The 56207-nt window shown below is 71.6% G+C and carries 53 protein-coding genes and 3 pseudogenes (2 of these 56 running past the window's edge); 34 read left to right on the top strand and 22 right to left on the bottom strand.

Annotated elements, in window-relative coordinates; genetic code table 11:
* The 3 genes and pseudogenes from ABTZ03_RS06460 to ABTZ03_RS06450 all read right to left on the bottom strand — a co-directional run.
* Nucleotides 1–89 carry the beginning of a TIGR04222 domain-containing membrane protein gene (locus ABTZ03_RS06460; protein WP_350511710.1) on the bottom strand. Its footprint begins 694 nt before the window's first position, so 89 of the gene's 783 nt are visible here — the first part of the coding sequence; the start codon lies at nt 87–89; its stop codon lies beyond the left edge, outside the window.
* Between the two features lie 69 nt (nt 90–158).
* Complete coding sequence (locus ABTZ03_RS06455; RefSeq protein WP_350511709.1) at nt 159–1193, bottom strand: TIGR04222 domain-containing membrane protein; 1035 nt, start codon at nt 1191–1193, stop codon at nt 159–161.
* A gap of 26 nt (nt 1194–1219) precedes the next feature.
* A pseudogene (locus ABTZ03_RS06450) lies at nt 1220–2496 on the bottom strand (multinuclear nonheme iron-dependent oxidase).
* 244 nt (nt 2497–2740) lie between these two features.
* Here ABTZ03_RS06450 and ABTZ03_RS06445 point away from each other — a divergent pair.
* The 8 genes and pseudogenes from ABTZ03_RS06445 to ABTZ03_RS06410 all read left to right on the top strand — a co-directional run bounded on the left by ABTZ03_RS06445 (nt 2741) and on the right by ABTZ03_RS06410 (nt 10431).
* A complete protein-coding gene (locus tag ABTZ03_RS06445) occupies nt 2741–3709 on the top strand; it encodes a GNAT family N-acetyltransferase (RefSeq protein ID WP_350511708.1) in 969 nt (322 codons plus the stop codon).
* Nucleotides 3710–3824: 115 nt separating this feature from the next.
* Complete coding sequence (locus tag ABTZ03_RS06440) at nt 3825–4628, top strand: hypothetical protein (protein WP_350511707.1); 804 nt, start codon at nt 3825–3827, stop codon at nt 4626–4628.
* 121 nt (nt 4629–4749) lie between these two features.
* Nucleotides 4750–5760: an MBL fold metallo-hydrolase gene (locus ABTZ03_RS06435; RefSeq protein WP_350511706.1), complete on the top strand. Its 1011-nt coding sequence runs from the start codon at nt 4750–4752 to the stop codon at nt 5758–5760.
* A 176-nt stretch (nt 5761–5936) separates the two neighbouring features.
* Nucleotides 5937–7766, top strand: coding sequence for an ATP-binding protein (locus ABTZ03_RS06430; RefSeq protein WP_350511705.1), 1830 nt, complete (start codon nt 5937–5939; stop codon nt 7764–7766).
* Nucleotides 7763–8206 (top strand): annotated as a pseudogene (locus tag ABTZ03_RS06425) (roadblock/LC7 domain-containing protein); the annotation flags it as partial. The gene ABTZ03_RS06430 and the pseudogene ABTZ03_RS06425, both read left to right, overlap by 4 nt.
* Nucleotides 8207–8265: 59 nt before the next feature.
* Nucleotides 8266–8628 (top strand): DUF742 domain-containing protein, encoded by a 363-nt coding sequence (locus ABTZ03_RS06420; RefSeq protein ID WP_350511704.1) that lies wholly within the window; start codon nt 8266–8268, stop codon nt 8626–8628.
* Nucleotides 8606–9241 (top strand): GTP-binding protein, encoded by a 636-nt coding sequence (locus tag ABTZ03_RS06415; RefSeq protein WP_400920004.1) that lies wholly within the window; start codon nt 8606–8608, stop codon nt 9239–9241. Before ABTZ03_RS06420 ends, ABTZ03_RS06415 begins: the two co-directional genes overlap by 23 nt.
* A complete protein-coding gene (locus ABTZ03_RS06410; RefSeq protein WP_350511703.1) occupies nt 9238–10431 on the top strand; it encodes a cytochrome P450 in 1194 nt (397 codons plus the stop codon). The genes ABTZ03_RS06415 and ABTZ03_RS06410 overlap by 4 nt, the downstream gene beginning before the upstream one ends.
* 85 nt (nt 10432–10516) lie before the next feature.
* Here the strand turns inward: ABTZ03_RS06410 and msrB are convergent, their stop codons facing one another.
* The 4 genes from msrB to ABTZ03_RS06390 all read right to left on the bottom strand — a co-directional run bounded on the left by msrB (nt 10517) and on the right by ABTZ03_RS06390 (nt 13838).
* A complete protein-coding gene (gene msrB / locus ABTZ03_RS06405; RefSeq protein WP_350511702.1) occupies nt 10517–10921 on the bottom strand; it encodes a peptide-methionine (R)-S-oxide reductase MsrB in 405 nt (134 codons plus the stop codon).
* A gap of 28 nt (nt 10922–10949) precedes the next feature.
* On the bottom strand, nt 10950–12380 hold the full coding sequence (murC, locus tag ABTZ03_RS06400; RefSeq protein WP_350511701.1) for a UDP-N-acetylmuramate--L-alanine ligase: 1431 nt from the start codon (nt 12378–12380) through the stop codon (nt 10950–10952).
* A 153-nt stretch (nt 12381–12533) separates the two neighbouring features.
* Complete coding sequence (locus tag ABTZ03_RS06395; RefSeq protein ID WP_350511700.1) at nt 12534–12995, bottom strand: indole-3-glycerol phosphate synthase; 462 nt, start codon at nt 12993–12995, stop codon at nt 12534–12536.
* Nucleotides 12996–13046: 51 nt separating this feature from the next.
* Entirely contained in the window at nt 13047–13838 is a 792-nt protein-coding gene (locus tag ABTZ03_RS06390; RefSeq protein WP_350511699.1) for a pyrimidine reductase family protein, read from the bottom strand.
* Between the two features lie 124 nt (nt 13839–13962).
* On the opposite strand from ABTZ03_RS06390, the gene zapE reads away from it, so the two are divergent.
* From zapE to ABTZ03_RS06360, 6 genes are all read left to right on the top strand, one after another.
* Nucleotides 13963–15009, top strand: a complete 1047-nt coding sequence (gene zapE, locus ABTZ03_RS06385) for a cell division protein ZapE (protein WP_350511812.1) — start codon at nt 13963–13965, stop codon at nt 15007–15009.
* A gap of 55 nt (nt 15010–15064) precedes the next feature.
* Complete coding sequence (locus tag ABTZ03_RS06380) at nt 15065–15445, top strand: type II toxin-antitoxin system RelE/ParE family toxin (protein WP_350511698.1); 381 nt, start codon at nt 15065–15067, stop codon at nt 15443–15445.
* On the top strand, nt 15442–15750 hold the full coding sequence (locus ABTZ03_RS06375; protein ID WP_350511697.1) for a helix-turn-helix domain-containing protein: 309 nt from the start codon (nt 15442–15444) through the stop codon (nt 15748–15750). The genes ABTZ03_RS06380 and ABTZ03_RS06375 overlap by 4 nt, the downstream gene beginning before the upstream one ends.
* 44 nt (nt 15751–15794) lie before the next feature.
* Nucleotides 15795–17885 carry an excinuclease ABC subunit UvrB gene (gene uvrB / locus ABTZ03_RS06370; protein ID WP_350511696.1) on the top strand — a complete coding sequence of 697 codons (2091 nt, stop codon included), beginning with the start codon at nt 15795–15797 and terminating at the stop codon, nt 17883–17885.
* A 247-nt stretch (nt 17886–18132) separates the two neighbouring features.
* Nucleotides 18133–18708 carry a TerD family protein gene (locus tag ABTZ03_RS06365; protein WP_350511695.1) on the top strand — a complete coding sequence of 192 codons (576 nt, stop codon included), beginning with the start codon at nt 18133–18135 and terminating at the stop codon, nt 18706–18708.
* Nucleotides 18709–18900: 192 nt separating this feature from the next.
* Nucleotides 18901–19884: a TerC family protein gene (locus tag ABTZ03_RS06360; RefSeq protein WP_350511694.1), complete on the top strand. Its 984-nt coding sequence runs from the start codon at nt 18901–18903 to the stop codon at nt 19882–19884.
* A 60-nt stretch (nt 19885–19944) separates the two neighbouring features.
* On the opposite strand, the gene ABTZ03_RS06355 is transcribed toward ABTZ03_RS06360, so the two are convergent.
* Nucleotides 19945–20598, bottom strand: coding sequence for an MBL fold metallo-hydrolase (locus ABTZ03_RS06355; protein WP_350511693.1), 654 nt, complete (start codon nt 20596–20598; stop codon nt 19945–19947).
* A 45-nt stretch (nt 20599–20643) separates the two neighbouring features.
* Complete coding sequence (locus ABTZ03_RS06350) at nt 20644–21351, bottom strand: maleylpyruvate isomerase family mycothiol-dependent enzyme (RefSeq protein ID WP_350511692.1); 708 nt, start codon at nt 21349–21351, stop codon at nt 20644–20646.
* A gap of 269 nt (nt 21352–21620) precedes the next feature.
* On the opposite strand from ABTZ03_RS06350, the gene uvrA reads away from it, so the two are divergent.
* From uvrA to ABTZ03_RS06295, 11 genes are all read left to right on the top strand, one after another.
* Nucleotides 21621–24536, top strand: coding sequence for an excinuclease ABC subunit UvrA (gene uvrA, locus ABTZ03_RS06345; RefSeq protein WP_350511691.1), 2916 nt, complete (start codon nt 21621–21623; stop codon nt 24534–24536).
* A gap of 102 nt (nt 24537–24638) precedes the next feature.
* Nucleotides 24639–25091 (top strand): Rieske (2Fe-2S) protein, encoded by a 453-nt coding sequence (locus tag ABTZ03_RS06340; RefSeq protein ID WP_350511690.1) that lies wholly within the window; start codon nt 24639–24641, stop codon nt 25089–25091.
* A 66-nt stretch (nt 25092–25157) separates the two neighbouring features.
* Entirely contained in the window at nt 25158–27206 is a 2049-nt protein-coding gene (gene uvrC / locus ABTZ03_RS06335) for an excinuclease ABC subunit UvrC (protein WP_350511689.1), read from the top strand.
* 118 nt (nt 27207–27324) lie between these two features.
* Nucleotides 27325–28209, top strand: a complete 885-nt coding sequence (gene rapZ / locus ABTZ03_RS06330; protein ID WP_363427807.1) for an RNase adapter RapZ — start codon at nt 27325–27327, stop codon at nt 28207–28209.
* 64 nt (nt 28210–28273) lie between these two features.
* A complete protein-coding gene (locus ABTZ03_RS06325; RefSeq protein ID WP_350511810.1) occupies nt 28274–29359 on the top strand; it encodes a gluconeogenesis factor YvcK family protein in 1086 nt (361 codons plus the stop codon).
* The gene (gene whiA / locus ABTZ03_RS06320; protein ID WP_188308910.1) at nt 29350–30330 is read left to right on the top strand and encodes a DNA-binding protein WhiA; all 981 of its coding nucleotides are present in this window, start codon (nt 29350–29352) and stop codon (nt 30328–30330) included. Before ABTZ03_RS06325 ends, whiA begins: the two co-directional genes overlap by 10 nt.
* A 325-nt stretch (nt 30331–30655) precedes the next feature.
* The gene (gene gap, locus ABTZ03_RS06315) at nt 30656–31663 is read left to right on the top strand and encodes a type I glyceraldehyde-3-phosphate dehydrogenase (RefSeq protein WP_350511688.1); all 1008 of its coding nucleotides are present in this window, start codon (nt 30656–30658) and stop codon (nt 31661–31663) included.
* A gap of 153 nt (nt 31664–31816) precedes the next feature.
* On the top strand, nt 31817–33028 hold the full coding sequence (locus tag ABTZ03_RS06310; protein WP_350511687.1) for a phosphoglycerate kinase: 1212 nt from the start codon (nt 31817–31819) through the stop codon (nt 33026–33028).
* Between the two features lie 4 nt (nt 33029–33032).
* On the top strand, nt 33033–33818 hold the full coding sequence (tpiA, locus tag ABTZ03_RS06305) for a triose-phosphate isomerase (RefSeq protein WP_350511686.1): 786 nt from the start codon (nt 33033–33035) through the stop codon (nt 33816–33818).
* An 86-nt stretch (nt 33819–33904) separates the two neighbouring features.
* On the top strand, nt 33905–34141 hold the full coding sequence (secG, locus tag ABTZ03_RS06300; protein ID WP_350511685.1) for a preprotein translocase subunit SecG: 237 nt from the start codon (nt 33905–33907) through the stop codon (nt 34139–34141).
* A 205-nt stretch (nt 34142–34346) separates the two neighbouring features.
* Nucleotides 34347–34634, top strand: coding sequence for an RNA polymerase-binding protein RbpA (locus ABTZ03_RS06295; RefSeq protein ID WP_057240347.1), 288 nt, complete (start codon nt 34347–34349; stop codon nt 34632–34634).
* 96 nt (nt 34635–34730) lie between these two features.
* On the opposite strand, the gene pgl is transcribed toward ABTZ03_RS06295, so the two are convergent.
* The 5 genes from pgl to tkt all read right to left on the bottom strand — a co-directional run bounded on the left by pgl (nt 34731) and on the right by tkt (nt 41577).
* Complete coding sequence (gene pgl, locus ABTZ03_RS06290; protein WP_350511684.1) at nt 34731–35519, bottom strand: 6-phosphogluconolactonase; 789 nt, start codon at nt 35517–35519, stop codon at nt 34731–34733.
* Entirely contained in the window at nt 35516–36631 is a 1116-nt protein-coding gene (gene opcA / locus ABTZ03_RS06285) for a glucose-6-phosphate dehydrogenase assembly protein OpcA (protein WP_350511683.1), read from the bottom strand. Before opcA ends, pgl begins: the two co-directional genes overlap by 4 nt.
* Nucleotides 36628–38184, bottom strand: coding sequence for a glucose-6-phosphate dehydrogenase (zwf, locus tag ABTZ03_RS06280; RefSeq protein WP_350511809.1), 1557 nt, complete (start codon nt 38182–38184; stop codon nt 36628–36630). The genes opcA and zwf overlap by 4 nt, the downstream gene beginning before the upstream one ends.
* A gap of 63 nt (nt 38185–38247) precedes the next feature.
* A complete protein-coding gene (gene tal / locus ABTZ03_RS06275; RefSeq protein ID WP_350511682.1) occupies nt 38248–39390 on the bottom strand; it encodes a transaldolase in 1143 nt (380 codons plus the stop codon).
* Nucleotides 39391–39477: 87 nt separating this feature from the next.
* A complete protein-coding gene (gene tkt, locus ABTZ03_RS06270) occupies nt 39478–41577 on the bottom strand; it encodes a transketolase (RefSeq protein WP_350511681.1) in 2100 nt (699 codons plus the stop codon).
* 464 nt (nt 41578–42041) lie between these two features.
* Between tkt and ABTZ03_RS06265 the strand changes: the two genes are divergently transcribed.
* The gene (locus tag ABTZ03_RS06265; RefSeq protein ID WP_350511680.1) at nt 42042–42989 is read left to right on the top strand and encodes a heme o synthase; all 948 of its coding nucleotides are present in this window, start codon (nt 42042–42044) and stop codon (nt 42987–42989) included.
* Nucleotides 42990–43075: 86 nt separating this feature from the next.
* Here the strand turns inward: ABTZ03_RS06265 and ABTZ03_RS06260 are convergent, their stop codons facing one another.
* Nucleotides 43076–43717, bottom strand: coding sequence for a DUF2461 domain-containing protein (locus ABTZ03_RS06260; protein ID WP_350511679.1), 642 nt, complete (start codon nt 43715–43717; stop codon nt 43076–43078).
* 72 nt (nt 43718–43789) lie between these two features.
* On the opposite strand from ABTZ03_RS06260, the gene ABTZ03_RS06255 reads away from it, so the two are divergent.
* Nucleotides 43790–44128: a hypothetical protein gene (locus tag ABTZ03_RS06255; protein WP_350511678.1), complete on the top strand. Its 339-nt coding sequence runs from the start codon at nt 43790–43792 to the stop codon at nt 44126–44128.
* Between the two features lie 88 nt (nt 44129–44216).
* On the opposite strand, the gene ABTZ03_RS06250 is transcribed toward ABTZ03_RS06255, so the two are convergent.
* From ABTZ03_RS06250 to ABTZ03_RS06235, 4 genes and pseudogenes are all read right to left on the bottom strand, one after another.
* On the bottom strand, nt 44217–44492 hold the full coding sequence (locus ABTZ03_RS06250) for a hypothetical protein (RefSeq protein ID WP_350511677.1): 276 nt from the start codon (nt 44490–44492) through the stop codon (nt 44217–44219).
* A complete protein-coding gene (locus ABTZ03_RS06245) occupies nt 44485–44784 on the bottom strand; it encodes a hypothetical protein (protein ID WP_350511676.1) in 300 nt (99 codons plus the stop codon). Before ABTZ03_RS06245 ends, ABTZ03_RS06250 begins: the two co-directional genes overlap by 8 nt.
* Nucleotides 44785–44850: 66 nt before the next feature.
* Nucleotides 44851–45988: pseudogene (gene tgmC / locus ABTZ03_RS06240) on the bottom strand (ATP-grasp peptide maturase system methyltransferase).
* Nucleotides 45985–46215, bottom strand: coding sequence for an MvdC/MvdD family ATP grasp protein (locus ABTZ03_RS06235; RefSeq protein WP_350511675.1), 231 nt, complete (start codon nt 46213–46215; stop codon nt 45985–45987). The pseudogene tgmC and the gene ABTZ03_RS06235 overlap by 4 nt, the downstream one beginning before the upstream one ends.
* Before the next feature lie 196 nt (nt 46216–46411).
* On the opposite strand from ABTZ03_RS06235, the gene ABTZ03_RS06230 reads away from it, so the two are divergent.
* The 4 genes from ABTZ03_RS06230 (at nt 46412) to ABTZ03_RS06215 (ending at nt 49874) form a co-directional block, all read left to right on the top strand.
* Nucleotides 46412–46924, top strand: coding sequence for an NUDIX domain-containing protein (locus ABTZ03_RS06230; protein ID WP_350511674.1), 513 nt, complete (start codon nt 46412–46414; stop codon nt 46922–46924).
* A gap of 19 nt (nt 46925–46943) precedes the next feature.
* Nucleotides 46944–47246, top strand: a complete 303-nt coding sequence (locus ABTZ03_RS06225; RefSeq protein ID WP_350511673.1) for an NUDIX hydrolase — start codon at nt 46944–46946, stop codon at nt 47244–47246.
* A gap of 168 nt (nt 47247–47414) precedes the next feature.
* Entirely contained in the window at nt 47415–49091 is a 1677-nt protein-coding gene (locus ABTZ03_RS06220) for an Eco57I restriction-modification methylase domain-containing protein (protein ID WP_350511672.1), read from the top strand.
* Between the two features lie 12 nt (nt 49092–49103).
* Nucleotides 49104–49874, top strand: a complete 771-nt coding sequence (locus ABTZ03_RS06215) for a PaeR7I family type II restriction endonuclease (protein WP_350511671.1) — start codon at nt 49104–49106, stop codon at nt 49872–49874.
* Nucleotides 49875–49965: 91 nt separating this feature from the next.
* Here the strand turns inward: ABTZ03_RS06215 and ABTZ03_RS06210 are convergent, their stop codons facing one another.
* Nucleotides 49966–50937 (bottom strand): COX15/CtaA family protein, encoded by a 972-nt coding sequence (locus tag ABTZ03_RS06210; RefSeq protein WP_350511670.1) that lies wholly within the window; start codon nt 50935–50937, stop codon nt 49966–49968.
* A gap of 195 nt (nt 50938–51132) precedes the next feature.
* On the opposite strand from ABTZ03_RS06210, the gene ABTZ03_RS06205 reads away from it, so the two are divergent.
* Together ABTZ03_RS06205 and ABTZ03_RS06200 are read left to right on the top strand one after the other, a co-directional pair.
* A complete protein-coding gene (locus tag ABTZ03_RS06205) occupies nt 51133–52455 on the top strand; it encodes a choice-of-anchor A family protein (RefSeq protein ID WP_350511669.1) in 1323 nt (440 codons plus the stop codon).
* Nucleotides 52456–52774: 319 nt separating this feature from the next.
* A complete protein-coding gene (locus ABTZ03_RS06200; protein ID WP_350511668.1) occupies nt 52775–53446 on the top strand; it encodes an LAETG motif-containing sortase-dependent surface protein in 672 nt (223 codons plus the stop codon).
* Between the two features lie 87 nt (nt 53447–53533).
* Here the strand turns inward: ABTZ03_RS06200 and ABTZ03_RS06195 are convergent, their stop codons facing one another.
* Nucleotides 53534–54253: an ABC transporter permease gene (locus tag ABTZ03_RS06195; RefSeq protein WP_350511808.1), complete on the bottom strand. Its 720-nt coding sequence runs from the start codon at nt 54251–54253 to the stop codon at nt 53534–53536.
* An 83-nt stretch (nt 54254–54336) separates the two neighbouring features.
* Nucleotides 54337–55266 (bottom strand): ABC transporter ATP-binding protein, encoded by a 930-nt coding sequence (locus ABTZ03_RS06190; protein ID WP_350511667.1) that lies wholly within the window; start codon nt 55264–55266, stop codon nt 54337–54339.
* Between the two features lie 164 nt (nt 55267–55430).
* On the opposite strand from ABTZ03_RS06190, the gene ABTZ03_RS06185 reads away from it, so the two are divergent.
* On the top strand, nt 55431–56207 hold the 5' portion of the coding sequence (locus ABTZ03_RS06185) for a helix-turn-helix transcriptional regulator (protein ID WP_350511666.1). It continues 39 nt past the right edge of the window; only the first 777 of its 816 coding nucleotides appear in the window; its start codon is at nt 55431–55433; its stop codon lies off the right edge, out of view.

The raw sequence follows: 56207 nt of genomic DNA, 5'->3' as shown, positions 1-56207 counted from the left end.
AGGGCGTCGGCGGTGGCGGTCATCCGCACCAGCCGGAGGCAGGAGAGCACTGCCGCGACGCAGGCCGGTATCAGGAACAGCAACCACATGGGCTTGTTCTATGCCTGGGGCCGGGCCGGGCGGAACGGCTTCCCGGAGCGCGATACCGAACTGTGACGTCAGGAGCCACCGCAGCTGCTTCCGCAACTCGACCCGCAGCTGGACGAGGAGGACCCGCAGCCGGAGTGCGAGCCGCAGCTGCTGGAGTGCGAGGAGCCGCACGAGGAGTGGTGGTGCGAGGAGCCGCAACTCGACCAGGAGGAGCCGCAGCTCGACGAGGAAGAGGACGAGGACGAGGAGGAGGACGACGAGGAGGAGAAGAACGAGGAGGACCAGGTGCCCCCGGAGGCCTGCCGGATCGCCTCCTCCTGGACGGTCGCGGCCACCATGGCCGCCTCCAGCTCCGGGTTCCCGAGCCCGGCTGCGGCCAGCCCGCCGAGCGCGAGGGCGCCCAGCATCGCGCCGCCCGCGAGCTTGGGCGAGATGCCGTGGCTCGGCTGCCACGGGGTGCTGCCCTGCATCAGGGCGAGCTGGCGCTGCCCGGCCGGGGTGATCCGGCCGTCGGCCCGGGCGCCGGTGGCGAGGGCGACGGCGCCGATGAACAGCAGGAGGGCCGGGTACCAGAGGTCGGGGCGGTCGTAGAGGGCGTCGTTGTCGTCGAGCAGCAGGGCGATCCCGGCGAAGAGCACGACGTCGAGCATCGCGAGCCAGAGCAGTCGACGGGCGATCAGCGCCCGGCGCAGCAGTTCGGGGCGGCGCATCAGGCCGCGGTCGGCGAGCCGGTCGCCGATCTCCTGCACGGCGGCGGAGCGCATCACCGTGCGGCGCAACGGGGCGAGTTCACGGCTGCCGGTCCTGCCGACGGCGTCCTGGACGGCCTGGTCGACGGCGTCGTACGGCCGGGCGCCGGTGAGGGTGACCAGGCCGGCGCGGCTGATCACGGCCTGCTCGGAGAGGTGCATCCGGACCAGCGCGGTGTCGAAGACCCGGCCGGGCCCGCCGGCCAGGAAGGCGGTGTCCAGTAGCGGCAGGCCGCGGCCGGGCAGGCCCTGCGGGTCCGGGACGTGCCGGACCCGCTGCCGGGTCCGGGCGGCGTACAGGGCGGCCGCGAGCAGCAGGACGGCCGGGATCAGGAAGTAGCTGTTGTGCCACATGGGCGGTCCCCCGAGAAAGCGTCGGATCAGTGGCCGCGCAGGGCCCGGCGGAGCCGGGTGAGCGGGCCGGGCGGTCGTCGCACCCGCGCCGGTTCGGAATCCGGGTGGAGCCACTGCTCCAGGGCGCGGCGGTGGTCGGCGGCGGGCGGGCCGCCGTCGGTGAGCACCCACTCGGCGAAGGCCCGGGCGTCGGCGCGGTAGCCGCCGGTCTGCGGGTGGGTGCGGGCGTACTCCAGGAAGAGCGGCCCGTACTGCGCGCCGAGCAGGCGGGGCAGGTCGGGGGCGGTCTTCGCGGTGGTGTCGCGCCGTTTGGCGGCGAGGCCGGTGGACTGGGCGCGGACCTGGTCCGGGTCGAAGCCGGGCGGGACGGGTCCGCCGGCCACCAGGGCGGCCAGCAGCTCGGCCTGGCGCCGGGCCAGGCGCTCCCGGGCGGTGGTCAGGTCCGGCATCGCGGGGTGCTCCCCTCCAGCACCCTGCGGATGGCGTCCAGTTCACCGGCCAGTTCGGAGGGCGGCGGGAAGGCGGCGTCCCGTTCCAGCAGGACGCCGGGCGGTTCGACCCGCGCGCAGAGTTCGGCCAGCACCTCCAGCACCGGTGCGGTGACGGGGTGGGCGTGGGTGTCGTGCCACACGCCGTCGACCAGGACACCGCCGGCGACGTGCACGTAGGCGAGTGCCTCCAGGGGCAGGCGGTCGAGTTCGGCGGCCGGGTCGGTGCCGAGGTTGACCCGGTTGGTGTGCAGGTTGGCGACGTCGATCAGCAGCCGGACGCCGGTCCGGTCGACCAGTTCGGCGAGGAACTCGCCCTCGGTGAACTCGTCGTCCGGCCAGGCGAGTTGGGCGGCGATGTTCTCCAGGGCGAGTGGCACCGGGAGCTGGTCCCGGGCGATCCGGATGTTCTCCGCGATCACCCGCAGCGAGTCCCGGGTGCGCGGGACGGGCAGCAGGTGGCCGGCCTCCAGGCCGCCGGCCCGGACGAAGGCCAGGTGCTCGGTGACCAGCGGGGAGCCGAGCGCCAGGGCCGTCCCGGCGAGCCGGCCGAGCCGGTCGGGGTCGGGCCGGTCGGCGCCGCCGAGGCCGAGGCCGACGCCGTGCGGGACGACGGTGACGCCGCGTTCGCGCAGGACGGTGAGCGAGGCGGGCAGGTGGTCGGCGCAGATGTTCTCGGCGACCACCTCGACCCAGTCCAGGCCGGGTTGGCGCTCGACCACGGTGTCGATCTCGCTGCGCCAGCCGAGGCCGACGCCGAGCCGGGGCGAGGAGCCCGTGCCGGCGGGGCGGTCGGCGGTGGTGGGGCCGGGCAGGTGCAGGGCAGGGGAGGTCATCGGTTCGCCCCCTTCGGAGGGCTGGGCGGGGAGGCCGTCGGGCGGTGCGGGCGTCGTCGCCAGGACTGCGCGGCCGTGTTGCTGAGGATGTCCCCGGGTGGGGTGGCTGCCAAGCCTCACCCGGTCTTCTCAGAGCATTATTTGAGCTTGCCGCCCCGGGGGAGAGGGGTTTTGGTCCCGGGGTGCGGCCGTCCGCGCAGGTGGCCGCCGTGGCGGGGCGAAATTGGGAGGCGCCGGACGGGGGGCGCGGATAGCGTGCGAATCCATGACCGAGACCTCCTTGACGATCCGTGACTTCCGCCCCGAGGACGCCGAGGCGGTGGCGGCCGCCCACCGCGCCGGGCGCGAGCACCTGGTGATGAGCGCCGAGGTGCTGCGCTGGCTGAACGCCCGGCCGGGTACCGACGAGCACTTCCGCACCTTCGTCGCCGAACTGGACGGCCGGGTGGTCGGCGGGGTGCGCTGCGGGTTGGTGACGGGGACGACGACCGCCGGCGTCGGCTACGCCAACGGCAGCGTGCTGCCGGAGTTCCGGCGGCGCGGCGCGGGCACGGCGTTGCTGGCCGCGGCCGAACAGCACCTGATCGCCCTCGGGGTGGCCGAGTTGCACTCCTGGCTGGACGAGGAGCCCGCCGCACTGGCCTTCGCCGCCGCCCGGGGCTACGAGCAGGGGCGTGCCGCGCATTTCAGTGCACGGGACCTGACGCTGCCGCTGCCGCAAGCGCCGGAGCGCCCGGCCGGCGTCGAGCTGCGTCCGGCGACCGACTGGGCGGACGACCCGCGGCCGCTGTTCCTGGTCGACGCGGACGCCGTTCGGGACGAGCCCGGTGAGGTGCCGATGGACGCCTTGGAGTACGAGGACTGGCTCCGGAGCACCTGGGAGCGGCCGGACCTGGACCGGGCGCTGACCGTGGTCACCGTGGTGGACGGCGAACCGGCCGCGCTCAGCCTGGCGCAGACCGACGGGGTGGACCGCTACTGGTCCGCGTTCACCGCCTGCCGACGGGCCTTCCGCGGCCGAGGTCTGACGAAGCTGGCCAAGCTGGAGTCGCTGCGGCTGGCGGCGGAGGCGGGTCACCGGCGCGCGTACACCAGCAACGACACCACCAATGCGCCGATGCTGGCGATCAACGCGTGGCTGGGATACGAGCGCTGTGCGGGGGAGCGCAAGGGAATCAAGCGCCTGACGTGACCCCCGGTGAATGTTCGTGACGTCAAGTACCGGCTGAAGTGGGTAATTTCGGCCACGGGCGGGGACATGACCAGAGCGCACAGTTCGTGGTCGAGTCTTCCTCCGGGGGGATCATATGGAGATCCTGCTCCAGGTGCTGATCGCATCCGTTCCGGCCGTGATCGGCTTCCTCGCGGCCCGCTCCCTCGCCCGTACCAGGCTGTTCCTGCGCTACGGCTTCCTGCGGGCGCTGCTGGCGCCGTACGGGCGGGTGCAGATCGTCATCCCGAGCCTGGAGGTGGCGGAGTTCGCCTTCACCTCGGACGGCTGTCAGCTGACCAGCCGCGGGCCGAAGAACGTGCTGTTCGTGCCGATGGCCGAGGCCAGGGCGATAGCGGAGCTGACCGACCTGCTGCGGAAGGTCAACCGGAAGGCGACGATCGAGCTGGTGGTGGCGGGCGCGCAGGACCCGCGGATGCCGACCTTCTCGATCGGCGGTCCGGGGGTCAACTCCTACTCCGGCGGGGTGCTGGACGCGGTGTTCCCGGACTTCGCGGTCGAGTTCCCGGAGGAGGCCCGGGCCCGCTGGGGCGGCATGACCTTCGAGGCGCTGTACAACCCGGCCGGGGAGCTGATCCGCGACCACGGCTTCATCTTCGTCACCCGTACGCCCCGGCACGCGCCCTGCGTCGTGCTGTGCGGGGTGTTCGCCTTCGGCTCGGCGATGGCGGTGGAGGCGCTGACCTCGGCGAACCGGAGCTCGCCGCTGGCGGCGCTGTTCCGCTCGGGGGAGAAAGGATTCGTCGCGGTGGAGGGGCGGGTGATCGGGCTGGACACGGTGGACGTCACGGTCGAGGTCTGCCGGGTCCTCCCCGCGCCGCGGTCCGACGTCCCGTCCGGGTTCCGCGGTGAGGTGTCCATCAGTCGTCCCGAGCAGTGAGACAATTGGTCTCGACCACGTGGTGCGAAACCGGACAGTGCGGGAGAGACCGGGGCATGAACTCCAGCCGTTCGTACAGGTTTTGCCCCATCCCTGACACATCATGGGCATAATCGCGCGCATGACGATCAACCGGGCGAACGTGAGCGCGATTGCCGAGGACCTGTATGTGTGGCTCCCCCCGAAGCGGGGCTGGGGCCTGGCCAACTGCGGCCTGCTGGCCTCGGAGACCACCGCGCTCTGGATCGACACCCCGTACGACCCCTCGCTGGCCGGCGAGTTCCTGGCCGCCAGCCGGCGCCTGCTGCCGACCGGGGTCGACGTCGACCGGGTGGTCGTCACCCACGCCAACGGCGACCACCTGTGGGGCGCCGGAGTGCTCCCGGACGCCGAGGTGATAGCCACCCGCGAGGCGCTGGAGCACATCCACTGGGAGCCCACCCCCCAGCAGCAGCACGCCCTGCTCACCGACAGCGACCCGGACTCCCCGCTCGGCGGCTACCTCCGCGAGCACTTCGGCCGCTTCGACTGGTCCACCACCGAACCGGTGCACCCGGACACCGTCTTCACCGGTGAGCTGGAGCTCAAGGTCGGCCGCTACCCGGTGCAGATCACCAGCCTGCCCGCCGCCCACACCGGCGGCGACCTGATGGTCCACCTCCCGCACCAGCGAGCGGTGTTCACCGGCGACGTGATCTTCTCCTCGACCCCCGAGCAGCCCGGCGACCACCCCTCGCACTGGGCCGGCCCGCTGGAGAACGTCATCGGCGCCTGCGAGCGGGCGCTCGCCACCGGCGCCGAGATCTTCGTCCCCGGCCACGGCCCGGTGCTCGACCGCGACGGCGTCCAGGAGCACATCGGCTACCTGGCGTACGTCCGCGAGCGCGCCCACGCCCTGCATGCCGCCGGGATACCCGCGCTGGACGCCGCCCGACGGGTGATCGCCGAGCAGCGCCACCCCGAACTCGGCCTGCCCGAGCGGCTGGTGATCACCGTCGGGGCCGAGTACCGGCACCTGGACGGCTCCGCGCTCCCCGGCATCCTGGACGCCATGGGCCAGGTCGCCCTGGTGGCCCGCGAACTGGCCGAGGACGCCGCCCGCATCCCGCGCCCGCGCGCCGGCCGGAACTGACGCCGGAGCGCCGCCCGGAACCGACGCCGGCCCGCCGCCCGGACGCGAACCCGGCCCGGCCCCGCAGCCGTTGACGGAGACGGGCCCGGAGACCGCCGGGTGCGGGCACCGGGCGCGCCCCGGACGGACACCGGGCGACGCCCCAGACCGAGCAGCAAGGACACCTGAGGACCCCGATGACGCTGATCGCGCTGATCGCCCTGGCGCTGGTCGCCGCCGCGGCCACGGTCGTGCTCTCCCGCAGCCGGGCCGCGGCCGTCGGCCGGGCGGTGGCCGCCGAGGCCGCGCTCGGCCACGGCGAGCAGCAGGCCCGTGCCGCGGAGGCCAAACTCGCCCGCGCCGCCCGCCAGTTGCACGAGGCCCAGGAGGCCGTACGGAACTCCGCCGAGCAGGCCCGGCGGGCCGAGGAGCACGCCCGGTCCGCCGACCAGCGCGGTGCCGCCGCCAACGCCCGGGCCAAGGAGGCGAACGCCGGCGTCGGGGAGGCGAACACCCGGGCCGAGGAGGCCGAGGCCCGACTCGCCGCCGCCGACCGGCGCGCCGCCGCACTGCTCGCCGAGATCCGCCACCTCGCCCAGGAACGGGTCGCCGCCACCGCCGTCCGGCTCACCCACGCCAACGCCCCGCAGGTCGGCCCGCTGGACGCGCAGACCGTCGGGGTCGAGGCGGTCCGGGCGCTGCAGTCCGTCCTGGACGCCACCACCGCGGCCCTCGCCGACGAGCGCGAGCGCGTCGACGCCGCCGCCCGGGCCGCCATGCGCGGCTCCACCTCCCGGATCCAGACCCTGCTGTACCAGATCCAGAGCCTGGTCCAGCAGCTCCAGCACGAGAACGACGACCCCCGGCTGCTGGAGGTCGACTTCCGCAACGAGGTCGCGCTGCGCCGGATCCAGACCGTCGCGGTGCTCTGCGAGGCCTGGCCGGGCCTGGCCCGGACCGACTCCCCGCTCGCCGAGGTGGTGGTCGGCGCGCTGTCCCGGGTGCCCGGCTACGCCCGGATCAAGGTCGCCAACCACCTGCGGGAACAGCGGCTGGCCGTGGTCGCCCGGGCCGCCGAGCCGATCGCCATCGCGATCGCCGAGCTGCTTGCCAACGCCACCGCGTACTCCCACCCGGAGACCGACGTCCCGGTCACCGTGCAGCAGGGCGGCCGCGGCGCGCTGGTGATCGTCGACGACAGCGGCATCGGCATGGACGAGGACCAGCTGCGCCGGGCCCGCCGACTGCTGGCCGGCCCGTCGGACCTGCTGCTCACCGAACTGGGCAACCCGCCCAAGACCGGCTTCGCGGTGGTCGGCAAGCTGGTCCGCCAGTACGGCTTCACCTGCCACATCGAGCCCTCGCCGTACGGCGGCATGCGGACCATCCTGCGCATCCCGGCCGCGCTGGTGACGACGGTGGACGACGAGCAGCAGCTGTCGGTGCTCACCCCGCTGCCGCTGCGGGCCGGCAGCGGCCCGGCACAGGCGCCTGCGGTCGCGGCCGTCCCGCCGATGCGCGACGCCGACGAGCAGGACGGGCCGGTGCTCGCCGACCGCCACCACCAGCCCGGCCCGCACCCGGCGCCGACCATCCACGTGGTGCCCGACCCGGTGCCCGAGCCCGCCGCCGAAGCCGCTTCGGCCGCAGCACCGGACGCCGCCCCGGGCACGCTGTCGGACGCGACCCCGGAGGCCGCCCCGGACGCCGCTCCGGACCGAAACGGCAGCGGCCTGCCCAGTCGGCGCCGCCGCCGTCCGCTCACCGCCGAGGAGCCGGGGCGGGCGAGCAGCCCCGGGGAGCGGCCCGCGCCGTACCTGCGCAGCCCCGAGCAGGCCGCCGCCCGCTGGCAGGCGCTGCAGCAGGGCACCGGCTCCGGCCGGGTCGCCGCCGCCCGGGCCGACCTGCCCGACCGCTCCGACGAGCCGGACCGCACCACCGGTCCCGGCGACGCCACCGCCGCCACCGGCGACCACACCACCGGCGACCACACCACCGGACCGACCTTAGAAGGAGCCGAGCAGTGAGCAGCTCGCCCAGCCCGACCGCGACCGACGAGATCTCCTGGGTGCTGAACCCGCTGCTGGAGCTGCCAGGGGTGCTGCACGCCGTGGTCGCCACCGGTGACGGCCTCGTCGAGGGGGCCTCCGAGGGCCTCGGCCGGGCCTCCGCCGAGCGGACCGCCGCGATGACCGCCACGGTGCACGCCGCCGCCCGGGCCTTCACCACCGCCTTCACCGACAACGAGCGGCCGCGGCTGGCCCAGACCGTGGTGGAGTCCGACCTCGGCTACGCCATCGTCGTCCCCGCCGGGGAGAACACCTCGCTCGCCGTGTTCGCCGCCCCGGACGCCCAACTCGGCAACGTGGCCTACCAGATGCAGCTCCAGGTGGCCGCCCTCGGCCGCGCGCTGGCGAGCCCCTCCCGGCAGCAGGGGGCCGGGGCGCCGACCGCCGCCGCGGCACCGGCCACCGCGGGATCCCCAGCCGCGGCACCGGCCACCGAGGAATCAGGTGCCTCGGGCTCATGAACGCCGTCCCCCGCAGGCGGATGGTGCCCGCCTACCTCGCCACCGGCGGCCGCAGCCGCCCCGGCACCGAGGGCTTCGAGCGGCTCACCGTCCTGTTCGCGGACCGGGCCGACCGGGCCGAACCGCCGAGCGACCTCGAACCCGAACACCGTAGGCTCTGGGAACTGCTGCGCCCCGGCGCGCTGACCGTGGTGGAGGCCGCCGCGCACCTGCGCCTGCCGGTCAGCGCCACGGTCTTCCTGGCCGCCGACCTGGTCGAGGCGGGCTGCCTGCACGCCCGCGCGCCGATCCCGCGCGCCCAGCAGACCGACCGCTCCATCGTCGAGAGGCTCCTCGTTGGACTCCGTGCGCTCCGCTGACCGGGCCGGGGGGCCGAACCGGGTGGGCTACCTCCCCGACCGGGACCAGACGCTGATGAAACTGGTGGTCGCCGGCCCGTTCGGGGTCGGCAAGACCACGCTCATCCGCACCCTGTCCGAGATCGCCACCCTGCACACCGAGGAGGCGATGACCGAGACCGGGCGCCCGGTGGACGACCTGGCCGACCTGCCCGAGAAATCCACCACCACCGTCGCGGTGGACTTCGGCCGGCTCACCCTGCCCGGCAACACGGTGCTCTACATGTTCGGCACCCCCGGCCAGCGCCGCTTCTTCCCGCTCTGGCAGGACATCGCCCGCGGCGCCCTGGGCGCCCTGGTGCTGGCCGACACCCGCCGGCTGGCCGACTCGTTCGAGATCATGGACATGGTCGAGGAGCAGGGCCTGCCGTACGCCGTCGCCGTCAACCGCTTCCCGGGCTCGCCGGACCACCCGCCCGAGGTGCTGCGCGCCCACCTGGACCTGCACTCCGCCACCCCGCTGCTGCTGTGCGACGCGCGCGAGCGCGGGAGCAGCCTCGACGCGCTGATCGCGCTGGCCGAGCACGTCCTGGACACCCTGCCCGTCGGCCTCGACACCCACGAGGGACAGTGACCACCGAAACCCGACCGACCCCCATCCACGGCCCGGTCTTCGCCGCCGACCCGCAGCTGGTGTACGAGCGGCTGCGCCGGCACGGCGCGGTCGCCCCGGTGGAGATCGCCCCCGGCGTCGAGGCACTGCTGGTCACCGACTACCAGGCCGCCCTGGACCTGCTGCGCGACAGCGACACCTTCTCCAAGGACTCCCGCGCCTGGCAGGCGACCGTCCCACCGGACTCCCCGCTGCTGCCGGTGCTCGGCTACCGTCCGACCGCGCTGTTCAGCGACGGCCCGACGCACGCCCGCTACCGCGCGGTGATCACCGACGGCCTGGCCCTGTTCGAGCCGCACCGCCTCCAGCGCCAGGTCGCCACGGCCGCCCACCAGCTGATCGACCGCTTCGCGGCGGTCGGACACGCCGACCTGATCGCCGAGTACGCCCGCCAGCTGCCCGCCTTCGTGCTCACCACCTGGTTCGGCGTGCCCGAGGAGGAGCACGCCGAGGTGGTGGCGGCGATCACCGGGCTGATCGAGTCCACCGCCCGGGCCGGCGCCGCGTACGGCAAGCTCGTCGCTGTGGTCACCGCGATGGTCGCCGAGCGCCGCGCGCGCCCCCGGCACGACCTCGCCTCCTGGTTCGTCACCCACCCGGTCGGGCTGGACGACGACGAGGTGATCCGGCAGATCACCCTGACCATGATCGCCGGGCACGAGCCGACCACCAATCTGATCGGCAACGCCCTGCTGCGCCTGCTCACCGACGCCCGCTACGCCGGCTCGCTGTTCGGCGGCGCGATGACCGCGTACCAGGCGATCGACGAAGTGCTGTGGCACGAGCCGCCGTTGGCCAACCTCTCGGCCCACTACCCGCGGTACGACATCACCTTCCACGGCCGCGAGATCAAGGCCGGCTCGCTGGTGCTGGTCTCGTACGCGGCCGCCAACTCCCAGGCCGCGCCGCCCACCGACGGCAACGAGCTGCGCAGCGGCGAGAGCGCCCACCTGGCCTGGGCGGCCGGCCCGCACGCCTGCCCGGCCCGGGACCCGGCCCTGCTGATCGCGATCACCGCCATCGAGCAGCTGACCAGTCGGCTCAGCGACCTCGAACTCGCCACCCCGGCGGAGGACCTGCTCTGGCGCCCGGGTCCCTTCCACCGCGCCCTGGTGCACCTGCCGGTCCGTTTCGCCCCGCTCGCCGGATAGCGGCCGGACCGCGCCCGGACAGCGCGAAGGCCCGGACGGCGACCGTCCGGGCCTTCGCACTCAGGTCCTGCCAGCTCCTACGGGCCTACTCGGCCGGCCGCAGCGTCAGCGAGATGCTGTTGATGCAGTACCGCTGGTCGGTCGGCGTCCCGTAGCCCTCGCCCTCGAAGACGTGCCCCAGGTGCCCGCCGCACGCGGCGCAGCGCACCTCGACCCGGCGCATCCCGAGCGAGGTGTCCTCGATGTACTCGACCCGGTCCTGGGCCAGCGGCGCGTAGTACGAGGGCCAGCCGCAGTGGCTGTCGAACTTGGTCTCGGAGCTGAACAGCTCCGCCCCGCAGGCCCGGCAGCCGTACACGCCGACCGTCTTGGTGTCGGTGTACTCGCCGACGAAGGGGCGCTCGGTGCCGGCCTCGCGGAGTACGTGGTACTCCTCGGGGCTGAGCTGGGCGCGCCACTCGGCCTCGGTCTTCTCGATCTCGTAGCTCATCACGACTCCCGCTCGCGGCGTACGTAGGTCAGACGTTGGAGGCAACGTTCGCGAGGTGCTCCAGGCTTCCCCGCAACTTGTCCAGGATGGCGGGCCCCAGGTTGGTGACGTCACCGGCGCCCATGGTGAGCAGCAGGTCGCCCGGGCGGGTCAGGCCGGCCAGCAGGGCGGGGGCGGCGGCGAAGTCGTGCTCGGGGGTGACGTCGGCGCCGGCCCGGCGGGCGGCGTCGATGATCAGCTCGCTGGTGACGCCGGGGATCGGGTCCTCGCGGGCCGGGTAGATGTCCAGCACCACCGAGGCGTCGGCCAGCGCCAGGGCCGCGCCCATCTCCTCGGCCAGCTGCTGGGTGCGGCTGAACAGGTGCGGCTGGAAGACCACCAGTACCCGGCCCTCGCCCTCCAGGCCCTCGCGGATGGCCTCCAGGTCGGCGGTCATCTCGGTCGGGTGGTGGGCGTAGGAGTCGATCACCTGGACGCCGGCCGCCTCGCCCTTGAGCTGGAGGCGGCGGCGCACGCCGGTGTAGGCGCTGAGCGCCTTGGCCAGGTCGGCGGCGGGGACGCCCAGCGCGACGCCGGCGGCCAGCGCGGCCACCGCGTTGTGGGCGTAGTGCCGGCCGGGCACGGAGACGGTGAAGGTCAGCTCGGCGCCGTCCAGCAGGACGGTGACCTCGCTGGTCATGCCGTGGGCGACGACGGAGAGGACGCGCAGGTCGGCGTCCTCGGCGGCACCGACGGTGACCACGCGGAGGCCCTCGCGCCCGGCCACCCGGGCGGTCAGCTCGCGGGCGCCGTCGTGGTCGGCGGAGATCACCAGGGTGCCGCCGGGGGTGATCCGGCCGACGAAGGTCTCGAAGGACTCGTAGATCTCGTCGATCGAGGCGTAGTTGGCGTGGTGGTCCAGCTCCACGTTGAGCACGATCGCCACCTCGGGCGCGTACTTGTGGAAGCTGCGGTCGCTCTCGTCGGCCTCGGCGACGAAGATGTCGCCGCCGCCGTGGTGGGCGTTGGAGCCGGGCGCGTCGAGGTCGCCGCCGATCGCGTAGGACGGCTCCAGGCCGAGCTCGCCGAGGGCGACGGCGAGCATGCTGGTGGTGGTGGTCTTGCCGTGGGTGCCGGCCACCGCCAGCGCCCGGCGGCCGCCCATCAGCGCGGCCAGCGCGTCGGAGCGGTGCACCACCGGGATGCCGCGCTCGTGGGCGGCGACCAGCTCCGGGTTGTCGGCGCGGATCGCGCTGGAGACCACGATGCTGCTGGCGCCGTCCGGCACGTGCTCGGCCGCGTGGCCGACGTGCACGGTCGCGCCGAGGGCGCGCAGCGCGAGGACGGTCTCGGACTCCTTGGAGTCGCTGCCGGAGACGCTGGCACCGCGCACTGCGAGGATCTTCGCCAGGCCGGACATCCCGGCGCCGCCGATGCCGATGAAGTGCGGGGCGTGCAGGTCGTGCGCGGCGTCGTTCAAGGCGTGGCTCCGTACGGGCGATGGCTGGCTGGGCGGGTGGGTCCGGCGAGGCACGGGGCCTGCGCGGGGCGCGACGCGCACGAGACGCGCGAATCGTCCTCGCGGACGGACCGCAAGGACGATTCTGCACCACCGGCGCGCGGAGCCGGGGCGCTACGAGTCGCTGGCGAAGAGCCTCAGCACCGGCACCCCCACCTTGTGGCGGGCCTGGGAGGCCCAGTCGCGGTGGAAGAACTCCTCCACGAAGTGCGGGGAGGTGAGCACCACCACCTCGTCCGCCTCCTGCTGCCTGACCACCTCGCGCAGCCGGTCCAGCGGCTTCTCCTCGACCAGCTCGCCGACCGCCTCGGCCCCGGCCCGGCGCAGGTGGCGCAGGCTGTGCTCCAGCGATTCGCCGGCCACGGTCGGGCCGCCCCCGGACTCGTCGTGCTCGTGCACCACCTTGTCGAGGTGGCCGAGGGCGACGTCGTCGAGCGCCCGCAGCAGTTCGTCCTGCTTGCCGCGCGGCTGCATCAGGACGACGAAGGACACCTTCTCGTCGCTGTGGAGCGTGGTGACCAGCTCCACGTCCGCGTCCGAGAGCGCCTTTTCGATCATCAGTACCGTCTTGAACACGTGAGTCCCTTCCAGTGGCCGGCCCCCGGGCCCCGGCATCGCATAACGGGATCACGATCGGGGGGTCACGGGGTCATCCGAACCCAGGTGACGCAGGTAGCGGGTGAAGAGGAATCCTTTCTGCTCGATCAATGAGACCAGCCGCATCCGCTGCACGTCAGGCATTTCCGCATCGTGGACTATGCGCGGCGCGTCGCCCCCGGCGATCAGCGGGGCCAGCGACAGACACAGCTCGTCCAGCAGGCCGGCCGCCGCCAGCTGACCCAGCAGGCGCGGCCCGCCCTCGGACAGCAGCCGGGTCCAGCCCCGCTCCACCAGGGCCGCCACGGCCGCCCGCAGATCCACCGAGCCGCACCCCGCGAGCACCAGGTCGGCCACCCCGGCGACCTCCCGGCGGCGCTCCTCGGGGGCGTCCGCCACGGTGATCACCACCGTCCTGACCAGCGGTTCCGTGAACAGCGGCGCGGTCAGGTCGAGGTTCAGCGAGCGGCTCACGATCGCGATCGCCGGGGCCGGCGCCTGCCCCGCCGCCGCCCGCGCGGCCGCGAACTCCCGGCGGGCCCGGGCCGGCCGGTAGCCCTCCGCCCGGACCGTCTCGGCGCCCACCAGCACCACGTCCGACAGCGCCCGCAGCACACCGAAGATCCGCTTGTCGGCGTCGCCGGACAGCCCCTCGGACAGCCCGTCGAGCTTCGCCCCGCCGTCCAGCCCGGCCACCATGTTGGCGCGCAGCCAGGCACGCCCCCGATTCACCTGGTCGGGGTACGCGTAGACGGCGGCGAGCGATTCCAGGTCGGACGGATCGGCGACCGGGGCGTCCAGCGGGCTGATCAACTGTTGCATGGGATCAGTCTTCCACCGGAGCCGCTCCGGAGGAGGTCCGGAGGCGTTTCGGAGGCGGCCGGGACCAGGCGTACCCTCTACTACCGTGCCCGCAGCCTCCCGCCCCGCCACCGCGACCGACCCGATAGCCGCCGCGAGCCCGGCCGGCGCCCCGATCGCGCTCACCGAACGCCGCCCCGTCGTGCCCGCCGAGCGGCTGGTCGCCGAGATGGTCCCGCCGCCCCGCTTCGCCGACGTGAGCTTCGGGACGTACATCCCGGACCAGACCCAGCCGAGCCAGTACGAGGCCGTCCAGGTCCTGGAGCAGTTCGCGGCCACGCTCGGGGGAGGAAACGGTTCCGCGCCCAAGCGCAGCTGGTTCCGCCGCTCCGCCCCCGCGCCCACCGGCCCGGCCGGGGTCTACCTCGACGGCGGCTACGGCGTCGGCAAGACCCACCTGCTCGCCTCGCTCTGGCACTCCGCCCCCGGTCCCAAGGCCTTCGGCACCTTCGTCGAGCTGACCAACCTGGTCGGCGCGCTCGGCTTCCAGCAGGCCGTCCGGACCCTCTCCGGGCACACCCTGCTGTGCATCGACGAGTTCGAACTGGACGACCCGGGCGACACCGTGCTGGTCTCCACCCTGCTCGGCCGGCTGGTCGAGAACGGCGTCAAGCTGTGCGCCACCTCCAACACCCTGCCGGAGAAGCTCGGCGAGGGCCGCTTCGCCGCCGCCGACTTCCTGCGCGAGATCCAGGGCCTGTCCGCGCACTTCCGCCCGATGCGGATCGACGGCCAGGACTACCGCCACCGCGGCCTGCCGGACGCCCCGCCGCCGTACGCCGACGACGTCGTCGAGGCCGTCGCCGCCCGCACCCCCGGCGCCTCGCTGGACGACTTCGACGCCCTGCTCGCCCACCTCTCCGCCGTTCACCCCAGCCGCTACGGCGCCCTGCTGGACGACGTCACGGCGGTCTGCCTGCGCGGCGTGCGCCAGGTCGACGACCAGTCCACCGCGCTGCGCCTGGTCGTCCTGGCCGACCGGATGTACGACCGCGAGCTGCCCATCACCTCCTCCGGCCTGCCCTTCGACCAGGTCTTCCCGGAGGACATGCTGCGCGGCGGCTACCGCAAGAAGTACCTGCGCGCGGTCTCCCGCCTGGTCGCACTCGCCCGCGACAGCGCGAAGAGCTGAGAGCGTAACCACCGTCCCGGCCGTTCGTTGCCCCTTGTCGAACCAAGGGGGGCGGATGGTCGGTGACGGGGCCCGAGCCGGGTACGAGATCGAGATCGAACCGGAGGTCCGTGAGTGGTTGCACGGCTGCTCGCTCTCCGAGTACCGGGCGGCCGAGCGCGCCGCCGACCGACTCGCCGAGGACGGTGAGCTGCTGCCCTTTCCGCTCGCCAGCCACCTCGGTGGGTCACTGCGGGAGTTGCGGATCGGGCCGATGCGGATCACGTACTGGCTCGCCCCCGGGCGGAGGGCTGTGCTGCTGACGGTCTTCCGCAAGACTGGGAACCGTGAGACCGATCAGGTCGAGCGGGCCCACCGGGCCCAGAAGCTGTGCGAGGCCGAGCACGCTCCGGCCGGCGCCCACGAGGTCTACGACAGGGACGAGGAGCAGCGATGAGCAGCGGCTACCACACCCGCTGGGTCGTGCCACCGGAGCACCGCGAGAGCGAGGAGTACCGGGCGGCCGGGCGGCGGATGGCGCTGGCCGAGGCCGTCCACGCCCGGCGCTCCGCCCTCGGGTGGACGCTCACCGAACTCGCCGAACGGGCGGGGCTGGACGAGGCGACCGTCGAGAGCATCGAGGAGAGCGGCGTCGACCCGACCCTGCCGCTGATCGAGCTGCTCGCCGCCGCCTTCGACGCCGCGGTCCGCATCGACCCCGCCCGCGAACCCGCCATTAGGTTCGAGGCCCACGCGGCCTGACCGGAGCGGCACCGGTTGTCAGTGCGGGGCCGTACGGTGGAGTCGTGCGTCCCATCACGAGTATTGAGCGGTCCGTGGCGCCCTTCGAGGTCGTCAGTCCCTTCCAGCCGAACGGCGACCAGCCGGCGGCGATCGCCGAGTTGGAGCGGCGGATCAGGGCGGGGGAGAAGGACGTCGTGCTGCTCGGTGCCACCGGTACCGGCAAGTCGGCCACCACGGCCTGGATGATCGAGAAGCTGCAGCGCCCCACCCTGGTGATGGCGCCGAACAAGACGCTGGCCGCCCAGCTGGCGAACGAGTTCCGCGAGCTGCTGCCCAACAACGCGGTCGAGTACTTCGTCTCGTACTACGACTACTACCAGCCGGAGGCCTACGTCCCGCAGACGGACACCTACATCGAGAAGGACTCCTCGATCAACGAGGAGGTCGAGCGGCTGCGGCACTCGGCGACCAACTCGCTGCTCACCCGCCGCGACGTGATCGTGGTCGCCTCGGTGTCCTGCATCTACGGCCTCGGCACCCCGCAGGAGTACGTGGACCGGATGGTCCCGCTCAAGGTCGGCCAGGAGATCGACCGCGACGTCCTGCTGCGCCGCTTCGTCGACATCCAGTACGCCCGCAACGACGTGGCCTTCACCCGCGGCACCTTCCGGGTCCGCGGCGACACCATCGAGATCTTCCCGGTCTACGAGGAGCTCGCGGTCCGGATCGAGATGTTCGGCGACGAGATCGAGTCGCTGTACACCCTGCACCCGCTCACCGGCGAGATCATCAGCCAGGACGAGCAGATCTACGTCTTCCCCGCCTCGCACTACGTGGCCGGCCCCGAGCGCATGGAGCGGGCGATCACCGGCATCGAGCAGGAGCTGGAGCAGACGCTCGCCAAGCAGGAGAAGCAGGGCAAGCTGCTGGAGGCCCAGCGGCTGCGCATGCGCACCACCTACGACATCGAGATGCTGCGCCAGATCGGCACCTGCTCCGGCGTCGAGAACTACTCGATGCACTTCGACGGCCGCGAGCCCGGTTCCCCGCCGAACACCCTGCTGGACTACTTCCCGGAGGACTTCCTCCTGGTCATCGACGAGTCGCACGTCACCGTGCCGCAGATCGGCGCGATGTACGAGGGCGACGCCTCGCGCAAGCGGACGCTGGTCGAGCACGGCTTCCGGCTGCCCTCCGCGATGGACAACCGCCCGCTGAAGTGGGAGGAGTTCCTGGGGCGGATCGGTCAGACGGTGTACCTGTCGGCGACGCCGGGCCCGTACGAGCTGTCGCGCGGCGACGGGCAGGTCGAGCAGATCATCCGCCCGACCGGTCTGATCGACCCCGAGGTGATCGTCAAGCCGACCGAGGGCCAGATCGACGACCTGGTGCACGAGGTCCGCAAGCGGGTGGAGAAGGACGAGCGGGTCCTGGTCACCACGCTGACCAAGAAGATGGCCGAGGACCTCACCGACTACATGCTGGGCCTGGACATCCGGGTCCGGTACCTGCACAGCGACGTGGACACCCTGCGCCGGGTGGAGCTGCTGCGCGAGCTGCGGGCGGGCCGGTACGACGTGCTGGTCGGCATCAACCTGCTGCGCGAGGGCCTGGACCTGCCCGAGGTGTCGCTGGTGGCGATCCTGGACGCGGACAAGGAGGGCTTCCTGCGCTCCGGCACCTCCCTGATCCAGACGATCGGCCGCGCCGCCCGCAACGTCTCCGGCCAGGTGCACATGTACGCGGACCGGATCACCCCGTCGATGGAGAAGGCGATCGACGAGACCAACCGCCGCCGGGCGGTCCAGCAGGCCTACAACCAGGAGCACGGGATCGACCCGCAGCCGCTGCGGAAGAAGATCGGCGACATCCTGGACACCCTCGCCCGCGAGGACGTGGACACCGACGAACTGCTCTCCACGGGGTACCGCGGTTCCGGCAAGGCCAAGGCCCCGGTGCCGAGCCTGGGCGCGGAGCGCAAGCCCGCCAAGTCGCTGCCGGCCGCCGAGCTGGCGGAGCTGATCCAGGAGATGACGGACCGGATGCACACGGCCGCCGCCGACCTCCAGTTCGAGGTGGCGGCCCGGCTGCGCGACGAGGTGAAGGAGTTGAAGAAGGAGCTGCGCCAGATGCGCGAGGCCGGTGTGGCCTGACCGCCGGGGCGTCTGGCTTGGCCGGTTCGACACCGGTCAAGTCCGGCGGTGTCTCAGCCTTGCCACAAACCGGGTAACTCGGAGGAGTCGCGGGTGCCGCAGGCCCTAGGCTGGCCTGCGGCATCGCGCCCTCGGGACGGGGTTGCGGGCCGTCAGCAGAGGGGGCCTCAGCCGGGGGACGGCGACGGGGTGTTCCACCGTGGAGCCGTGCGGCAGCGACCGCGCGGCCGGCAGAGAGGACAACGTCGTGTCGGTGAACCTGGCCAAGGGGCAGCGGGTCAGCCTCCAGAAGGGGGGCGGCGCCCTGACCGTGGTCCGGATGGGGCTGGGCTGGCAGGCCGCCCCCAAGCGGGGTCTGTTCGGCAGCCGGACCCGGAAGATCGACCTGGACGCCTCGGCGCTGCTGTACGCCGAGCGCACCCCGTCCGACGTGGTGTTCTTCCAGCACCTGGAGTCCACCGACGGCTCGGTCCGGCACACGGGGGACAACCTGGAGGGCGGCTCGGGCGAGGCGGACGACGAGGCGATCCTGGTCGACCTGCTGCACGTGCCGCCGCACATCACCCAGGTGGTGTTCACGGTCAGCTCGTACACCGGGCAGACCTTCGCCGAGGTGCGGCAGGCGCACTGCCGGCTGGTGGACGAGGCCACCGGGGTGGAGCTGGCCCGGTACGAGCTGGCCGGCGGCGGGCCGCACACCGGGCAGATCATGGCCAAGGTGGTGCGGGACGGCAACGGTGGCTGGGAGATGCAGGCGATCGGCGCCCCGGCCAAGGGGCGGACCTTCCAGGACCTGCTGCCGGCCATCGAGCCGTTCCTCTGACCTCTCCTTTACCTTCTTTACCTTTCTTTGCCTTCCCTGTTACTCTCGATGGCAGCGGAGGGGAGTATTCCTCGACAGCCGACCCCGTCATCACGGGTGCCCGTCGTGGCACCCCGGGGCGCTGGCCCGACGGGCGGAAGAGACCTCCGGCAGTGACGATGACTGTCTCGCCTACCTGCCGGAGGAGCAGTAGTGGACGTTTCCGTAACCATGTGGGCCACCACGATCGGTGTGCTGATCGCACTGATCGTGGCGGACTTCTTCATCGGAGGGCGCAAGCCGCACGAGGTCTCGATCAAGGAGGCCGGGATCTGGACGGTCGTCTGGATCGTCCTGGCGCTGCTCTTCGGCGGGTTCCTCTGGTGGCACTCCGGCGCCCGGCCGGCGGGTGAGTTCTTCGCCGGCTACATCACCGAGAAGTCGCTCAGTGTCGACAACCTCTTCGTGTTCATCCTGATCATGGGCAAGTTCGCGGTGCCCCGGATCTACCAGCAGCGCGTGCTGATGTTCGGCGTGATCATCGCGCTGGTGCTCCGGGCGGTGTTCATCGCCGGCGGTGCCGCGCTGGTCACCCAGTTCTCCTGGGTGTTCTTCATCTTCGGCGCCTTCCTGATCTGGACGGCCTGGAAGCTGATCAAGGAGGCCCGGGCCGACGAGGAAGAGGAGGAGTTCGAGGAGAACCGCCTGCTCAAGTCGATCACCCGGCGCTTCCCGTCGACCGACACGTACCACGGCACCAAGCTGTTCATCGTGGAGAACGGCCGCCGGCTGATCACCCCGATGCTGATCGTGATGCTGGCGATCGGCACCACGGACGTGCTGTTCGCCCTGGACTCGATCCCGGCGATCTTCGGCCTCACCCAGGACCCGTACATCGTCTTCACCGCCAACGCCTTCGCCCTGATGGGCCTGCGCCAGCTGTACTTCCTGATCGGCGGCCTGCTGAAGAAGCTGGTCCACCTGAGCTACGGCCTGTCGGTGATCCTCGGCTTCATCGGCGTGAAGCTGGTGCTGCACGCTGCCCACGAGGCCGGCGCGCACGTCCCGGAGATCGGCATCCCGTTCTCGCTCGGCTTCATCGTGGTGGTGCTGGCCGTGACGACCGTGACCAGCCTGATGGCCTCGAAGAAGGCCGAGCAGCGCGAACTCCGGGAGTCGCAGAAGCTCGACGCCTGACGCCCGCGAAGGGGCCCCGCGACCGCAAGGGTCGCGGGGCCCTTCGCGTTGCCGCGGCCGTCACCAGCCGCGCTCGCGCCACTCGTCGAGGTGCGGGCGCTCCGCGCCGAGGGTGGTGTCGCTGCCGTGGCCGGGGTAGACCCAGGCCTCGTCGGGCAGCACGTCGAAGATCTTCTCGTTGACGTCCCGGAAGAGGGTCCGGAAGGCCTCCGGGTCGCCCCAGGTGTTGCCGACGCCGCCCGGGAAGAGGCAGTCGCCGGTGAAGACGTGCTGGTGGCCCTGCGGGTCGTCGTAGACCAGCACGATCGCGCCGGGGGTGTGCCCGACCAGGTGCCGGACGGTCAGCTCGACCTCGCCGACCCGCAGCGTGTCGCCGTCCGCGAGCGTCAGCTCGGTGGGCACCTCGATGCCCTCGGCGTCGTGCTCACCGGCGGCCGTCCGGGCTCCGGTGGTGGCCACCACCTCGGCCAGCGCCCCCCAGTGGTCCTGGTGCCGGTGGGTGGTGACCACCGTGGCCAGGTCGTCCCCGACGGTCTCCAGCAGCACCGGGGCGTCGGCGGCCGCGTCGATCAGCAGCTGCTCGTCGGTGGCCCGGCAGCGCAGCAGGTAGGCGTTGTTGTCGTACGGGCCCACGGCCACCTTGGTGATGATCAGGTGGGCCAGCTCGCGCACGTCCGGCGGCCCGCCGACCTTGACCGCTCCGTGGTACGTCATCCGTCCGCTCCTCGTCGTCGGGGTCCTGGGATCATCCTCGCGCCCTCAGCCCATGGGGGGAAGCCGGGGGAGGGCGGTGTCGGGGGTGCGGTGCAGGTCGGCGCCGGCCGAGCGGCCGGAGAGCCAGGCGAGCAGGGCGCGGACCGGGCCCCGGACGGCGAGCGGGTCCGGGCCGGAGCCGATCACGCCGGTGTCCCCGGTGTCCTCGGCGGTCAGCTCGACCCGGGGCAGCTCGGCGCCGTGCAGCTTCGTCGCGAGCTTGTGGAACTCGGTGACGGCGAACTCCTCCGGCCAGCGCGCCGGGGTGTAGCCGCCGGCGAGGTCGACGTGGTGGTACTCGACCTCCAGCAGGCGCTTCATCGGGATCTCGTGGGCCGGGAAGAGGTAGCCGGAGCGGTGCTTGACCTCGGTGCCCCAGTATTCGGCCGACGTCGCGGCGGCCGCGGCGGCGAACCGCGCGTGGGAGTCGCGCAGGTCGGCGAGGTGGACGTCGAGCGGGCGGGGCGCGTCGCGCTCGATGTCGGCGTCGCGGACCTCGTTGCTGGCGTACTGCGGGCGGCCGTTGAGCAGGTTGACCAGGGAGTCGGCGTTGCGGGCGAGGTGGGCCAGCACGTGGCCGCGGGTCCAGTCGGGGAGGGCGGAGGGCCGGGCGACGTCCTCGGGTGCGAGCCCGGCGACGGCGGTCAGCAGGCGTGCGGTGGCCTCCTCGACCTGGTTCAGCCAGGAGGCGGCGGCGGACTGCGGGTCGGTCATCGAATCTGCCTTCTGTGACGGATCGGGGCGTTGCCCGGAGCGGGCCTCGCTCGTTGACCAGCCGACGCTATCGCCGAATCGGGCCCCTGAGCAGGGGGTTTTCGGTCCGGGTACGCACGGCCCGGGGGCGGTCCTCACTCGTTCGGGTGGTCTCCGCTGGACAGAGTCGAGATTCGAACGTCTGAGCTATAGGCTGGCTGCCGCATCCTGGAAGAAGCAACCCGAACTCACCGCAAGCCGTCCTGCCCCGGAGAAAGGCGCCAGAAGCAGTGGCCGACCGCCTCATCGTCCGCGGTGCTCGCGAGCACAATCTCAAGAACGTCTCGCTCGACCTGCCCCGCGACTCCCTCATCGTCTTCACGGGCCTCTCCGGCTCCGGCAAGTCCTCGCTCGCCTTCGACACGATCTTCGCCGAGGGCCAGCGCCGCTACGTCGAGTCGTTGTCCTCGTACGCCCGCCAGTTCCTGGGCCAGATGGACAAGCCCGATGTGGACTTCATCGAAGGCCTCTCCCCGGCCGTCTCGATCGACCAGAAGTCCACCAACCGCAACCCCCGTTCGACCGTCGGCACCATCACCGAGGTCTACGACTACCTGCGCCTGCTGTTCGCCCGGATCGGCAAGCCGCACTGCCCGCACTGCGGGCGCCCGATCGCCAAGCAGTCGCCGCAGGCGATCGTCGACAAGGTGCTGGAGCTCGCCGAGGGCACCCGGTTCCAGGTGCTCAGCCCGGTGGTGCGCGAGCGCAAGGGCGAGTTCGTCGACCTCTTCGCCGACCTCCAGTCCAAGGGCTACTCCCGCGCCCGGGTGGACGGCGAGACGATCCAGCTCGCCGAGCCGCCGAAGCTCAAGAAGCAGGAGAAGCACACCGTCGAGGTGGTCATCGACCGCCTGACCGTCAAGGAGAGCGCCAAGCGGCGGCTCACCGACTCGGTGGAGACGGCCCTGCGGCTGTCCGGCGGCATGGTCGTGCTCGACTTCGTCGACCTCCCGGAGGACGACCCGGAGCGCGAGCGGATGTACTCCGAGCACCTCTACTGCCCGTACGACGACGTGTCGTTCGAGGAGCTGGAGCCCCGCTCGTTCTCCTTCAACTCGCCGTTCGGCGCCTGCCCGGACTGCTCGGGCCTGGGCAACCGGATGGAGGTCGACCCGGAGCTGGTCGTGCCGGACCAGGAGCGCTCGCTGGACGAGGGCGCGATCCACCCGTGGTCGGCCGGGCACGCCAAGGACTACTTCCAGCGGCTGATCGACGCGCTCGCCCAGGAGCTGGGCTTCCGCACCGACATCCCCTGGGCCGGGCTGCCGGCCCGCGCCAAGAAGGCGCTGCTGTACGGGCACAAGCACCAGGTCGAGGTCCGCTACCGCAACCGCTTCGGCCGCGAGCGCTCGTACAGCACCGGCTTCGAGGGCGCCGTCCCGTTCATCCAGCGCCGGCACACCGAGGCGGAGAGCGACAGCAGCCGGGAGCGCTTCGAGGGCTACATGCGCGAGGTGCCCTGCCCGACCTGCCAGGGCACCCGGCTCAAGCCGGTGGTGCTCGCGGTCACCGTCGAGGAGAAGTCGATCGCCGACGTCTCGTCGATGTCGATCAGCGACTGCGCCGAGTTCCTGGGCGCGATGAAGCTCAACGACCGGGACAAGCAGATCGCCGAGCGGGTCCTCAAGGAGGTCAACGAGCGGCTGCGCTTCCTGGTCGACGTCGGCCTGGACTACCTCTCGCTGGACCGCGCGGCCGGCACCCTCTCCGGCGGCGAGGCCCAGCGCATCCGGCTGGCCACCCAGATCGGCTCCGGCCTGGTCGGCGTGCTGTACGTGCTGGACGAGCCGTCCATCGGCCTGCACCAGCGGGACAACCACCGGCTGATCGAGACGCTGGTGCGGCTGCGCGACATCGGCAACACCCTGATCGTGGTCGAGCACGACGAGGACACCATCAAGACCGCGGACTGGGTGGTGGACATCGGCCCGGGCGCCGGCGAGCACGGCGGCAAGGTGGTGCACTCCGGTTCGCTGAAGCAGCTGCTCTCCAACAAGGAGTCGCTGACCGGCCAGTACCTCTCCGGCAAGCGGTCGATCCCGATCCCGGCCGGCCGCCGCGACCGGGACAAGAAGCGCCAGCTGACGGTGCACGGCGCCCGCGAGCACAACCTCAAGGACGTCACGGTCGGCTTCCCGCTCGGGACGCTCACCGCGATCACCGGCGTCTCCGGCTCCGGCAAGTCGACGCTGGTCAACGACATCCTGTACACCCACCTCGCCCGGGAGCTGAACGGCGCCCGCAGCGTGCCCGGCCGGCACACCCGGATCACCGGCACCGACCTGGTGGACAAGGTGGTGCACGTCGACCAGTCGCCGATCGGCCGCACCCCGCGGTCCAACCCGGCCACCTACACCGGGGTGTTCGACCACGTCCGCCGGCTCTTCGCGGAGACCCAGGAGGCCAAGGTCCGCGGCTACCTGCCCGGCCGGTTCTCCTTCAACGTCAAGGGCGGCCGCTGCGAGAACTGCACCGGCGACGGCACCATCAAGATCGAGATGAACTTCCTGCCGGACGTCTACGTGCCGTGCGAGGTGTGCCACGGCGCCCGGTACAACCGGGAGACGCTGGAGGTGCACTACAAGGGCAAGTCCATCGCCGAGGTGCTGGACATGCCGATCGAGGAGGCGCTCGGCTTCTTCGAGGCCGTCCCGGCGATCGCCCGGCACCTGCGGACGCTCAACGACGTCGGCCTCGGCTACGTCCGGCTCGGCCAGTCCGCGCCGACGCTCTCCGGCGGCGAGGCGCAGCGCGTCAAGCTCGCCTCCGAGCTGCAGAAGCGCTCCACCGGGCGGACGGTCTACGTGCTGGACGAGCCCACCACCGGCCTGCACTTCGAGGACATCAGCAAGCTGATCAAGGTGCTCAGCGGGCTGGTGGACAAGGGCAACACGGTGATCGTGATCGAGCACAACCTCGACGTGATCAAGACCGCCGACTGGGTCGTCGACATGGGCCCCGAGGGCGGCTCCGGCGGCGGCACGGTGGTCGCCGAGGGCACCCCGGAGCAGATCGCGGCCGTCCCGGAGAGCCACACCGGCAAGTTCCTCCGGGACATCCTGCCGGTGGAGTTCACCGACGCACCGGTCAAGGCGCCCGCCAAGAAGGCGGCCCCGCGCAAGCGCGCGGCGGCGGCGAAGAAGTAGCCTCCACGCGCCCCGCCGCTCCCGAGGACCATCGGGAGCGGCGGGGCGCGTGCGGCATAGAATTCCGTGGTCCCTCGCCGCAGCAACCGTAGGAGCACACCGATGTCCGAGGCCCCCGAGAGCAGCCCCGCCACCTCCCGCCGCACCCTGCTCTGCGGCGCCGCGGCCGTCCTGGCGGCCGGCGGCACCGTGGCGGTCACCGGCTGCGGCTCCTCGGCGGGCTCCGCCGGCTCCTCGGACAAGAGCAGCACCGCCAAGGGCCCGGTCGACCTCGGCCCGGCCTCGGCGGTCCCGGAGGGCGGCGGCAAGGTGTTCCGCGAGCAGAAGATCGTGGTGACCCAGCCGGCCGCCGGCGAGTACAAGGCCTTCAGCGCCAAGTGCACCCACGCCGGCTGCATCGTCGACCAGGTGAAGAACCAGCAGATCCAGTGCCCCTGCCACGGCAGCCGGTTCGCCATCGCGGACGGCGCCGTGCAGGACGGCCCGGCCCCCAGCCCGCTGCCCGCCTACACCGTCACGGTCGAGGGCGGGAACCTCAAGGTGACCCCGAGCTGAAGCAGTTGACCGTCCTCCCGCTGGTCCCGTCCGCGCGGCCCCGACCGCACTCGGTACGGTGGACCCATGGCTGACCCGAGCACCTACCGTCCGGCGCCGGGCGCGATCCCGACCTCCCCGGGCGTCTACAAGTTCCGTGACGCCCACGGCCGGGTCATCTACGTCGGCAAGGCCAAGAGCCTGCGGCCGCGGCTGTCGTCCTACTTCCAGGACCTCGCCGGGCTGCACCCGCGCACCGCGACCATGGTCACCACCGCCGCCTCGGTGGAGTGGACGGTGGTCGCCACCGAGGTCGAGGCGCTCCAGCTGGAGTACTCCTGGATCAAGGAGTTCGACCCGCGGTTCAACGTCAAGTACCGCGACGACAAGAGCTATCCGGAACTCGCCGTCACCCTGAACGAGGAGTACCCGCGGGTCCAGGTGATGCGCGGGGCGCACAAGAAGGGCGTGCGCTACTTCGGCCCCTACGGGCACGCCTGGGCGATCCGCGAGACGGTCGACCTGCTGCTGCGCGTCTTCCCCGTCCGCACCTGCTCCAACGGCGTGTTCAAGCGCGCCCGGCAGGTCGGCCGCCCCTGTCTGCTCGGCTACATCGGCAAGTGCGCCGCGCCCTGCGTCGGCAAGGTCTCGGCGGACGAACACCGGGCGCTGGCCGAGGACTTCTGCGACTTCATGGCCGGGCGCACCGGCAACTACCTGCGCCGGCTGGAAGAGCAGATGCAGGAGGCCGCCGAGGAGCTGGAGTACGAGAAGGCGGCCCGGCTGCGGGACGACATCGGCGCCCTCAAGCGCGCGATGGAGAAGAACGCCATCGTGCTCGCCGACGCCACCGACGCCGACCTGCTGGCCGTCGCCGAGGACGAACTGGAGGCCGCCGTCCAGATCTTCCACGTCCGCGGCGGCCGGGTGCGCGGCCAGCGCGGCTGGGTCACCGACAAGGTCGAGGACGTGGACACCGCCGGCCTGGTCGAGCACGCCCTCCAGCAGCTCTACGGCGGCGCCGGCGCCGACGAACGCAACGAGTCCGTCCCGCGCGAGGTGCTGGTCCCCGCGCTGCCCGAACCGGCCGCCCCGGTCCGGGACTGGCTCAGCGGACTGCGCGGCAGCCAGGTCGACCTGCGGATCCCGCAGCGCGGGGACAAGAAGGACCTGATGGCCACCGTGCAGCGCAACGCCCAGCAGGCGCTGGCCCTGCACAAGACCAGGCGCGCCTCCGACCTCACCACCCGCAGCCGCGCCCTCCAGGAGATCGCCGACGCGCTGGAGCTGGACTCCGTCCCGCTGCGCATCGAGTGCTACGACATCTCCCATCTCCAGGGCGAGGACGTGGTCGCCTCCATGGTCGTCTTCGAGGACGGCCTGGCCCGCAAGAGCGAGTACCGGCGCTTCCAGATCAAGGGCTTCGCCGGCCAGGACGACGTCCGCTCGATGCACGAGGTGATCAGCCGCCGCTTCCGCCGCTACCTCCAGGAGCGCGAGCAGACCGGCGAGTGGGCCGTCCCGGAGGAGTCCGACGAGGACCAGCCGGCCGACGGCCCGCGCACCGAGGACGGCCGCCCCAAGCGCTTCGCCTACCCGCCGCAGCTGCTGGTGGTCGACGGCGGCCAGCCGCAGGTCGCCGCCGCCCGGCGGGCGCTGGACGAGCTCGGCATCGACGACGTCGCGCTGTGCGGCCTGGCCAAGCGGCTGGAGGAGGTCTGGCTGCCCGGCGAGGACGACCCGGTCGTGCTGCCGCGCTCCAGCGAGGGCCTCTACCTGCTCCAGCGGGTGCGCGACGAGGCCCACCGCTTCGCGATCGGCTACCAGCGCAGCAAGCGTTCCAAGCGACTCACCGCCGGGGAACTGGACTCCGTCCCGGGCCTCGGCGAGACTCGCCGCCGGGCGCTGCTCAAGCACTTCGGCTCGCTGAAGAAGCTCCGGGCCGCCACCGTCGACGAGATCTGCGAGGTACCCGGCATCGGGCGCCGCACCGCGGAGACTGTTGCGGCGGCGTTGTCGTCCCGTACACCCGCCGCACCCGCGGTCAACACCGCGACCGGCGAGATCATCGAGGACGGGGCCGCCGAGCCGGTGGCCGCAGCACCCCAGACCGCACCATCCCAGGAGACGCCATGACGGCCGACGCCGCCCGTCTGTCGGCGCGCCCCGACCCCGCCCGCCTGTCCGGGCCGGGGGAGGGCCGCCGAGCCGTGCGCGTGCTCCCCAGCAGAAAGACCGAGAGCGGGGAACCGAAGTGACCGTGTCAGACGTGGCCGAGAACGCGCCGGAGCTGGTGATCATCTCCGGCATGTCCGGAGCCGGCCGTTCCACCGCCGCGAAGTGCCTGGAGGACCTGGGCTGGTTCGTGGTGGACAACCTGCCGCCGGCCCTGATCCCCACCATGGTCGACCTGGGCGCCCGTTCCCAGGGCAACGTCGCCCGGATCGGCGTGGTCGTGGACGTCCGCGGCCGCCAGTTCTTCGACGACCTGCTCACCTCGCTGGACGAGCTGGAGAAGCGCGGCGTCCGGCTCCAGGTGGTCTTCCTGGACTCCTCCGACGACGCCCTGGTCCGCCGCTTCGAGAGCGTCCGCCGCCCGCACCCGCTGCAGGCCGACGGCCGGATCGTGGACGGCATCGCCCAGGAGCGCGACCTGCTGCGCGACCTGCGCGGCGAGGCCGACCTGGTGATCGACACCTCCAACCTCAACGTGCACCAGCTGCGCGCCAAGCTGGACGCCCAGTTCGCCGACCACGACGAGCCCGAGCTGCGCGCCACCGTGATGTCCTTCGGCTTCAAGTACGGCCTGCCGGTCGACGCCGACCTGGTGGTGGACTGCCGCTTCCTGCCCAACCCGCACTGGGTGCCCGAGCTGCGGGCCCGCACCGGCACCGACGCGGACGTCGCCGACTACGTGTTCCAGCAGCCCGGGGCCAACGAGTTCCTGGACGGTTACGCCCAGCTGCTGCGCATCGTCACCGAGGGCTACCGCCGCGAGGGGAAGCGTTACATGACGCTTGCCGTAGGCTGCACCGGTGGCAAGCACCGTAGCGTCGCCATGTCCGAGCGTCTGACCAAGCGTCTCATCGCCGACGGAGTCGAGACGGTGCTCGTCCACCGTGACATGGGACGGGAGTAACCGCCGCCTTCCCTGCCGGGCCGCCGGCGGAGCCGGTGGCGGGGCCGAGGAACGCGAGGTGATTGTGGCGGGATACGTGCCCGGTCGGCAGCCGCAGAGCAGGACCGGCGAACGGGCGGGCAGCCCGTCGCCGAGCCGTCCGCGCAGCAGTCCCGCCCGGGCCAATCCGGCCCCGAGGATCACCGCGCTCGGCGGTGGCCAGGGCCTGTCCGCCTCGCTGTCCGCGCTGCGCCGGCTCACCAGCGACCTGACCGCGGTGGTCACCGTCGCCGACGACGGCGGCTCCAGCGGGCGGCTGCGCGAGGAGCTGGGCGTGCTGCCGCCCGGGGACCTGCGCAAGGCGCTGGCCGCGCTGTGCGGGGACGACGACTGGGGCCGCACCTGGTCCGAGGTGATCCAGCAGCGCTTCACCGGCAACGGCGAACTGGGCGGCCACGCGGTCGGCAACCTGCTGATCGTCGCGCTCTGGGAGAAGCTGGGCGACCCGGTGGCGGCGCTGGACTGGGTCGGCCGGCTGCTGAACGTCCAGGGCCGGGTGCTGCCGATGTCGGCGGTGCCGCTGGACATCGAGGCGACCGTGCGCGGCCACGACCCGGCCCGCCCGGCCGAGGTCGCGGCCGTCCGCGGCCAGGCCAACGTGGCGGTCACCCCGGGCACCGTGCAGTCGATCCGGCTGCTGCCGGACGGGCCGCCGGCCGTCCCGGAGGCGGTCACGGCCGTGCGGGAGGCGGACTGGGTGGTGCTCGGCCCGGGCTCCTGGTTCACCAGCGTGCTGCCGCACCTGCTGGTGCCCGAGCTGGTCAAGGCGCTGACGGAGACCCGCGCCCGCCGTCTGCTCACCCTGAACCTGGCCCCGCAGCCCGGCGAGACCGAGGGCTTCACCCCGCAGCGGCACTTGGAGGTCATCGCCGACCACGCCCCCGACCTCGCCGTGGATGCGATCCTGGTGGACGAGCGGGCCGTCACCGGCGGCGCTTTCGGCCAGGCGGACCTGGCCGGTCTGGAGAAGGCCGCCGAACGGATGGGTGCCGCTCTGGTGCTCGGCACGGTCGCCCGTACCGACGGCACCCCGCGACACGACCCCGAGCTGTTGGCGGCCGCGTACGACCGGATTTTCCGGACACATGGAAGGATCGGGCCATGGCGATGACTCCAGCGGTGAAGGACGAGATCAGCCGGCTCCCGGTCACCCGGGCCTGCTGTCGCAAGGCGGAGGTGTCGGCGATCCTGCGGTTCGCGGGCGGACTGCACATCGTGAGCGGCCGCATCGTGATCGAGGCGGAGCTGGACACCGGGGCGGCGGCACGGCGGCTGCGCAAGGACCTGCTGGAGATCTTCGGTCACTCCTCCGACCTCGTGGTGATGGCCCCCGGCGGGCTGCGGCGCGGCAGCCGCTTCGTCGTCCGGGTGGTCAAGGACGGCGAGCTGCTGGCGCGCCAGACCGGCCTCGTGGACGGCCGCGGCCGGCCGATCCGGGGGCTGCCCCCGGCGGTCGTCTCCGGCGCCACCTGCGACGCCGAGGCGGCCTGGCGCGGGGCCTTCCTGGCGCACGGCTCGCTCACCGAGCCGGGCCGCTCCTCCTCACTGGAGATCACCTGCCCCGGCTCCGAGGCGGCGCTGGCGCTGGTCGGCGCGGCCCGTCGGCTCGGCATCCCGGCCAAGGCCCGCGAGGTGCGCGGGGTGGACCGGGTGGTCATCCGCGACGGTGACGCGATCGGCGCGCTGCTGACCCGGCTCGGCGCCCACGAGTCGGTGCTCGCCTGGGAGGAACGCCGGATGCGGCGCGAGGTCCGGGCCACCGCCAACCGCCTCGCCAACTTCGACGACGCCAACCTGCGCCGCTCGGCCCGCGCCGCGGTGGCGGCCGGCGCCCGGGTGCAGCGCGCGCTGGAGATCCTCGGCGAGGAGGTGCCCGAGCACCTGGCCGCGGCCGGCCAGCTGCGGATGCAGCACAAGCAGGCCTCGCTGGAGGAGCTGGGCGCGCTCGCCGACCCGCCGCTGACCAAGGACGCGGTGGCCGGCCGGATCCGCCGACTGCTGGCGATGGCCGACAAGCGGGCCGCCGAGCTCGGCCTGCCGAGCACCGAGGCCAACCTGACCGACGAGATGGCGCTGAACTGATCCACTTCGCGCTCCGTTAGGAACCCCGCCCCCTTCGGCTCGGAGGCGAGCGGACGAGTAAGGGCCGGTGTCCGGATTCCGGGCACCGGCCGTCGGTGTCTCCGGGCGGGGACGGGGAACCGAAATTGGTCAAGACCACTTGACCAGGACCAACGGCCCGGGCGGGCAAGGACGGAGGGCCCGGAAGCGCGCCACGCCACGTCCTGCCAGGTGGCGCGATGTGCCCTCCCAGGGTCGGGAGGGGTAGGGTCGTAGGCGGTCGGGGACTTCCCAAATCTCATCCCCGTCGGCTCAGCGCCGGCGTACCTAACGAGGAGATCGGTTCGTGACGATCCGGGTAGGCATCAACGGCTTCGGCCGCATCGGCCGCAACTTCTTCCGCGCCGTCAAGGCCCAGGGTGCGGACATCGAGATCGTCGGTGTCAACGACCTCACCGACACGAAGACGCTGGCTCACCTGCTCAAGTACGACACCACCCTGGGCACCTTCCCGGGCGAGGTCTCGCACACCGAGGACAGCATCACCGTCGACGGCCACACCTTCAAGGTGACCGCCGAGCGTGACCCGGCCAACCTGCCGTGGGCCGCCCTGGGCGCCGACATCGTCGTCGAGTCCACCGGCATCTTCACCAAGGCCGAGGCTGCGAAGAAGCACCTCGCCGCCGGTGCCAAGAAGGTCATCATCTCGGCCCCCGCCACCGACGAGGACATCACCGTCGTCCTGGGTGTCAACGACGAGAAGTACGACGCGGCCAACCACCACGTCATCTCCAACGCCTCCTGCACCACCAACTGCGTGGCGCCGATGGCGAAGGTGCTGAACGAGAGCTTCGGCATCGTCAAGGGCCTGATGACCACTGTCCACGCGTTCACCAACGACCAGGTCACCCTGGACTTCCCGCACAAGGACCTGCGCCGTGCTCGTGCGGCGAGCCAGAACATCATCCCGACCTCGACCGGTGCCGCCAAGGCGACCGCCCTGGTCCTGCCGGAGCTGAAGGGCAAGCTGGACGGCACCTCGCTGCGCGTCCCGGTCCCGACCGGTTCCATCACGGACCTGGTCGTCACCCTGGAGCGCGAGGTCACCAAGGACGAGGTCAACGCGGCCTTCCAGAAGGCCGCGCAGGAGGGCCCGCTCAAGGGCATCCTGGCCTACACCGAGGACCCGATCGTCTCCTCGGACATCGTGAACGACCCGCACTCGTGCATCTTCGACTCGCAGCTCACCATGGTCCAGGGCAACCAGGTCAAGGTGCTCGGCTGGTACGACAACGAGTGGGGCTACTCGAACCGCGTCGTGGACCTGGTCGCCATCGTCGGTGGCCAGCTCTGACGCAGTGGGAGCTGACGTGATGTAGGGGCGAGGGCCCGGACGGCGAGAACACGCCGACCGGGCCCTCGCTCTGCGTACAAGGACTTCTCAGGCGGCCCCTGCGCCGTGCCGCCTCTGCGCATCGACCATCTCCCCAGGAGTAACCGAATCCCCGTGAAGACCATCGACGAACTCATCCAGGACGGCATCGAGGGCAAGCGCGTGTTCGTGCGCGCGGACCTGAACGTGCCGCTGGACGGCATCACGATCACCGACGACGGCCGGATCCGCGCCGTCGCCCCGACCATCGCCAAGCTCGCCGAGGCCGGCGCCAAGGTCGTCGTCGCGTCCCACCTCGGCCGCCCCAAGGGCGAGCCGGACCCGAAGTTCTCGCTCGCGCCGGTGGCCGCCCGCCTCGGCGAGATCCTCGGCAAGAACGTCTCCTTCGCCACCGACACCGTCGGTGACAGCGCCAAGGCCACCGTCGCCGCGCTGGCGAACGGCGAGGTCGCGCTGCTGGAGAACCTGCGCTTCAACGCCGGTGAGACCAGCAAGGACGACGCCGAGCGCAAGGCCTTCGCCGAGCAGCTGGCCGCCCTGGCCGACCTCTACGTCGGCGACGGCTTCGGCGCCGTGCACCGCAAGCACGCCTCGGTCTACGACCTGCCGGCCCTGCTGCCGCACGCCGCCGGCGACCTGATCGCCACCGAGGTCGGCGTGCTGAAGAAGCTGACCGAGGACGTCAAGCGCCCGTACGTCGTGGTGCTCGGCGGCGCCAAGGTGTCCGACAAGCTCGCCGTGATCGACAACCTGCTGGAGAAGGCCGACCGGATCCTGGTCGGCGGCGGCATGGCGTACACCTTCCTCAAGGCCCAGGGCCACGAGGTCGGCATCTCGCTGCTGCAGGAGGACCAGATCCCGACCGTCCTGGAGTACCTGGACCGGGCGCAGAAGCGGGGCGTCGAGTTCGTCCTGCCGCTGGACGTCCTGGTCTCGGCCGACTTCCCGGACCTCAAGGGGAAGACCCCGGCGACCTTCGAGACCGTCGACGCGGACAAGATCCCCGCCGACAAGGAGGGCCTGGACATCGGCCCGAAGACCCGCGAGCTGTACGCCTCGAAGCTGGCCGACGCGGGCACCGTGTTCTGGAACGGCCCGATGGGCGTCTTCGAGCACCCGGACTACGCGAACGGCACCAAGGCCGTCGCGCAGGGGCTGCTCGACAGCCCCGGTTTCACCGTGGTCGGTGGCGGCGACTCCGCCGCGGCCGTCCGCATCCTGGGCTTCGACGAGAACGCCTTTGGACACATCTCGACCGGCGGCGGCGCGAGCCTCGAGTACCTGGAGGGCAAGACCCTTCCCGGTCTCGCCGCTCTGGAGGACTGAAAGCATGACTGAGCGTCTCCCGCTGATGGCGGGCAACTGGAAGATGAACCTCAACCACCTTGAGGCCATCCAGCACACCCAGAAGCTGGCCTTCGCGCTGGCCGACAAGGACTACGCGGCCGTCGAGGTCGCCGTCCTGGTGCCGTTCACCGACCTGCGATCGGTGCAGACCCTGGTCTTCGGCGACAAGCTGAAGATCAAGTACGGCTCGCAGGACATCTCGCAGCACGACGGCGGCGCCTACACCGGCGAGATCTCCGGCCCGATGCTGGCCAAGCTGCAGTGCGCCTACGCGGTGATCGGCCACTCGGAGCGCCGCCAGTACCACGGCGAGAACGAGGAGATCGTCAACGCCAAGGTCAAGGCCGCCTACCGGGCCGGGGTCACCCCGATCCTGTGCATCGGCGAGCCGCTGGAGATCCGCAAGGCCGGCACCCACGTCGAGTACACCCTGGCCCAGCTGGACGGCGCCCTGGAGGGCGTCCCGGCGGAGCAGGCCGAGTCGATCGTGGTCGCGTACGAGCCGGTCTGGGCGATCGGCACCGGCGAGGTGGCCACCCCGGAGGACGCGCAGGAGGTCTGCGCCGCCATCCGGACCCGGCTCGCCGAGCTGTACTCCGCCGAGCTGGCCGACAAGGTCCGTGTGCTGTACGGCGGTTCGGTGAAGTCGTCGAGCGCGGCCGGTCTGATGGCCAAGCCCGACATCGACGGCGGCCTGATCGGCGGTGCCTCGCTGGACGCCGACGAGTTCGTCAAGATCGTGCGCTACCGTGAGCAGGCAGTAGGCTAACGCCGCCGCAGCAACGTAGGCTTTGGGGCCGGACCGCCGTACGCGGCCCGGCCCCTTCGCGAAGATACGAGAGAGTTGGTCCCGTCGTGGTTCTCGGGTTCTCGATTGCCCTGATCATCTTCAGTGCGCTGATGATCCTGTTGGTGCTGCTGCACAAGGGGAAGGGCGGCGGTCTTTCCGACATGTTCGGTGGTGGCGCGATGTCCACCGGCGGCGGTTCGGCGGTGGCCGAGCGCAACCTCGACCGCATCACCATCGTGGTCGGTCTGGGCTGGTTCGCCTGCATCATCGTGCTGGGCCTGGTACTGAAGTACAAGAGCTGACGCAGGTCTGACGCCCCGTCGCCCGAGCGCCTATCCTGGGACGGTCGGGGGCGGAGGCGATGGTGGCGGATGCTTAAGTCCTGCTTACACTAGGACGACTTTCGCCACCGACGCGCACCGCGGCGGGTCGGCGCACCAGCACGCAGGGAGTCAGACCGTGGCAAGTGGCAACGCCATCCGTGGGAGCAGGGTCGGGGCAGGCCCGATGGGGGAGGCGGAGCGTGGTGAGTCCGCTCCGCGCAACAGGATCTCCTTCTGGTGCGCCAACAAGCACGAGACCAAGCCCAGCTTCGCCGCCGAAGCCGTCATCCCGGACACCTGGGACTGCCCGCGCTGCGGTTTCCCGGCCGGTCAGGACGAGCACAACCCGCCCGCGCCCTCGCGCAACGAGCCGTACAAGACCCACCTCGCCTACGTCCGGGAGCGGCGCACCGACGCCGACGGCGAGGCGATCCTCGCCGAGGCGCTGGCCAAGCTGCGCGGTGAGATCTGACCGGAGGGCCGTAGGGCTTCAGACCTGCGGAAAGGGCGCCACCGTCGTCGACGGTGGCGCCCTTCGGTGTTTCCGCTGCCGGGCCGTTCCCGGCCGTCAGGCCGAGGCCGGCGGGTACAGCTGCGGGGGGATCCGGTCCGCGGCGGCGCGGTCCAGCAGCCACAGGGTGCGGCTGCGGCCGTACGCGCCGGAGGCCGGGGCCTGCAGCTCGCCGGGGCCGGACAGGGCCAGCGCCACGGCGCCCGCCTTGTCCTCGCCGGCGGCCAGCAGCCAGACCTCGCGGGCCGCCCGGATCGCCGGGAGGGTGAGCGAGATCCGGGTCGGCGGGGGCTTGGGGGCCCCGCGCACGCCGATCACGGTCAGCTCGGTCTCCCGCACGCCCGGGTGCTCCGGGAAGAGCGAGGCCACGTGGGTGTCCGGGCCGACGCCGAGCAGCAGCACGTCGAAGGCCGGGACGCCGAGCCGGTCGCCCGGCTCGGCGGCCTTCGCCAGCTCCTGGGCGTAGCGGGCCGCGGCGGCCTCCACGTCCGAGCCGTCCACGCCGTCCGCGGCGGGCATCTCGTGTACCCGCGCCGGGTCCAGCGGGACGGCGTCCAGCAGCTCGGCGCGGGCCTGGACGGCGTTGCGGTCCGGGTCGGCGGCGGGCACGAAGCGCTCGTCGCCCCACCACAGGTCCAGCCGGCCCCAGTCGACCGCGTCGCGCGCCGGGGAGGCGGCGATCGCGGCCAGCAGGGCATTGCCGTTGCGGCCTCCGGTGAGCACCACCGAGGCGGTGCCGCGGGCGGCCTGGGCGTCCACGATCCGGGTGATCAGCCGGGCCGCGGCCGCCTGGGCCATCAGCTCCTTGTCCCGGTGGACGACCAGCTGCGGGGTCGCGGCGGTCATGCGCTCCCCTTGGCGGCGCGCTTGCCCGAGGCCTTCTTCGCCGGGGACTTCTCCGCACTGTCGGCGGTCACCCGGGCCGGGTTGGCCACCGCGGCGTCGGCGGCCGCGGCCGCCGCCTCGCCCACGGAGTCGGCCGCGGCGGGCCCGGCCGCGGCCGACCCGGCTGCCGCCGGTCCGCCCTCGGCCGGCTCGCTCAGCCGCTCGACGGACGTGCGCACGGCCGTCGAGTAGATGTCGTCCGGGTCCAGTCGGCGCAGCTCCTCGGCGATCAGCTCCGAGGTCTCGCGCCGCTTGAGCGCCACCTGGCGGTCCGGTGAGCCGGGCATGGACAGGGTGCCCATCAGGCCGTCCGGGCGGTCCAGGGTGATGTCCCCGTCCTTGGTGCGCAGGTGCACCGCGGTGATGCCGGGGCCGCCGGTGACGACCCGCTCGACCGGCACCTGCAGCCGGTTGAGCAGCCACAGGCCGAGCAGCTCGACGCTGGGGTTGTAGGACTCGCCCTCGACCATCACCGAGGTGACGGTGGTCGGGCGCTGGTCCAGCGCGGCGGCCAGCATCGAGCGCCAGCCGGTGATCCGGGTCCAGGCCAGGTCGGTGTCGCCCGGGGTGTAGCTCTGGGCCCGCTGGGCGAGCTGGCCGACCGGGGACTCGGCGGTGACCGCGTCGGTGATCCGGCGCTGGGCGAGCGCGCCCAGCGGGTCCTGCGCCGGGTGGAGCGGCGCGTTGTCCGGCCACCAGACCACGGTCGGGGCGTCCGGCAGCAGCAGCGGCAGGACCACCGACTGGGCGTGCGAGGCGAGTTCGCCGTGCATGCGCAGGATGACCGTTTCTCCGGAGCCGGCGTCCGAGCCGACCAGGATCTCGGCGTCCAGCCGGGTCTCGGCGCGGGCCCGGGGCGAGCGGCCCGCGCGCTTGATCACCGCGAGGGTGCGCATCGGGTGCTCGCGGGAGGCCTCGTTGGCGGCCTTGAGGGCGTCGTAGGCGCTGCCCTCGTCGGTCACGATCACCAGGGTGAGCACCATGCCGGCGGCGGTGGAGCCGCTGGTCCGGCGCGCCTCCATGAGCGCGGCGTTGATCTTGCTGGACGTCGTGTTGGTGAGGTCGATCTTCATGGCCGGCGCCAGCTCCTGCCGTCTCGTGCGAGCATCTCGTCCGCCTCGGCGGGACCCCAGGTGCCCGCCGCGTACTGGGCGGGCTTGCCGTGGGCGTCCCAGTACTTCTCGATCGGGTCGAGGATCTGCCAGGAGAGCTCGACCTCCTGGTGGCGCGGGAACAGGTTGGCGTCGCCGAGCAGCACGTCGAGGATGAGCCGCTCGTACGCCTCCGGGCTGGACTCGGTGAAGGACTCGCCGTAGGCGAAGTCCATCGTGACGTCCCGGACCTCGAAGGAGGTGCCCGGCACCTTGGAGCCGAACCGCACCGTCACGCCCTCGTCCGGCTGGACCCGGATGACCAGGGCGTTCTGCCCCAGCTCCTCGGTCGCGTAGGAGTCGAACGGCAGGTACGGGGCGCGCTGGAAGACCACCGCGATCTCGGTGACCCGGCGGCCCAGCCGCTTGCCGGTGCGCAGGTAGAACGGGACACCCGCCCAGCGGCGGTTGTTGATCTCCAGCTTGATGGCCGCGTAGGTGTCGGTCTTGGAGTCCGGGTCGATGCCGTCCTCGTCCAGGTAGCCGACGACCTCCTCGCCGCCCTGCCAGCCGGACGCGTACTGGCCGCGCACGGTGTGCCGGCCGAGGTCGGCCGGGAGCTTGACGGCGCTGAGCACCTTGAGCTTCTCGGCCACCAGTGCCTTCGGGTGGAAGGAGGCCGGCTCCTCGATGGCGGTGAGCGCCATCAGCTGCAGCAGGTGGTTCTGGATGACGTCACGGGCGGAGCCGATGCCGTCGTAGTAGCCGGCCCGGCCGCCGATGCCGATGTCCTCGGCCATGGTGATCTGCACGTGGTCGACGTACGACCGGTTCCAGATCGGCTCGAACATCTGGTTGGCGAAGCGCAGCGCCAGGATGTTCTGGACCGTCTCCTTGCCCAGGTAGTGGTCGATCCGGAAGACCTCGTCGCGCGGGAAGACCTCGTGCACGACCTTGTTGAGCTCCTGGGCGCTCTCCAGGTCGTGGCCGAAGGGCTTCTCGATGACGGCGCGGCGCCAGGAGCCCTGCGGCGGGTCGGCCAGGCCGTGCTTCTTCAGCTGCTGGACGACGGTCGGGAAGAACTTCGGCGGGACGGACAGGTAGAAGGCGAAGTTGCCGCCGGTGCCCTGGGCCTTGTCCAGCTCCTCGATGGTCTCGCGGAGCTTGTCGAAGGCCTGGTCGTCGTCGAACGTGCCGTGGACGAACCGCATGCCCTTGGCGAGCTGCTGCCACACCTCCTCCCGGAACGGGGTGCGGGCGTGCTCCTTGACCGCGTCGTGGACCTCCTGGGCGAAGTCCTCGTCGTCCCACTCGCGGCGGGCGAAGCCGACCAGCGAGAAGCCCGGCGGCAGCAGACCGCGGTTGGCCAGGTCGTAGATGGCCGGCATCAGCTTCTTGCGGGACAGGTCGCCGGTGACTCCGAAGATGACCAGGCCGGACGGCCCCGCGATACGCGGGAGCCGCCGGTCGGAGGGGTCACGAAGCGGGTTGACGGGGCGCGACGGGAGATCGTCCGCGTCCGACTCCGACGTCAACTCGGGGAAATCAGTGCTCACTTGGTGTGCTCCGCTTTCGTGCGCTGGCTGTGTGAGCGGGGGTCACTTCTCGCCGGCGAAGGTGGCCAGCGAGGTGGTGACGGTGTCGAGCAGCTCCTGCCAGGACTGCTCGAACTTCTGCACGCCCTCGTCCTCCAGCACCTGGACCACGTCGTCGTAGTCCACGCCGGCGGCCGCGATGGCGTCCAGGACGGCCTTGGCGTCGGCGTAGTTGGGGACGATGGTGTTGCCGGTGATCACGCCGTGGTCGCCGGTGGCGTCCAGGGTGGCCTCGGGCATGGTGTTGACCGTGCCGGGGGCGACCAGCTCGGTGACGTACAGGGTGTCCGGCAGGGCCGGGTCCTTGACGCCGGTGGAGGCCCACAGCGGACGCTGCGGCTTGGCGCCGGCGGCCTCCAGCGAGCGCCAGCGGGCGCTGCCGGCGGTCTTGCCGTCGACCGAGCCGAAGACCTCCTCGTACGCCTGGTAGGCGAGGCGGGCGTTGGCCAGCGCGGCCTTGGAGCGCAGGTTCCTGGCGTCGCCGCCGATCTTGTCCAGGCGCTTGTCGATCTCGGTGTCCACGCGGGACACGAAGAAGGAGGCGACCGACTCGATCTGGGAGAGGTCCAGACCCTTGGCCTTGGCGGTCTCCAGACCGGTCAGGTAGGCGTCGATGACGGCCTTGTAGCGGTCCAGGGAGAAGATCAGCGTGACGTTGACGCTGATGCCCAGGCCGATGACCTCGGCGATGGCGGGCAGGCCGGCCTTGGTGGCGGGGATCTTGATCAGCACGTTCGGGCGGTCGACCAGCCACCACAGCTGCTTGGCCTCGGCCACGGTCGGGGCGGTCTCGTGCGCCAGGCGCGGGTCGACCTCGATGGAGACCCGGCCGTCGCGGCCGTTGGAGGCGTCGTAGACCGGGCGCAGCACGTCGGCCGCGTCGCGCACGTCCGAGGTGGTGATCATGCGGATCGCCTCGTCGGTGGTGACCTTGCGGACGGCCAGGTCGCGCAGCTGGCTGTCGTAGGAGGTGTCGCCGCTGCCGGCGATGGCCTTCTGGAAGATGGTCGGGTTGGTGGTGACGCCCACCACGTGCTTGTTCTGCACCAGCTCGGCCAGGTTGCCGGAGTTCAGCCGCTTGCGGCTGAGGTCGTCCAGCCAGATCGCAACGCCTTCGTCGCTGAGGCGCTTCAGTGCGTCAGTCATGGTGCTTCAGTCCTTCGTCTTCTTCTGCGTGGGGTAGTCAGAGGGAGCCGCGTGCCCGCGTGCGGGCGGGCACGCGGCCCGAAGCGGTTAGCGGTTGACGGCTTCGAGGGAGCGCAGGGCGTTGTGCGCCTCGGCCACCACGCGCTCGGCGGTCAGGCCGAACTCCTCGAACAGGACCTTGTAGTCGGCGGAGGCGCCGAAGTGCTCCAGGGAGACGATCCGGCCGTGGTCGCCGACCAGCTCGCGCCAGCCCTGGGCGATGCCGGCCTCGACCGAGACGCGGGCCTTGACCGACGGCGGCAGCACGCTGTCGCGGTAGGCCTGGTCCTGCTCCTGGAACCACTCGAAGGACGGGACGGAGACGACCCGGGTCGCGATGCCCTCGGCCTCCAGCACCTCGCGGGCCTGGACGGCCAGCTGGACCTCGGAGCCGGTGCCCAGCAGGATCACCTGCGGGTCGCCGTTGCCGGCCTCGGCCAGCACGTAGGCGCCCTTGGCGGTGCCCTCGGCGGAGGCGAAGACCTCGCGGTCGAAGGTCGGGACGTTCTGGCGGGTGAGGGCCAGGCCGACCGGGCCGGGGTGGCTGGTCTGGCGCTCGATCACGGTGCGCCAGGCGACGGCCGTCTCGTTGGCGTCGGCCGGACGGACCATGGACAGGCCCGGGATGGCGCGCAGCGAGGCCATGTGCTCGACCGGCTGGTGGGTCGGGCCGTCCTCGCCGAGGCCGATCGAGTCGTGCGTCCAGACGTAGGTGACCGGCAGCTTCATCAGCGCGGCCAGGCGGACGGCCGGGCGCATATAGTCCGCGAAGACCAGGAAGGTGCCGCCGTACACGCGGGTCTTCCCGTGCAGCGCGATGCCGTTCATGGTCGAGCCCATGGCGTGCTCGCGGATGCCGAAGTGGATCGTCCGGCCGTACGGGCTGGCGGACTTCAGCGGGTTGCCCTCGGGGAGGAAGGAGCTGTCCTCGTCGATGGTGGTGAGGTTGGACTCCGCGAGGTCGGCCGAGCCGCCCCACAGCTCCGGGATCACCGCGCCGAGCGCCTTGAGGGTCTCGCCGGAGGCCTTGCGGGTGGCGACGTCCTTGCCGGCCGGGAAGGAGGGGACGGCCTTCTTCCAGCCCTCGGGCAGCTCGCCCGCCTGGATGCGGTCGAACTCCGCGGCCCGGTGGGCGTTGGCGGCGCGCCAGGCGTCGAAGCCCAGCTGCCACTGGTCACGGGCGGCCTTGCCGCGCTTGATGACCTGGCGGGCGTGCCCGATGACCTGGTCGCTGACCTCGAAGGTCTTCTCCGGGTCGAAGCCCAGGACCTTCTTGGTGGCGGCGATCTCGGCGGCGCCGAGCGCGGAGCCGTGCGCCTTGGCGGTGTTCTGGGCGTCCGGGGCGGGCCAGGCGATGATCGTCCGCATCGCGATCAGCGACGGCCGGGAGGTCTCGGCCTTGGCCGCCTCCAGCGCACCGGCGAGGGCCTCGACGTCGATGTCGCCGCTGGCCTTCGGGGTGACGCGCTGCACGTGCCAGCCGTAGGCCTCGTAGCGCTTGAGCACGTCCTCGGAGAAGGCGGTCTCGGTGTCGCCCTCGATCGAGATGTGGTTGTCGTCGTACAGGGCGACCAGGTTGCCCAGCTTCTGGTGGCCGGCCAGCGAGGAGGCCTCGGCGGAGATGCCCTCCTCCAGGTCGCCGTCGGAGACGATCGCCCAGACGGTGTGGTCGAAGGGGGACTCCCCGGCGGCCGCCTCCGGGTCGAACAGGCCGCGCTCGTAGCGGGCGGCCATCGCCATGCCGACCGCGTTGGCGATGCCCTGGCCGAGCGGTCCGGTGGTGGTCTCGACGCCGGCGGTGTGGCCGTGCTCGGGGTGGCCCGGGGTGCGGCTGCCCGCGACCCGGAAGGCCTTGAGGTCGTCCAGCTCCAGGCCGTAGCCCGAGAAGTACAGCTGGGTGTAGAGGGTCAGGCTGGTGTGCCCGGGGGAGAGGACGAAGCGGTCGCGGCCGACCCAGGCCGGGTCGGTCGGGTCGTGGCGCAGGAAGCGCTGGAAGATCAGGTAGGCCGCGGGGGCCAGCGACATGGCCGTCCCGGGGTGCCCGTTACCGACCTTCTGGACAGCGTCCATCGCCAGGACCCGCGCCGTGTCAACCGTGCGCTCGTCCAGGTCGCTCCACTCGAATGCGTTCTTCGGCGCAGTGCTCACCCTGTCTCAGGGCTCCTTCCATGGTGAAGAGTGACCCCGTGAATGGGGACCGGGTCGGCCACGGCGCTGTGGGCCCGACTGTGGATGGTGCCGGTCACGGAGGGTAGATCCCGCTTCTCCGTGCGAGCCTACCGTCCGGGCCGGGGCTCACCCTCCGTGCCGGGACAACCGGGATTTCCGCATGGTGATTCCCACTAGGGCGTTCTGGCGTGTTTTGTCCCAGCCTCTCCCGGTTCGGCGGCACGCGCCGCCCGGGTGGTCGGGACGGGTTGCGCGGGGCCCGCCGGGGCCGTTTCGTGCCTTCACCCAGTCGGCCCAGCCGGCCCCGCGGCATCCGCCTCGCCGGGGGACCCCGGAGCCGGAAGGGATATATGGAGCGTCTAAGGTGGCGTGGTACGCGCAGAGCGGACGATTCGGGACCCTTCGTTCCTGTGGACGCCTGCGAGGATTCATCTTCAGTTGGGGTGTTAGTGACCGCCGTCGAAACCCGTCCCGCCGGGGTCACCGGGGCGACTCCTGCGCACCGGCCGCTCGGGGCCCGTGTCGGCGCGTTCGTCGCACTGACCAAGCCGCGGATCATCGAGCTGCTGCTGATGAGCACGGTGCCGGTGATGTTCCTGGCCCAACAGGGCGTGCCGAACATGCTGTTGGTGCTGAAGGTCGTGGTCGGCGGCTACCTGTCGGCGGGCGGCGCCAACGCCCTCAACATGTACATCGACCGCGACATCGACGCGCTGATGACGCGTACCGAGCGGCGACCGATCGTCACCGGGATGGTCTCCCCGCGCGAGGCGCTGGTCTTCGGCATCACGCTCGGTGTCGTCTCCACCCTGCTGCTCGGCTTCGGCGTCAACTGGCTCTCCGCCGCACTGGCGCTCGGCGCGCTGCTGTTCTACGTGTTCGTCTACACGCTGGGGCTCAAGCGGCGCACCTCGCAGAACATCGTCTGGGGCGGCATCGCCGGCTGCATGCCGGTGCTGATCGGCTGGTCCTCGGTGACCGACTCGGTCTCCTGGGCGGCGATCGCGCTGTTCCTGGTGGTCTTCTTCTGGACCCCGCCGCACACCTGGGTGCTGTCGATGAAGGTGCGCGACGACTACGAGCGGGCCGGCGTGCCGATGCTGCCGGTCGTCAAGGGCAACGTGGCGGTCGGCAAGCAGGTCGTCGCCTACTCCTGGGTGATGGTCGCGGTCTCGCTGGCGGTCTGGCCGCTCGGGCACATGAGCTGGCTGTACCCGGTCTCCGCGGTGCTGCTCGGTGGGTTCTGGCTGCGCGAGGCGCACGCGCTGTACGGGCGGGCGAAGGCCGGGATCGTGGGCGCCAAGCTGAAGGAGATGCGGCTGTTCCACTGGTCGATCACCTACCTGTCGCTGCTGTTCGTGGTGTGCGCGATCGACCCGTTCGTGAAGTAGGGCTCGGCTGTTGCCGAGAGGAGCCCCGGTCCTGGTGGACCGGGGCTCCTCTTCGTTTTCGTTCACCGTGGGATTCACCGTGCGATTCACCGTGGGGGCAGCTCGGACGGGCCGACGTGGCCGTCCAGCCAGTCGCGGAGCGGCTGGGAGGCGCGCAGGAAGGCGGCGATCCGGGTGCCGGCGGCCTTCGTGCCCAGCCACGTCGCGGGCTCCCACTCCTGCCAGGCCACCAGGCCCTTGTGGCGCAGCAGCTCGATCCGCGGGTGGTCCTTGGGGTAGCCGCGCGGGGCCGACTTGAGGCTGTCGCGGCCGTGGACCTGCGGGCCGGCCTTCTCGACGGCGGCGATCACCCGCAGCAGCTCGGCGCCGCCGACGTCCTCGGCGACGGCGGCACGGTAGCGGTCCAACTGGTCCGGGGCGAGCTGGTACATCCCGTTGCCGCAGGCCAGGCCGTCGGCGGAGAGCTGGATGTAGCCGCCGGTCTCCAGGTGGGCGCCGATGTGCGTCTTGTACGGGGACTTGTCGGCGCTGAACCGGACGTCCCGGTTGGGGCGGAAGATCTTCCCCGGCCCGAACTCCGGCTCCAGCTCGGCGAGCAGCAGCTCCATCGGGGCGCGTACGGCGTCGTCGTACTGCTCCTTGTGGGCCTGCCAGAAGGTCTTGGAGTTGTCGGCTTCGAGGTGCTCGTAGAAGTCGAGGGCCTCGGCCGGCCAGCCTGTGAACGTCATGCTCCGAGTATGTGTCCCGGTGCACAGGGCGCTCCCGTCGCCAGCTTCTCTACCGGTGGGTAGCATGCGGGCATGAGCAGCGCAGAGACCGCCACCGCCGCCGCGCCGGACGCCCGCACCGAGCGCCGCGCCAAGCGCATCGCCAAGCACCTGACCACCTTCGCCCAGCAGCACGGCGGCAGCGCCGACGCGGTCGTCGAGTACGTCGGCGCCGTGGCCACCCGCATCGTCGTGGTCGGCGCGGACGGCGCCTGGGGCGACCAGGTCGCCCCGACCTACGCCGTCGGCCGCCGGGCGGCGGAGCTGGCGGGGCTGACCCTGCACGAGAACTTCGAGGGCGAGCTGGGGCTCAGGGTCAAGACCAGCACGTACGAGTGGAAGCGCATGGCGGGCATCCAGCTCGGCGGCTGAGGCCTGCTGGTACGGCTTGGTACGGCGAACGGCCCGGCACCCCCAGACGGGGGAGCCGGGCCGTTCGCCGTCGCTCGGAGGCTGCGGATCAGAGCACGATGATCCGGGTCAGGCGTACGGCGTGGTTGTCGGCGTCGATGACGTACTCGACCAGGCCGCGCCCGTGCGGGATCGGGAGCCGGCGCCAGTCACCGGCGGAGTCGCGCGCGGTGCTGGCCGGGAGCCACGGGTTCTCGGCGATCGCGACGGTGAGCGCGACGATCGCGGAGAACAGCTCGGCGGAGAGCTTCGGGTCGGCCAGGGCGTCCTGCACGGCCTCGGACGGTTCGACCGGCCACAGGTCTTCCGGATCGACGTCACTCACCCGGCAGCTCTCCGCCCCGCTCCCGGCGCAACCGGAGGACGTCGGCCATGGTTACGGTGGGCAGGGTGCCGGCGCGGGCGGCGGCGATGATGCGGCCCTGCTCGGGGTCGGCATCCATCTCCGCCTCGCACCACCAGCGGTTCAGGACCTGCTCGACCCGATCGATCGGGGCTTGGCCGAGCTCGCGGTAGAAGGCCATCCGGCGGGCGCCGGTGAGAGCTTCGGCGATGCCGTCCGGGGTGCGTGGCACGCGCGGCTGCTGATCCGGGTGGTGTGCGGGTTGGACGCTCATCCGATCCTCCTGCTGCTCGACACCACCGTATCGGTTGTCGCCACGACCCTGCGCTCGTCCCGGTGTTCAAATGGGCAGGTTCCAGCCCGGGCCGTTCGCGTGGCCGATCCAGATGCGCTGACCCGACGGCGAAATGGTGATGCCGAAGCCCTCCTGGTGCGGCTCGCCCGCGTCCTGCCAGGTCTCGACGGCGGTTTCCACCTGGTCCCAGAGGCGGAGTGGGCCGCGCTGGACGACGGTCCAGCCGCCGTCGGGGGTGGGGGGCGGTCCGGGCCTGGGAGCCGGTGGCCACGTCGGAGAGGATCTGGTGCGCGCCGGCTCCCATCCGCTCGGCGGAGGGAGCCGCGAGCTGCGCGACCCAGCTGCCGGTCCAGGTGCTGATGGTCTCGGGGTCGATCCGGGTCGGGCGCTCGTCGCCGGGGAGCAGCGACAGGCTCTGGCGGGGCGGGCGGTCGTGGGGGCGGGCGATCATGAAGCTGGTGTAGCCGGGCAGGAAGCGGCCGGTGGCTTCTCCGGGGCCGGTCACGCCGAGGAGGGCGAGACCGAAGCCGAAGGACCAGCCGGACAGGGTGACCAGGATCCGGCCGCCGGGCTTCACCTGGTGCAGCCACGGGGGCGGGACGTAGCGGACCGCGCAGGTGGCGATGAGGCGGTCGTACGGTTCTCTGTCCGGGTCACCGAGCAGCCCGTCGCCGATGATCAGGCGCGGCGAGTGGCCGGCTGCCTTGATGGCGATGGCGGCGGCCTCGCCGACCCGGGGGTCGTACTCGATGCTGGTGAGGTTGCCGTCGCCGAGCCGGTGGGCGCCGAGGGCGGTCGAGTAGCCGGTTCCGGTGCCGATCTCCAGGACCCGGTGCCCGGTCTCGGTGTCGAGTTGGTGCCACATGCGCAGGACCAGGGACGGCAGGGTGGACGACGAGGTCGGGGCTCCGGTCGCGGTGCCGTCGGTCACGTCCTCGGGGCGTGTCCGGCCGTCGAGTTGGGTGACGAGGGTTTCGTTCGAGTAGACGTGCTCCAGCCAGCCGGGGTCGCCCTTGAACACGGGCCGGTAGGCAGCGCCTCCCGAGACCGGAAGGAAGAACGATCCCGTGAACAGTTCTCGGGGGACCGACCGGGCGGCGCTGTCCCATGCCGGATCGGTGATCGCGTCCTCTCCGGTGAACGCGTCCACCATGGCGGCGCGGAGCTGTTCCGGTGTGCTCATGAGGCGGTGCCTTTCGCTAGCTGGTCGGCGATGGCGCGGGCGATCGCCCTGGTGGTCTCGTCCGGTTGCCAGGCCCACTGGCCGTTCGAGTTGCACTCAAGGAAGTACCAGTCCCCGGAGGGGGTCACGGCGAAGTCGAACGCGCCGTACACCAAACGGAGTTGGTGGAGGAAGGCGAGGATCGAACGGGTAACCGGTTCGGGGACGCCGATCCGTGTGCACGTCATCCGGTCCTGGCGTCGACACCAGCCCGACGCTCGGGTCCGTCCGGGTCGTTCATCAGATGGATGACCTTCGCGAACTCCTTGCAAGGCACCGCGACTACGGCCCGGTCCGTGAGTACCTGGCACGATTCGATGAGGCGCGCAGAGCGCGGCAGCTCTTGCTCGCTGACATCATCCCGTTGCCTCGGGGAGGTTCAACGTGAGGCCTGCACCTACCGATACCGAAGCGTGGAACGCGTACCTCGCCGAGGGGAACGCGAGACAAGCCCGCAAGCGGGTCTCGGCGGACGTGATTCTGCGCGACCCGGCCGGTCGCGTCCTGACCGTCAACCCGACCTACAAGGAGGGATGGGACCTTCCCGGTGGGATGGCGGAGGCGAATGAGCCGCCGGACATGGCTGCTGTGCGGGAGCTGCGGGAGGAACTGGGCCTGGAGATCACCATCCATCGCCTGTTGGTGGTGGACTGGGTTGCGCCGCACGGCCCGTGGGACGACCAGATCGCGTTCATCTTCGATGCGGGAATCCTCCCAACCGACCTGGTTGTGAAGGTCCGCCCGCACGACGATGAACTGTCCGACGCCGCGTTTCTGCCTGCGCAGGAGGCAGCTGACCGGCTCCGGATCCGCCAGCGAAATCGGTTGAATGCCGCTGTCAGGGCTATCTCGGACGGGCGTACTCGGTATCTGCGTGACGGGGTGGAGGCATGGTGACGCCGCAAGTAGGAGCTTGGTGTCCGTCGCGGGGGTGGTAGTACGCGAGGACGGTCGGGTGGAAACCGGGATCAAGGTCGGCGTGGAACGGCTGACCGGTGTCCACAAGAATGTGAGCCGAGGAATCGTCGCCCTCGTCTTCCGCCGTCGGCCGGAGGGCGGCGGAGAGCGGCTCTCGGACGAGTCGGTCGATGTCGCCTGGCTCACGCCGGTTGAGGTCTCCGGGCCGATGGCCGAGGTCTACGCCGTCCGTGTCCTGGACGCGCTTCGGGGCGAAGCGGTACCAAGCATCCGGACCCATGATGGTCGTCACTTGCTGTGAAAACGTTGATTCGCCTGCTGGCTGATCGACACCTGCACCTACGGCGCGCGGCGGCTGGCCCTGGGGTGGAATGGGCGGATGCACGGAGTGACTGGCCGGATGCCGAATGTCAATTGATCGTGGTCAGGCTTGGGGAGGTCGCCGAGGTGTCCGCTGTAGGGTCGAGTCGTGGCAACTCTGGCGCTCTTCGACATCGACAAGCAGGCGCTGCCTGAGGTCCCCGCAGAAGCAGTGGAGCACGGCGAGGTCTTCACCCGCGGTTGGGTTGTCGAGCTCATCCTCGATCTGCTCGGCTACACGCCGGACATGGACCTCGCGGAGCTGAAGGTCGTCGAGCCTGCTTGTGGTGCAGGGGCGTTCCTCGGCGTGATCGCTTCACGGATCAGTGCTTCATGTCGAGCCCACGGTCGTCCGATCACCGACGCGGTGAACGCCGTCCAGGCGTTCGACCTGCTCGGGCGCAACGTGGCCGAGAGCCGGGGAGTCGTCGAGCAGCGCCTCCACGATGACGGTTGGGGGCGAAGCGCGGCGCGGAAGGTTGCCTCGCACTGGGTGAACCAGGGCGATTACCTTCTCCAGGCCGACGCCGAGCACCGTGCGGATTTCGTCGTCGGCAACCCCCCCTACATCAGGCTGGAGGATGTACCCGACGACCGGATGGACGCCTATCGCAGCGCCTGTTCAGCGATGGGAGGCCGCGCCGACATCTACATCGGCTTCTACGAGGTGGCGCTCCGGAGCCTGCGGCCGGGGGGTCGGCTCGGTTTCATCTGCGCGGACCGTTGGATGAGGAACCAGTACGGCCGTAAGCTCCGTCAGCTGGTGACGAGGCAGTTCAGCATGGACCTGGCGCTGGTGATGCACGACGTGGACGCCTTCCAGGAGCAGGTCTCGGCGTACCCGGCTGTCACGATCATTTCCCGTCAGGCGCAGGGTGGCGCGGTTGCCGCCGACGCGACCCGCGCGTTCGGGGAGTCGGAGGCCCGCGACTTCCTTGCCTGGTACGAGGCCGAGGATCGGCAGCCGATCGCCACAGCCTCGTTCCAGGCGGCTCCTCTGCCGCACTGGTTTCCCGGTGAGGACTCCTGGCCGGCGGCCTCACCTGCCAGGCTCGCCCTTCTCGAAGACCTTGGCGACCGGTTCCGGCTACTGGAGGACGAGACCACGGGGACGCGCGTCGGCATCGGTATCGCGACCGGTGCGGACAAGGTCTTCATCACCGATGATCGTGAACTGGTCGAGCCGGACCGGCTTCTGCCCCTGGCCATGGTCCGGGACACCACCAGCGGCTCCATCGACTGGAGCGGGTCCTGCCTGGTCAATCCGTGGAACTCCCAGGGCGACCTGGTGGACCTTGCCGGCTATCCGAAGCTCGCCGCCTACTTCCGCCGACACAGCGGGGTCCTGCGTAAGAGGTACGTCGCGGTCAAGCAGCCCGACCGTTGGTACAAGACGATCGACAAGGTCGACCACAGACTGACGAGCCGGCCCAAGCTTCTCTTCCCGGACATGAAGCTGACGATCCATCCGGTGCTCGACGAAGGGACGCTGTACCCTCACCACAACCTGTACTTCATCGTCTCGGACGTCTGGGACATGCGGGTGCTCGGTGGCCTGCTCCTCTCCAAGGTGGCCGAGGCGTTCGTGGAGGCGTACGCGGTCAAGATGCGTGGGGGAACTCTCCGCTTCCAGGCGCAGTACCTCCGCAAGATCCGTGTTCCGGACCCGGCGGCCATCGCCGCGGAGGACCGTGTTGCCCTGGCCGACGCCTTCGACAGGCGGGACGTGAAGGCGGCCACCGATGCAGCACTGCGTGTCTACGGGCTTACCGAGCTGCCCGATTAGGAGGAACCGACCTTGACGGTCAGCCGCCAGGACTTCGAGGACGCCGTTGCGGCGTACTGGGGTGTCAAGCAGGCCCAGAAGGATCAGTCGGCGATCAAGGCCGCAGTCGGCGCCGGCACTGCGGGTTCCGTCAGGGGTGGCAAGCACTTCGATTCCATCGCGGCCCTCTTGGCGAAGTTCTTCCTCGAAGCGGGCTATCCACGTGAGAGCATCCGGATCGCCAAATCCCAGCGTCTGGAGCTCCCTGGCTACTACAGGGCCCAGAAGCAGTGGGACGTCGTCGTCGCTTACGAGAACACACTGGTGGCCGCTTTCGAGCTGAAGGCCCTGGGCGGGCCGTCCTTCGGCAACAACTACAACAATCGGGTCGAAGAGGCCCTCGGCAGCGCTGTCGACCTTCGAAGGGCCGCATTGGCCGACCTCTATCCCGGCGAGAAGCCCTGGCTCGGTTACTTCTTCATCATGCAGGACGAGGAAGGATCGAGGCGGCCCGTGAAGCCGGCTGCGGGGGCCTTCCCCGTAGAGGATATTTGGCGCGGCAAGTCCTATCAGGAGCGGTTCGGAATCTTCTGCCAGCGGTTGATGGCCGAGCAGCTCTACGACTCCGTTTGCTACGTCACGTCGTCCGCGACCGACCCGAAGCCGAGCGAGCCCGTAGCCAGCCTGGACTGGAGGCACTTCTCCGCTGCCATAAACGCGCGGATCGGGTACTTGCAGGAACTGGGGCTGCCGAAGCCGCATTGGCCGCACGAAACGCTGTCCAGGGACCTCGGCCAGGGCTGATCTGCCTGATCGATACGTGAGCGTGTCGTGCCATAGGCACCGGGATATGGCGAAGGCCCCCATCCTTTGGGATGGGGGCCTTCGGTGATGCTCAGACTGCGGCGGGTTGCGGGGTCTGGGTGGGGAGTTGCTCCGGGGTGTCCTCCGCCGCGCGGGTGCGGAGGGCGAGGGGGATGCGGAGGGCGGCGATCCAGGTGAGGGTGGCGCCCAGCATGTGGAGGACGACCATCAGCTCGGGGGCGTCGGTGAAGTACTGGATGAAGCCGAGGACGCCCTGGAGGAGGAGGACGATCAGGAGTTCCTTGGTGCGGGACTTCGCGGCCTGCGGGGCCTTGATCGCGGCGAAGACGAAGATCATCGCGATGGTGAGGCCGACCGAGATGAAGGCGAAGTCGGCGTGGAACTGGGCCAACCTGTCGTAGTCGATCGGGATGCGCGGGACGATCTTGTTGTCCTGGGGCGTACCCGGGTGGTGGCCGGCGCCGGTGACCAGGGTGCCCGCTGCCACGAGCAGGCCGACGACCGTCACCAGGACGTAGGAGAGTTGGTGGATCGGGCGGGCCACCGAGAGCTTCGGGGCGCCGTCGCCTTCCTTCGAGCGCTCCCACATCAGCAGGGCGACCCAGACCAGCGCCATCGCGGCGATCATGTGCAGCGCGACGGTGTACGGGTTCAGTCCGGTCAGCACGGTGATGCCGCCGAGGACGGCGTTGCTCATCACCAGCCAGAACTGGGCCCAGCCGAGCTTGGTCATGCCGTGCCGCCAGGGGCGGTGGCACCGCGCCGCCAGGATGGCCCAGCCGACCGCGGCGCTCAGCACGTAGGTGAGCATGCGGTTGGTGAACTCGACGATGCCGTGGAAGCCCATCTCGGGGGTGGGCGTGAGGCTGTCGGCGGTGCAGCGGGGCCAGGTCGTACAGCCGAGGCCGGAGGCGGTGAGCCGGACGGCGCCGCCGGTGACGACGATCACCACGCTCATCACCAGCGCGGCGAACGTGGCGCGCCGGACCATTGCGGCGGTGGGCTGCCAGCGCTCGGCGAGCAGGGAGAAGGGGGTACGCACGGGTCAATCGTAGGTGGCCTTACGGGCGATCTTGGGGCGGGGCACGGCGTGCGGCAGTCGAGGGGCAAACGGGACTGTTCGGGCAAGGCGGTCATTGGTCTTGACCATTCACCCGTTTGGCCGAAAGAGTGCCGAATGGTCCATACCTATTTTCGGGCCACTCCCACTTCCCGCACGTAAGCGGAGATCCTGCACATGCGCATACCCACATCCGCCGCCGCGCTCGCGGTCGGCGGCTCGCTCGCTTTGGCCGGGCTGATCGCTCCGGCCGCACACGCCGTCGCCGCCGACCAGGAGTGCCGCAGCCTCGGGGTCGCCAATCTCTACGGAGAGTTCATCGAGGGCGACGACACCCACACCCCCGACGCCGAGGGTGCCGTCGCCGTCGGCGGCAACGCGAACTTCACCGGGGGCTTCTCGGTCGGCCAGGAGCTGACCGCCGCCGAGGTCGACGCCCTGCCCGGCAAGAACGCCCTCGTGGTGGCCGGCAAGATCACCGGCAGCAACACCCAGGTGATGAAGGGCAACGGCGTCTACGGCTCGAAGGCCGACGGCGCCGTCGTCCAGGCCCACGCCGGCTCGATCGCCCAGGGCGCCTCGCCGATCGACTTCAAGGCCGAGTTCGCCAAGCTGCGCTCCGCCGCCGGCTCGCTGGCCGCCGTGCCGCAGACCGCCGGGGCCACCGTCGAGGCCAAGGGCGCCGAACTCACCTTCACCGGTGGCGACGCCAAGTACAACAGCTTCACCGTGGACGCCGCGAAGCTCCAGGGCGCCAAGGACGTCTTCGTCAAGGTGCCGGCCGGCGCGGTCACCGTCATCAACGTGACCGGTGGCTCGTACGACATGGCGGCGGCCGGCACCACCGGCTTCCACCTGTGGGACGCGGGCACGTCGGCCTTCGTGCTGGACGACAAGCTGCAGAGCGCCGCGGGCGGCGCGATCCGGGCCAAGCTGCTCTGGAACTTCCCGACCGCGACCAAGGTGGTCAAGAACAGCAAGGCCGCCTGGGCGGGCACGGTGCTCGCGCCGAACGCCGCCTTCGACCTCGGCAGCGGCGGTCCGGTCAACGGTTCGGTGATCGCGGCCTCGCTGACCGGCAAGGGCGGCGCGGAGACCCACCACTACCCGTTCACCGGCTGCCTGCCCGGCACCGTGGTGCCGACCACCCCGGCCACGCCGCCGGTCACCCCGCCGGTGACGCCGCCGGCCACGCCGAGCGGTACCCCGACCGGCCCGGCCACGCCGGGCCACTCGGCGAGCCCGTCCGGTTCCCCGAGCGTCCCGGCGTCCGGGAAGCCGAGCCCGGGCGGCTCGTCGAGCCCGTCCGCCTCCTCCTCGGCGGCCGTGCCGGGTGCCTCGTCCTCCGCCGGCCCGTCCGCCCAGGCGAACGAGGGCGGCAACCTGGCGCACACCGGCTCCGGCCCGGTGCTGCCGCTGGCGATCGCCGGTGCGGTGGCGCTGGCGGCCGGTGGCGGGATCGTGGTGGCGGCCCGGCGCAGGGCGGCCAAGAAGGCCTGACGCGTCGGAACGCTTCGCGGGTCCGTCGACTGATCGACAATGGCGCCCTCGGTGATCGAGCCTGATCGCCGGGGGCGCTCTTCTATGGCCAAGGTGACGAAGTTCATTCAATTTTGCCGATTCCGCGTTCTGCGAGGTGGCAGCCGTGATGGGCTGGTCATGCACATCCGGGGACGGACGGACAGACGAAATCCGGTCGGACGGCGGGGTGTGGTGAGGTGCGGGAGTGCCGGTAGAGTCCCCGGACACGACGTGGCGGGCCCCGCGAACCACCCACAACACGCCTGCTGCGCAAGACCGTTCGGAGGGGAACAGGGTAATGGCGCGACAGCAGCGGCACACTCGGATGGGCGCGGCGGCACTCGCCGGTACGGCGGCGGCCGGAATTCTCCTGCCGCTGGCGCTGGCCACCAACGCCTCGGCGCACGTTCCGACCTGGTCGACGACCTGCGACAAGGTCGTGATCGACCTGATCAACTACAGCCCCAAGCCTGACGTGAAGAACACCGTCAGCCTCACCATCGGCGACGACAAGCTCCTGGACGCCAAGGAGTTCCCGGCGGAGTTCCACGGCACCTTCCCGGTGAAGGACCACGACGCCCCGATCACGGCGCACCTGGTGGTCAAGACCACCGAGACCCCGGCCGAGAAGGGCTGGAACATCGACGAGACCAAGACCATCGCGCCGTGTCACACCCCGACCCCGACGCCCACTCCGACCCCCACCAAGACGCCCACCCCCACCCCGACGCCGACCGACACCCCGTCGGCGACGCCCACCCCGAGCAGGACCCCCACGGCCACCCCCACGCCCACCCCGAGCAGGACCACGGTCGCCCCGGCGGCGCCCGCGCCCAGTGCCCCGGCGCTGGCCCAGACCGGTAGCAGCGACGCCACCCCGATCATCGCGGCGGCCGGCGCCGGCGTGCTGCTGGTCGGCGGCGCGCTGGTGCTGGTGGCCCGCAAGCGCCGTGGCAACAGCGAGAGCTGACGATCCGTCAGTCGAAAACAGCGACGCCCCCGGCCTCAACGGGCCGGGGGCGTCGGGTCGTTCGGGCCGGAGTCACTCCCACCGGAGTCACTCCCAGCGGAAGAACCGGGCGGCCGCGGCCAGCCCCAGCACGGACCAGGCGGCCAGGACGCCGAGGTCCGACCAGGGCACCCCGGCGCCGTGCTGGAGCACCGAGCGCAGGCCGTCGGAGAGCGCCGAGATCGGCAGCAGTTCCAGCACCGACCGCACGGCGTCCGGGAACTTGCTCAGCGGCACGATCACCCCGCCGGCCAGCAGCAGCAGGATGAACACCAGGTTGGCGGCGGCCAGGGTGGCCTCGGCCTTGAGGGTGCCGGCCATCAGCAGGCCGAGCCCGGAGAAGGCGGCAGTGCCCAGCACCAGCAGGGCGGCGACGGCCAGCGGGTTGCCGTGCGGGGACCAGCCGAGCGCCAGCGCGATCACCGACAGCAGGGCGACCTGCAGCACCTCGGTGACCAGGACGCAGCCGGTCTTGGCGGTCAGCAGCGTCCAGCGCGGCAGCGGGCTGGCGCCGAGCCGCTTGAGCACGCCGTAGCGCCGCTCGAAGCCGGTGGCGATGGCCTGCCCGGTGAAGGCGGTGGACATCACGGCGAGCGCGAGCAGGCCGGGCGCCAGGAAGTCGACCCGCTTGCCGGGGCCCTCCACGGCGACCACGTCGACGGCGGAGAACAGCACCAGCAGCACGGTGGGGATGACCACGGTGAGCAGCAGCTGCTCACCGTTGCGCAGCAGCATCCTCGTCTCGAAGGCGGTCTGGGCCAGCAGCATCCGGCCGACGGGCGCCGCGCCCGGCTTCGGGGAGTAGTCCGCGGCGGTCACGGCCGTCGTGGCGGTCGCGTCCGTAGGGGTGGTCACGAGCGGAGCTCCCGTCCGGTCAGGTCGAGGAAGACGTCTTCGAGGCTGCGGCGCTGTACGGCCAGCCGTTCGGGCAGCACACCGGCGGAGGCGCACCAAGCGGTGACGGCGGCGAGCAGTCGGGCCGGTTCGAGCGGAGCCCCGACCCGGTAGCTGCCGGGGGCGGTCTCGACGGCGGTGGCACCCGCGGGCAGCTCGGCGAGCAGCGGGCCGAGGTCGAGTCCGGGCGGGCCGTCGAAGCGCAGGGCGTCCTCGGCGCCGTCGCGGCAGAGCTCCTCGGTGGTGCCGCCGGCGATGACCTTGCCGCGGTCGACGATGGCGACGTGGTCGGCGAGCTGCTCGGCCTCGTCCATGTGGTGGGTGGTGACCACCACGGTGACGCCGTCCCGGCGCAGGTCGCGGACCAGGTCCCAGGTGGCGCGGCGGGCCTGCGGGTCGAGCCCGGCGGTGGGCTCGTCCAGGAAGACCAGCTCGGGGCGGCCGACCACGGCCATCGCCAGGGCGAGCCGCTGCTGCTGGCCGCCGGAGAGCCGGCGGTAGGTGGTGCGGCCGCAGGAGCCGAGGCCGAGGCGTTCGACCAGGGCGTCCACGTCCAGCGGGTGGGCGTGCAGCTTGGCGGTGTGCCGCAGCATCTCGACCGCGCGCGCGCCCGCGTACACGCCCCCGGACTGGAGCATCACGCCGATCCGGGGTCGCAGCGCCTCGTTCTGGGTGACCGGGTCGAGACCGAGGACGCGGACGGTGCCGGCGTCGGGGCGGCGGTAGCCCTCGCAGGTCTCGATGGTGGTGGTCTTGCCGGCGCCGTTGGGGCCGAGGACGGCGGTGATCGCGCCGCTGGTGATGGTCAGGTCAAGACCGTCCACCGCGCTTTTGTCGCCGTAGCGCTTGACCAGCCCGGCGACCTGGACCGCGGGTTCGGAATGCATACCGGCGAGTCTAAGAGGGCCGAACGGACGGGCCCGACACCGGCCTTGGTGATCATTTCCGCAGGTCAGGTAAGGCTTACCTGCGTGACAGATGACACGAGTGAGGCCTGGATCACGGCTTGTCCTGTCGGAAGGAATTACGCAACACTGGTGTTGTGAAAAACATGCGCGAGCACACCCCGCAGCAGGAGGCCGAGTCGGCCCCCGGCTGCGACGTGCCCGTGACCGCGGCCGAGGTGCTGCTGGACGGCCACCGCGCCACCCGGGACCGGGTCGCCCGGTCGATCCTGGACCACGGCCCCTCCTCCGCCGCAGACCTGGCGACCCGGCTCGGCCTCACCGCCGCCGCCGTCCGCCGTCACCTGGACGGACTGACCGCCGCCGGCCTGGTCGAGTCCCGCGAACAGCGGGTCTACGGCAGCCGCGGCCGCGGTCGCCCCGCCAAGGTCTTCGCCCTCACCGACGCCGGCCGGGACGCCTTCTACCAGGCGTACGACCAGCTCGCCGCCGACGCGCTGCGCTGGATCGCGGACTCCGTCGGCGGCGGCGAGGCGGGCGAGGAGGCGGTCGCCGCCTTCGCCCGCGCCCGGTTCGGCAAGCAGGCCGAGAAGTACCTGGAGACCCTGCGGCAGACCGAGGCGCAGCAGCGCCCGGAGGCCCTGGCCCAGGCGCTGAGCGCGGACGGGTACGCTGCCACGGTGCGGCGTGTCCCGTCGGCCGTGGCCAAGGCCCCGGCGGGCGCCCAGCTCTGCCAGCACCACTGCCCGGTCGCGCACATCGCCGAGCAGTTCCCGCAGCTCTGCGAGGCGGAGACCGAGGTCTTCTCCCAGCTCCTGGGCACCCATGTGCAACGGCTGGCCACCATCGCCCACGGCGACGGGGTCTGCACCACCTATGTGCCGGCACCCGGTGCCGCATCGTCGCCCGCCCAGCGGTCCGCG

The organism is Kitasatospora sp. NPDC096077, assembly GCF_040303245.1.
In the GTDB taxonomy this organism is placed as follows: domain Bacteria; phylum Actinomycetota; class Actinomycetes; order Streptomycetales; family Streptomycetaceae; genus Kitasatospora.
The sequence above is the reverse complement of the archived record's forward strand: the minus strand, read 5'-3'. Positions and strand labels throughout refer to the sequence as shown.

Excerpts from the sequence above, each read along its gene's own strand:
- ABTZ03_RS06380 (WP_350511698.1), top strand. The coding sequence starts at position 15,065 with ATGGTCGGTGACGGGGCCCGAGCCGGGTACGAGATCGAGATCGAACCG.
- ABTZ03_RS06350 (WP_350511692.1), bottom strand. The coding sequence starts at position 21,351 with ATGACCGACCCGCAGTCCGCCGCCGCCTCCTGGCTGAACCAGGTCGAG.
- ABTZ03_RS06375 (WP_350511697.1), top strand. The coding sequence starts at position 15,442 with ATGAGCAGCGGCTACCACACCCGCTGGGTCGTGCCACCGGAGCACCGC.
- ABTZ03_RS06430 (WP_350511705.1), top strand. The coding sequence starts at position 5,937 with ATGACGCTGATCGCGCTGATCGCCCTGGCGCTGGTCGCCGCCGCGGCC.
- whiA (WP_188308910.1), top strand. The coding sequence starts at position 29,350 with ATGGCGATGACTCCAGCGGTGAAGGACGAGATCAGCCGGCTCCCGGTC.
- ABTZ03_RS06190 (WP_350511667.1), bottom strand. The coding sequence starts at position 55,266 with ATGCATTCCGAACCCGCGGTCCAGGTCGCCGGGCTGGTCAAGCGCTAC.
- ABTZ03_RS06200 (WP_350511668.1), top strand. The coding sequence starts at position 52,775 with ATGGCGCGACAGCAGCGGCACACTCGGATGGGCGCGGCGGCACTCGCC.
- ABTZ03_RS06245 (WP_350511676.1), bottom strand. The coding sequence starts at position 44,784 with ATGAGCGTCCAACCCGCACACCACCCGGATCAGCAGCCGCGCGTGCCA.
- ABTZ03_RS06340 (WP_350511690.1), top strand. The coding sequence starts at position 24,639 with ATGTCCGAGGCCCCCGAGAGCAGCCCCGCCACCTCCCGCCGCACCCTG.
- ABTZ03_RS06295 (WP_057240347.1), top strand. The coding sequence starts at position 34,347 with ATGGGGGAGGCGGAGCGTGGTGAGTCCGCTCCGCGCAACAGGATCTCC.
- ABTZ03_RS06355 (WP_350511693.1), bottom strand. The coding sequence starts at position 20,598 with ATGACGTACCACGGAGCGGTCAAGGTCGGCGGGCCGCCGGACGTGCGC.
- ABTZ03_RS06205 (WP_350511669.1), top strand. The coding sequence starts at position 51,133 with ATGCGCATACCCACATCCGCCGCCGCGCTCGCGGTCGGCGGCTCGCTC.
- ABTZ03_RS06235 (WP_350511675.1), bottom strand. The coding sequence starts at position 46,215 with ATGACGTGCACACGGATCGGCGTCCCCGAACCGGTTACCCGTTCGATC.
- ABTZ03_RS06435 (WP_350511706.1), top strand. The coding sequence starts at position 4,750 with ATGACGATCAACCGGGCGAACGTGAGCGCGATTGCCGAGGACCTGTAT.
- opcA (WP_350511683.1), bottom strand. The coding sequence starts at position 36,631 with ATGAAGATCGACCTCACCAACACGACGTCCAGCAAGATCAACGCCGCG.
- tal (WP_350511682.1), bottom strand. The coding sequence starts at position 39,390 with ATGACTGACGCACTGAAGCGCCTCAGCGACGAAGGCGTTGCGATCTGG.
- pgl (WP_350511684.1), bottom strand. The coding sequence starts at position 35,519 with ATGACCGCCGCGACCCCGCAGCTGGTCGTCCACCGGGACAAGGAGCTG.
- ABTZ03_RS06440 (WP_350511707.1), top strand. The coding sequence starts at position 3,825 with ATGGAGATCCTGCTCCAGGTGCTGATCGCATCCGTTCCGGCCGTGATC.
- ABTZ03_RS06390 (WP_350511699.1), bottom strand. The coding sequence starts at position 13,838 with ATGCAACAGTTGATCAGCCCGCTGGACGCCCCGGTCGCCGATCCGTCC.
- ABTZ03_RS06420 (WP_350511704.1), top strand. The coding sequence starts at position 8,266 with ATGAACGCCGTCCCCCGCAGGCGGATGGTGCCCGCCTACCTCGCCACC.
- msrB (WP_350511702.1), bottom strand. The coding sequence starts at position 10,921 with ATGAGCTACGAGATCGAGAAGACCGAGGCCGAGTGGCGCGCCCAGCTC.
- uvrC (WP_350511689.1), top strand. The coding sequence starts at position 25,158 with ATGGCTGACCCGAGCACCTACCGTCCGGCGCCGGGCGCGATCCCGACC.
- ABTZ03_RS06455 (WP_350511709.1), bottom strand. The coding sequence starts at position 1,193 with ATGTGGCACAACAGCTACTTCCTGATCCCGGCCGTCCTGCTGCTCGCG.
- ABTZ03_RS06260 (WP_350511679.1), bottom strand. The coding sequence starts at position 43,717 with ATGACGTTCACAGGCTGGCCGGCCGAGGCCCTCGACTTCTACGAGCAC.
- ABTZ03_RS06255 (WP_350511678.1), top strand. The coding sequence starts at position 43,790 with ATGAGCAGCGCAGAGACCGCCACCGCCGCCGCGCCGGACGCCCGCACC.
- tpiA (WP_350511686.1), top strand. The coding sequence starts at position 33,033 with ATGACTGAGCGTCTCCCGCTGATGGCGGGCAACTGGAAGATGAACCTC.
- ABTZ03_RS06195 (WP_350511808.1), bottom strand. The coding sequence starts at position 54,253 with ATGCTGCTGGCCCAGACCGCCTTCGAGACGAGGATGCTGCTGCGCAAC.